This window comes from Paraclostridium sordellii (assembly GCF_000953675.1).
Taxonomy (GTDB): Bacteria; Bacillota; Clostridia; order Peptostreptococcales; family Peptostreptococcaceae; genus Paraclostridium; species Paraclostridium sordellii.
Genome location: NZ_LN679998.1, coordinates 3,190,224 through 3,247,894, shown reverse-complemented (window position 1 = coordinate 3,247,894; position 57,671 = coordinate 3,190,224). Strand labels below are relative to the sequence as shown.

The window sequence follows — 57,671 nt, the reverse complement described above, 5'->3', positions numbered from 1 at the left end:
GGATGCTGTAGGTATTAATAATAATAGTAATATACATAAATTGAATCAAAAAAATGCACATATTATAATATTTGATATTCATGATGAATACCAAAAGGCATTTAGGTTATATGATGACCAAGATTTTAATCTTAATGTACTTAGTGTAGATACATTAAAATTACCATACTGGTTAATGAATTCAGAAGAATTAGAGTCAATTTTTATAGAAAGTGGAGAAAATAATTCTCATAATCAAATATCTCAGTTTAAGAATGCGGTAATAATGAATAAGATAAAACATAATCCAGATTTAGATGAATCAAAGATAACATATGATACACCTATATTTTTTGATATTATTGAGGTATATAACTACATATATAACATAAATAATGAAGTAATAAATAAAAAAGCAGGAGAACAACAATTACCAAAATTAGATTGTGGATCTCTAATAATGGATAGAAATGAATATTTTAAGAATAAAAAGAATTTTTGTCCTACAAGTACAGCAAAAGACGCAAAAGCATCTAACGGACCATTTAATGGAGAATTTGAAAGATTTATATCTAGGTTAGATACTAAGTTGAATGATAAAAGATTAGAATTTTTACTTAAACCATATAAAAATAGAGAAGCAAAAGAACTATATAAGTCGAATGACTTTGAAGATATTCTAAAACAATTTTTAGGATATATTGATAAATCTAATGTTACTATAATAGATTTAAGTGGGATACCGTTTGAGGTATTAAGTATAACAATTAGTTTAATATCTAGATTGGTATTCGATTTTACATTTCATTATTCAAAACTAATGCATTCTATTGGAAAGAAGAATGATATTCCTTTTATGATTGTATATGAAGAAGCACATAACTATATACCTAAGCAGGGTGGAAGTGAATATAAAGCTTCTAAAAAGTCTATTGAACGTATTGCAAAAGAGGGTAGAAAATATGGTTTAAGCTTAATGGTCGTAAGTCAACGTCCATCTGAAGTATCAGATACAATATTTTCTCAATGTAATAACTTTGCAGTATTGAGATTAACTAATGTAAATGATCAAAGTTATATAAAACATTTACTTCCTAATAATACAAGTTCAATAGCTGACGTACTACCTACTTTATCTTGTGGAGAGTGTTTAATAGTAGGTGATTCTGTTCCATTACCTTCTATAGTTAAGCTAGAGAAGCCAAACCCAGAACCTGAGTCAGAAAGTATAGCATTTCACTGTGAATGGAAAAAAGAATGGAATAATATTGATTTTACAGACGTGATTAATAGATGGAGAAAAGAAGATTTAGAATAAAAGTAGATAAAAACACGCTCCGTAGGGTACGGTACGGAGAACCGTACCACAAGTAAATGATATTATTTATAAAAATTACAAAAAAGACATAATATTTAATTTAAATATTATGTCTTTTATTATATATGCAAATAGTTTTAATAAAAATCTAAAGTGTATTTAAAAATTATAGCTGTATAGAAATATGTTTAAACTTGACCATATAGAATCAAAATATACCTCTTTTTCATCTATCCTATTAAAATTTTGACTATCGTAAAATCCATAGTTACATCTAGTATCTGTAAATAAATATAAAGATTTTACATCCATACTTTTCATATAATCAAATAAATACTTAATCAAGTTTTTTCCAACCCCAAGACCTCTAGACTCTCCAGATACGACAAATAACTGTATACAACCTTGGAATGTATTTTCTTTTTTCTTGATGAGTTCTTTGTAAGTATCTGTAATTTTTGAGAACTCTTTAAATAAGTTTTTATTTTCTTCATTAGAAATAATTAAATCAACTTCGTTGTTGTTAAAATTTAAAGGATTGCCATAATTACTTATACGGTTTTTATCCTTTTTAGCATTTCCTAAAATAAAACCAATTACCTTATCATCCATTTGATCTACATTACTAAATGAACTATTTAAAATACAATCTTGAAGATAACCACTTAATACTATATCTAATAACTCCTTATCTTTAATAAATTCAGTAAAGCCGAATGCATCTCCAATCAATTGCTTAATTATTTCATAATCTGAATCAAGTATATTCCTATATATTACCCTCTTCATACTAAAACTTCCTTTCATATAACCAAAATTAAATTTATTGTATTTAAATAGAAATATCTACTCTAAAGGGAGAGTCAATAAAAATTTTATAGAGTATAAGTTTAATTTTTGTATTCAAAACAGCTACATGATTTAGAAAAAATTATAGAAGTTAAGAGAAATATTTATTTAGATGCAGAGTTCTTTATTGCAAAAATGAATACTATGATAGGGAGGAGTTGATAAAATGAATTCATATAAAGAAAACTATAATAAATATGAATGTAAAATTTATGATAAGTGTGAAAAATTAATGAATTACCATGCTATATTTAAAATGAAAGATGGACGTATGTTTGACGGGATTATTGAACATGTAGATGGAAGCTATGTGACTGTATTGGTTGGAGAGGATATGGTAGATAAAGAGTGTAAAAATCAAAACAATAAAAGACAGTCTGGATTTTCGAGAAGATATAGAAGATATAGAAGAAGAGCTATTCCTCTTTCTAGTTTGATTGCATTATCATTGTTGGCATATCCTTATACAACTCCACCATTTAGATATTAAAATATTAAAACAATATAATTTAAGAAAGCATCTTAATATTAAGATGCTTTTTTAGTTATATTAATATATAATTGGAATAAAATTTGAGAGTTTATATATCAAAGGAGGGTATTATGAAAAAGACATTATATGATTATCAAGATGCTATTATGAAACTGCCTATTAAGGATAAATATACAAAAGATGAGATATTAACCAAAAATTTTTTAATTGAAAAACAAGGTAATATGGAAATTTTTTATGCTCCGCATAATGAATATTTAAATTCTAAAGCAAAGATATTTATAATTGGAATAACACCGGGATTTCAACAAATGAGTACGGCTATATCTACAGCAAGAAAAGAATTTGAAAAGGGAACTAGTATTGAGGAAATACAATATAAATGTAAAGTAGCTGGAAGATTTAGTGGAAGCCTAAGAAAAAATATAATAGGTATGTTAGATGAAATAAAACTTAATGATGCTTTAAAAATAAATAGTTGTAAAGAATTATTTGAAGATAAGGATTATTTACTACATACTGTTTCTCTAATTCCATATCCTGTTTTTGTAAATAAACAAAACTATTCAGGACATACTCCAAAATTAATAAAAAGTGAGTTTTTGATGAAGTATGTTTATGAAAATTTTATAAATGAATTTAAAAGTTTAGATAAGCTGGAAGAAGTACTATTGATACCGCTTGGAAAAGCTGTTCAAGATGTATTATTAAAATTAAGTGAGGATAATCTAGTTTATAAAAATCAAATACTATTAGGGTTTCCACATCCATCAGGGGCTAATGTAAACAGAGTTAAACAATTAGAAGAAAATAAAGATTACCTAAAAGCCTTGATAAGTTCTAAATTTAAATCAATATAGGTATCTAAAATTTAGATGATATTTATTAAAAAGTATTATGATTATAAGCTATACAGTAGCGTTACCATATTTATATGGAGGGTATAAATCTTTAATAGGGTAAATATTTAAGAAAAATTATTAGAATAGGGGGTAAAGCCAAATGAAAATTATATTACATGTCAATCAACTAGATAGATGGAGTATGGCTTTAGGAAATATAGAAAATCTATTAAATTTAGACCCTAAAATAACATTAGAAATGCTAGTACATGGAGAAGCTATAATAAACTATACTAAGGAGAAAGCTATAGCTTTAAATATATATGATAAGTTGAAGTTATTTTCAAATAAAGGGGTTAGATTTACAGCCTGCAATAATACTTTAAAAAAATTAGATATAAGTTCTGATCAACTTTGTGAGTTTATAGAAGTTGTTCCAGCTGGAGTTATGGAACTTGCAAAAAAACAAAGTGAAGGATTTTATTACATAAAACCTTAAGGTATTACACTATGGAAATTTTATACTTTTTAATAGCGATTATTTCGACGATAATAGGTTCTGCAGCTGGAATAGGTGGAGGCGTTATAATAAAACCTGCATTAGATGCATTGAGTAAATATTCTTTACCTACAGTAAATCTATTATCATCTTCAACTATATTTATTATGTCTATAGTTACAGTATTTTACCAATTAAAGAAAAAGAATAAAATAAATTCTAAAAATACAATTATAGTAGCTATAGGATCTATTATTGGTGGAGTTATAGGTCAAAAAATAATGACTTTAATAACTTCTTCAAGAATTAATATTAATATTATAAATAATGTACAAAGTGTAATGTTAATAATATTGTTATTGATAGTATTTATTTATATGAAAAATAAAAGTAATATTAAAACTTATAATATAAACAATATAACTTTAATTGGATTGCTAGGATTATTTTTAGGAGCTATATCAGCTTTTCTAGGAATAGGTGGAGGTCCAATGAATGTAGCTGCATTTACAATACTCTTTTCAATGTCAGCAAACGAGGCAGCAAGGAATTCTATAATAGTGATATTTTTCTCACAAGGATCTAAGATATTATCTATAGCATTAACTACAGGATTTTCAAACTATAAGTTAGAAATGTTACCTATAATGCTTATAGGAGGGGTTTTAGGTGGAATTATTGGATATAGATTAAATAAATCTGTTTCAGAAAAAAATATAGTAAAAGTATTTAATACAGTTCTTATAGCTATAGTAATACTAAATGTTTATAATATTTTTAAATAAAGAGTAAAATGATGAATTTCAAAGAAAAATAATAAAAAATAATGAAATTTAAGTGTATATTGGATGGAAATTTGTCAATATGATAAGACTATGATATTATATATAACTATGAAGAGATAGAAATTTAAATATGAACGGAGGAATTTAAATTATGGAAAAATTACCAAATTGCCCAAAATGTAATTCAGAATATACTTATGAAGATGGAAGTCTTTTAGTTTGTCCTGAATGTGCTTATGAGTGGAGTCCAGAAGATTCTAAGGAAGAAGAAGTAGTTATAAAGGATGTAAACGGAAATGTTTTAAATGATGGAGATGCGGTTACAGTAGTAAAAGATCTTAAAGTAAAAGGAAGTTCATCATCTATAAAAATAGGAACAAAAGTAAAAAGTATCCGTTTAGTTCCAGATGCAGCAGATGGACATGATATAGAGTGTAAAATAGACGGATTCGGAGCTATGAAATTAAAATCTAGCGTAGTTAAAAAAGCATAATTTTTTATTAATTAAATAAAAAGCACTAATCTTTTGATTAGTGCTTTTTTTATACTTACGTATTTATATAAAGTATCACGCTAAGAATTAACTTATAACGCTACCTTATATCTAAAACATTATATTTTTAGTATAATATAGTAGTTAAAAAGAATCAATAAAAAATAATAATAAGTAATAATAAATAATAAATAAATAGATTTTAAATTTGAGGTGAATTAATTGTTTTTAGAAGAACGATATGAAAAGATTATAGAGATAATTGAAGAAAAAGGCAGAGTAAAAGTAAAGGATTTATCCAATCTATTTTCAGTAACTGAAGATTGTATAAGAAAAGATTTAAAGGAGTTGGAAAGTAGAGGTCACTTAAAAAGAGTCTATGGTGGTGCAATAGCTCAAAGAAATCATATTGAAATTAAAAAAGTAGAGGAAAGAAAGTATATAAATATAGAGGCAAAGAAATCAATAGCTTTAAATGCTATAACGCTTATAGAAGATAAAGATGTAATATTTCTAGATACATCAACCAACAACCTTGAACTTGCTAAAGAATTAAATAAAACAAATAAAGATATTACAGTAGTTACAAATATGATAGAAATTGTACTAGAATTAAAAAGGAATAAAAATATAAAAATTATTTTAATAGGTGGCGAATTTAACAAAGAAGTTGAAGCTATAGTAGGAGCTGCAGCTGATAGATATATTAGAAAATTTACTTATGATAAAGCTTTTATAGGTTTATGTGGAATAAATAAAGAAACTGGGTATATAAGTACAGTGAACTTAGAAGATGGTAATACTAAAAAAACGATAATTGAATGTTCAAATAGAAATTATTTAGTTATGGAAAATGAAAAGTTCAATTATGATGAATTTTATAAGTTTGCCACATTAGATGAAATAACAGGTATAATAACTGAAGGTGGTATAGTAAAATAAAGTTACATCAAATTTAATACATAAGGAGAGATGATTTATGAATATAGCTATTATGGCATGTAGAAAACTTTCGAACAAATGTAGTGGAACGGGGTGTTTTAATGCCTATAATAACTCCCAAGATGCATTTGAATGTTATAAAGATGAAAAACCAATACTTAAAAGTTTTTTCTATTGTAGTGGGTGTAAAAAAATGATATTTGAAGATGAAGATTGGGAAAATAAAATAAATCAACTTAAGAGAAATGATGTAGATGTAATACATATAGCGTTATGTGCTAAAGTTGAATGCAGAGATTATGATAAGCATGAAATACTTTTATCACAAGAAGGATTTAAAGTTATACATGGAACACATAAATAAAAGCTTATAATATAATATTACAAATAAATTAAAGTTAATATATTATAGCAAATTTTTTATAATTAAAAATAAACTTATATAAATTTGGGAAATATTAAGTTAGATATACTTTGTTATCGTAGTTCTTAGATGAAAATGTGCTTACGAGGTGATTATATGGAGATATTTACAATAGGACATTCGAATTATCCTTATGAAAAGTTTATAAGTATGATAAAAAAATATGATATAAATTGCGTAGTAGATATAAGAGAAACACCTTATTCTAAATATAATATTCAGTATAATAGAGAAGCTTTTAAAGAAAGTCTTAAAAAAGATAATATAGCTTATATATACATGGGAAATGAATTTGGAGCTAAAAGACAAACTAAAGAATCCTATAATGAAGAAGGATATGCAGACTTTACAAAAGTTATAAAAGAGGATATTTTTCTAAAAGGAGTAGAAAGACTTAAAAAAGGGATTGAAATGGGGTATAAAATTGTTTTATTAGCTGCTATGCAAGACCCAATAAGATGTCATCGAAGTATAATGTTAGGAAGATATTTAAATCAAAATGGATTTAATATTAAGTATATATTGCATGAAGGCAATCTAGGAAATCAAAATGATATAGAAGAATCTTTACTTAATAAGTACTTTATAGATAGAAATCAATTGAGTATAGATACCTTATTAGGAACTTCAAAAACTAGAGATGATATGATTGAAGAGGGATATATGTTAGCTAATAAAGAGATTGGTTATAGGACAGAAGATATAGGTAAATAGTAAATTTTATTAGGGGAGAATAGAACATGATAATTGATAGTATGGATTGGCATTATCGAGATAATTATCCAGATAATTTAGATAAATTACATGCAGCTACACATATAGGAATATTTTTAGGATGGATTATAGAAAATAATTTAGAAAGTGAATTTTTAAAAAATATTCTAAAAGAAGATATAGAAAATTTCAAGAAACGTAAAATAACAGGTAGACAAATTTTCTTAAATAAATGTAATAGAGTCTTAGATGATAAATTTATTGATAAAAAAGCTTTAGAATTTACTTTAGGATATTACTTAAGTAGTAGGGAAGATTACTGTCAATATATAGCTGATTATAATGAGGTATTTAAAGATTATAACTTAAATTCTTCATATGAAGTAGAAGATATATGGGAAAATTATTATAAAATGTTTTCTATGATAGATAAAAGATATAATTATTATAAAAATGAGATAAATAAAGATTAATTTAAATACTATATTGATGAAAGATTTAGAGATTTTTTCATCAATATAGTATTTTTACATTGTACATTTTAAGAACTTATTAATTAACTTTATTATACAAAGGATTTATTAAATTAAGCGTCTTGTAAACTACCTTTATTAACACCTTTTTCACATAATTTTTTTAGCATATCTTCAGTCATTTTACTTAAATCATATTCAAACTTAAATCCCCATTCGTTTATAGCACAACTTGGATCTATAGAATTCGGCCAAGACTCAGCTATAGATTGACGAACTGGATCTACATTATATCCAAAATCAAACTCTGGTATATGTTTTTTTATTTCAGATGCTATTTCCTCAGGAGAAAAATTCATAGCTGTTATATTAAATGCATTTCTATGTATAAGTTTAGAGCTATCAGCTTCAAGTAAATCAACAACAGCTTGTAGAGCATCAGGCATATACATCATGTCCATCTTAGTTCCTTCAGCAATGAAAGACTCATATTTTTTATTTTTAAGAGCTTCATAGTATATATCAACAGCATAGTCAGTAGTTCCACCACCTGGAGGTGTTACATAAGATATAAGTCCAGGGAACCTAACACTTCTTGTATCTACTCCAAATTTACTGAAATAATAGTCAGCTAATAATTCCCCAGCTACTTTTGTTACACCATACATGGTATTTGGTCTTTGAATTGTATCTTGTGGAGTTAAATCTTTTGGAGAATTAGGGCCAAAAGCTGCTATAGAACTAGGAGCAAATAAAGTTGCTTTAGTTTCCTTAGAAACTTCTAGAGCATTAACCAATCCTCCCATATTTAATTTCCAAGCAAACTGAGGTTTTTGTTCTCCGACGGCTGAAAGTAAAGATGCTAAGTGGATTATAGTATCTGCATTATGTTCCTTGGCCAATTTTCCCATAGCATCTATATCCATAACATCTAAAGTTTCAAATAAGCCATCAGATACAACTGAACTATTTTCCATAACTCTTATATCTGTAGCTAAAACATTGCTTTTTCCATATTCATTTCTAAGTTTTTCAGTTAATTCAGAACCTATTTGACCTAAAGCACCTGTAACAAGAATTTTTTTCATAAATTTACCCCCTACAAATTAAAAATAGTATGTTTTATATAACACCTAATTCTTTCCCTACTTTTTCATAGATAGAAAGTGCACTATCTAGCATTTCTTTAGTATGTGCGGCTGTTGGCATATTTCGAACTCTTCCAGTTCCTTTTGGAACGGTAGGAAATACTATAGATTTGGCGTAAACTCCTTCTTCAAATAATCTTTTACTAAAAAGTTGAGTTTTAGATTCATCACCTATAATACAAGGTGTTATCGGTGTTTCGCTATTTCCTATATCAAAACCTAATTTTTTTAATCCATCTTTAAGATAATTTCCATTTTCCCATACCTTGTTAACTAAAGATTCATCTTCCATAAGTAGGTTAATAGATTCAGCACAAGCAGCAGCAGCTCCTGGTGTTAAAGATGTTGAAAATAAGAAGGGTCTTCCTCTAACTTTTAGCCAATCAATTAAATCTTTAGAACCAGCCACATAACCTCCTACAACTCCTATAGCTTTAGATAGTGTACCTATTTGGAAATCTACTTTATCAGATAGACCGAAATGTTTACAAGTTCCAGCACCTTTACCTGTTACACCAGAACCGTGAGCATCGTCAACATAAGTTATCAAATCAAATTCTTCAGATATTTCAACTATCTCGGGAAGTTTTGCAATATCTCCATCCATAGAGAAAACACCATCAGTTATAACCATTATTTTTTTATATAAACCACTTTCTCTAGCTTCCTTAGCTTTATTTCTTAAATCATCCATATTAGAGTGTTTGAATCTTATTATCTTAGAACCAGATAATTTACATCCATCTATTATAGATGCATGGTTAAGCTCATCTGATAAAATTGCATCATTTTTATCCATAACTCCCTGTATAGCACCCATATTGCAATTAAATCCAGACTGAAATGCAATAGCAGCTTCTGTACCTTTAAACTTAGCGATAGTTTCTTCTAATTTATCGTGAATATCCAAGGTTCCATTTATAGTTCTTACAGCACCAGCACCAGCACCATACTTCTTTGTAGCAGATATAGTAGCATTTACTAACCTTTCATTTGTAGCTAGTCCAAGATAATTGTTTGAAGATAGATTTATAAGATTTTTCCCATCTATAGTTATTATAGGTCCGTTTGAACTTTGAAGAGAATCGATTTTATTGTATAATCCCTTAGATTTTAAATCATTTAAATTTTCATTTAAGAAATTAGATAAAGCTTTGTTTTTAGCAGTGGTATCAAAACTCATATATTATCCCCCTAAATTTAATTATTATACTAATATAATTTTAAGTTTCTAAATTAACAAATGTAAATAATAATCGAGAATCAAATAAATATAAAAAAAAACAAAAACAATCAGCAAATATCATAAATATAAAATAAAAGATATAATAGTAAAAAAATTATGTAGAATATTAATATTTTTACTATTAAATTTATATAAAGTTTGGTATTCTATTAATTGCTTTTTAAAATAAATATGACAACGAAAGAAGGAAATCGCATCATGACCAAATTTAATTTTTTGAAAGGTTTAAAAGAGTATGGGGTTGTAACTATAGGTGTAATTTTAGTTGCAGTTGGAATTCAATATTTTTTCGCTCCTAATAATATAGCTGGTGGAGGGTTAAGTGGATTAGCACTTATAATAAACCATTATTTTCCTAAGTTTTCTATGGGAACTATAATTTTTATAGGCAATTTAATATTATTTACAGTAGCTTTTATTTTGATAGGTGGAGATTTTGGATTAAAAACAATATATGCAAGTTTTATGTTATCAATAGTTATAGATTTCATGGATAAAATAATGCATTCAACAGCTTTAACTACAAATTTATTATTGGCTGTTGTATTGGGAACTATAGTAACGGCAATAGGTTTAGCTATGGTATTTGCAATAAATGCTTCTACAGGGGGAACAGATATACTAGCTAAAATTTTAAATAGATATTCAACACTTAATATAGGAGTATCCCTTCTTATAGTTGATCTTTTTGTAGCCATAGTAGGTGGATTTACATTTGGGTTAGAGAAAGGCTTTTATTCTATGTTAGTTATAGTTTTAAATGGATTATTAATTGATAGAGTTTTAGAGAAAATAGAAAAGAAAAGGTCAGAAAAAGAAGAAGAGAAAGAGTCAGAGTTAAAAGAAGTAGCATAAATATTTAAGCTACTTCTTTTTTATTTAAATTGATAACTTCTTAAAATATTTCAAATTAGTTATTTTTAGATAATTATATTGAACTAATTAAAATATAAAATTATTTAGGTTAATATTAAGGATAAAATTGATAAAGTAAATTAAAATTTTCCTGGGAAATATTATATACTCTAAATTCATTAAAATACAAAATTCTTAATAATGGTGGTACTTGGTATGAATTTTTAATAAAAAGACATTTTAGTTATAAACTTAATTATGTTAGAAATCATATTATAATCCTCCGATATAATGGAAATAATATCTAACTATAAGAGGAGGGAATATATATGAAAGATGTTATTATAGTTGGAGCAGGCATCGGAGGTATTAGTACTGGGATTAGACTATTAAAAAATGGATATAAAGTCACTATAATTGAAAAGGAAGATAAGATTGGAGGTAAATTAAATCAACTATATGACCAAGGTTATAAATTTGATTTAACTGCGTCAATACTTATGACTCCTCAAATATATATAGAACTATTTAATTACATAAATAAAGACTATACAAATTATATTGAGTTAATAAAATTAGATACCATGTATAGAGTATTTTATAATGATAAAAGCACATATGAATTTTATAGTGACATAGGTAAGACTATAAAATACTTAGAGAATATGGATACTGATTTATCAAGAGGGTATTTGAGTTTTATTTCAAACTCTTATAATAAGTATACAATTTCTAATGAAAATTTTTTGGAGAAACCAATGGAAGAATTTAATGATATGGTGAATTTTAATAGTATGAAAAAAATACTTAAAATTAATCCGGTATTAAATTCTGCTAAATATATAGCAAATTATATAAAAGATGAAAAATTAAAGAATTACTTAATTTTTCAAACTATGTATATAGGAATAGATCCATATAGGTCATCTAATTTATATACATTAATTCCTACTATTTCACAGGTATATGGACTTTGGTATATAAAAGGAGGGATGTATTCGTATATTAAAGCTTTAGAAAAAGTATTTTTAGAGATGGGTGGTAATTTATATAATAATACTAATGTTAAAGAGATTATAATAAGTGAAGGTCTTGCAAAAGGAGTAGTTACAGATAAGGGTATATTTAGGTCAAATATGGTGATTTGCAACTCAGATTTTCCGTATACTGTTAATAGTTTAATAAATAAGAAAGAAAATAAGGATGGATATACACATGAAAAAATTAAAAGTTTAAATTATTCATGTTCCACGTTTATCATATACCTAGTCCTTAGAAGAAAGTATAAAAATTTAAAAGTACATAATATTTATATAGGTAAAAACTTTAGAGAAAATATACAAGCACCTTTTATAGGTAATATACCAAAAGATCCATCTTTATATATTTACTGTCCAAGCAGAGTTGACAGTAGTATATGTAAAAATAATGAAGAGATTTTAAGTATAATCTTAAGAGTTCCTAATCTAAGCTATAAGGAATTTATATGGGATGATAAATTAGTTAAATTCACTAGAAATAAAGTTTTGAAAACATTAAAAAATATTAGAGGAATGGAAGATATTGAAGAAAATATTTTGTATGAAAGTTATTTAACTCCAAAAGATTTAAAAGACAAGTTTAATTCTTTTTATGGAACTGCTTTTGGAATAGGTCATAATTTAAATCAAATAGGTTACTTTAGACCTCATATGAAATCAAAAAGTGTAGAAAACTTATACTTTATAGGTTCATCAACTCATCCTGGTAACGGAGTATCTGTTGTTATAAATGGGAGTAAATTATTAGTAGATGAGATAATAAAAAACAGCTAACTATAATAGTTAGCTATTTTTTATTTAATAAGATTAGTAAAAACATCAAATAAAATTTAAATCTTAGGAAACGAACCTAAACAATTTTTACTTTTTAAGTTAACTTAATTGAAATTATTGCTGTCACACTATACAGACTTCAGATTAGATTCGAATAGTTTAGATTTAAAAGTTTGCTAAAACAAAAAATTAATTTAAAAAAGTAATTTTAATTTTAAGCATAAAATAAAGTGGGTTATTTTAAGTGGCTAGCTATAAAAGAACATTAGATACATAATATGCTTTTATTAAAATTAGAATTACTTTATAAGAATGCTAACATAAAAAAACAAAAAAAGGTAAAAAATGGACTCAAATAAGGTTTTTAAGGAGTAAAATGATGAAAAAGTAAATCTTACTCCTTAAAAAAGACATCTTAGTCCATTTTATTAGGAGTGGGCTTTTTTATATGTTAACATTGAGTTCAAATAACTTGATGGTAATCTAATTATATAAATAAGTAAAATCAATAAACGAGGAGGTAAAAATGAAGAAAAAAAGTATAGTAGTAGTTGTAGCAATAATTCTAGTATGGGTAGCAATAATTGGTTTTTTCGTGATAAAAAGTAAACAAAAAGAAAAATCAGAAGAACAAAATATAAAAAAATATACTATACCTGATGAAAAGAGAACTTTTTTAAATGGAGTTGTAGAACCTACTAAATCTAAAGTTTTTTATAAAGATGCAACAAAAGGTGAAAATTATACAATTAATAAGGAAAATGGAGAGTTTGTAAGTAAAGGAGCATTACTTATAACATACAAAAATGAAGAGACATCAAATCAAATTACAGTTCTAGAAGATCAAATTAAAGAGCTAGAAAAAGAAAAAAATAACTTAAATAAGGTATCAAATCAATCAATAGAAAGTCAATTAATAGAAAAAGAACCAATAGAAAATCAAATTAAAAATACTAAAAAGGAATTAAGTAAACTTAAGAAACAACAATATTCATATGAGTATGCACCTTTTGCAGGCATAGTATGTATATCAAATAAAGAACAAAGTGGAGAAAATCAATCTTTATTGAAACTTAGAAGCAAAGATTTATATGTAAAATCTCAAGTTTCTGAAAGAGAGTTAAAAAATATATCTAAAAATCAACCTGTAGAAGTTTTGATTTTAGCTAATGATAAAAAAATTAATGGAAAAATAGATCAAATAGTTACGGAACCAGAAGATCAAATTAGCTCAGTGGGAGAAAGTACAACTCCAATGATAGCAAACTATCCAGTTACAATAAAACTTGATTCACAAGATGATGTGGTTAATGGATATCATGTTCAAGCTAAGGTTAAATCAGATAAAAAAGAATTGGAAATACCTACAACTGCTATACAATCTGAAGGTGATAAAAAGTATGTGTATTTAGTAAAACATAATAAATTAGAAAAAAGATTTATACAAACAAAAGGTGATAAAGGTAAATTTACAATAGTATCATCAGGCTTAAAGGAAAAAGATGAGATAGTTGAAAATGCCAATAAAGATATGAAGGAAGGTCAAGAAGTTGAGTAAAATTATACAACTTAAAAACATTCAAAAATATTATAAAGTTGGTAAGTCTAAGCTACATGTTTTGAAATCATTAAGCCTGGATATAGAACATGGAGATTTTGTAATGATTATGGGTAAATCTGGAAGTGGAAAAACAACACTATTAAACATATTAGGATTCCTTGACAGTTTCGATGATGGAAATTACATATTTAATGGAGAGAACGTTACTAATTTGAGTGAAATTGAAAGATCTCATTTTAGAAATAAAAATATAGGATTTATATTTCAACAATTTCACCTTATAAATAATCTAAATATATATCAAAATATTGAATTACCACTTCTTTATGATAATAGATTTGGTAAAAAAGAAAGAATAAAAAAAGTTAAGGACAACCTGGATATGGTGGGATTATCAGATAAAATTAATCAATTTCCAAATGAATTATCTGGAGGACAACAACAACGTATCTCTATTGCAAGGGCATTGATTAACGACCCACAACTTATTTTCGCAGATGAACCTACAGGAGCGTTAGACACCAATACTAGTAATGAAATAATGAATATATTAGAAGGTCTAAATAAAGAAGGAAAAACTATAATAATGGTTACTCACGACCCAGATCTTGTAAAGTATGCAACAAAAGTTGTCTATTTAAAAGATGGTATATTTACTGAGGAGGTCTAGTAAATGAGTATAAAAAATTTAATAAAGAGTTCACTGTTGAGTTTAAGAGCAAATAAGCTGAGGGTTTTTTTGACTATGATAGGGATTATTATAGGGATTAGTTCAGTAGTAGTAGTTTTAGCGATGGGGGATGGACTTAAAGCTAAAGTATCAAAAGCAACAGGAAAGACAAATGCAAATAAAGTTAAAGTAGTTTTTAGACCTGAAAACTTTGAAGCAGATATATCATCAATGGAACCTTTTTTAGATTCAGATATATATGAAATAAAACAGATTGAAGGAATAGATAAAGTTGAAATATCAAAAGAAGAATCATCTGGGTTTGGAGATATAGTATACTCAGATACAAACTTCCTAGGAAAGAAAGCAACAATTTCAGCTACTGCTTATGATGATAAAAGTAGCAATCCTTTTTCTAGTGAAAAGCCTAAAAATGTTTTAGAAGGAAGATATTTTGAAAAAGGTGATGAAAAAAATGATGTTATAGTTATAAGTTATGAAAATGCAAAAACTTTATTTGAAGACCCAAAATTTGCAGTAGGAAAAGTAATTAGTTTAAATGGGACAGTTTTTGAAATTATAGGGGTATTAGAAAAGTCTGATAGTCTATTTTCATTTGGTGAGGATTTGATACAAAAATCTTCAATAGATAGGATTAAAAATTTAGAAAATAAAAGTAAGAAAAACCAAATATCATCATTAGATATTTTTATAGCTCCTGGATATGATTTTGATTCGGTATCTAAATCTGTGAAAGAGTCTCTTGATAAGAAACATTCTGATTTAGATGGAACTTATGAGGTAGTTAATCCAGGAAGTACAACTGAAGCATTTACCAAAATAATTTCTAGTATAACAATGTTTATTACTTTTATAACAGCTATATCTTTATTTGTGGGAGGTATAGGGGTTATGAATATTATGTATGTATCTGTTACAGAAAGAAAAAGAGAAATAGGAATAAGAAGGGCTATAGGAGCTACACCAAATTCGATAATGTTACAGTTTTTATTTGAAGCTATATTTGTAACATTATTGGGAGGATTATTGGGTATTTTAATTGGATTTTTACTATCACAACTAGCAGGAATGTTTATGCCTTTTAAACCTGTAGTTACAATAAAAACTTTTTTAGGTGCATCATCTACATCAATTATTGTAGGTATTATATTTGGTATTATACCTGCATATAAGGCATCTAGATTAGACCCAATAAAAGCTATTTACAATTAGGAGGGAAATTATGAATAATTTAAAAGTTTTAATAACACAACCTAAAGAATATTTTAAAGTAATGAATGGATATGGAGAAAAGAAAGAACCAATTAAACTAAGATATTTATTTGGATTACTTATTATTGTTTCATTAATCTATATTACTGTACAAAGTTCTATGGTTCCAGAAAGTTTATCTGTACTAAATGAGTTAGCTAGTGATTATAAAATTTTACTATATATGTTGATAGCAGCATCTTGCATATTTTTTACATTAGTAGGAGCTTGGGTATGTGTTAATGTACTATACTTATTTACTAAAATTTTATTAAATGCATTTGAAGGTAGATCAATAGAAGATAAAAAATATTTTAAAAATCTTTTATATGTTAGATATATAATTACATCAATAGTTACTATAGGTTTATCAATTATATTAGGCTTAATTATAAAGGATAAAACTTACTATAATATTATTTCAAGTATAAATGATTTATTTATAAAATTTTGGTCAGCATATATGTTGTATGGGATATTAAAATATTATTTAAATACTGTGAAGATACAAAAAATAGTTCCTACTGTATTATATATATTTACTATAATAGGATTTGTTTGTAATTTAATTTAAATAATAGGATAGATAATTGTATTTAAAATTTATATAAGGAATCTATAAAAAAAATTTAGGACTCTTAATTAAGAGTCCTAAATTTTTTTTATAGATTCCTTATCCCATATAAATAATTGCTCAGAGTTATTTAGAGATTTAAATAAATTTCTTTTAACATTAGGGATATCCACGTTAAGTTTTTGAATAAGTTCTTTTATATTTTGTCTATTTGTATGACCATCAGCAGGGCATGGATTTTTTATAACAGGATAATTAAAATCTTTAGTTGCCTTTTTTGTCATGTATTCATCTATATACACCATTGGTCTTATTACAGTAATACCTTGTCTATCAAGATAAGTTTTAGGTGAAAAACAACTAACCCTGCCTTCATAGAACATAGACATTAAAAATGTTTCAACTGCATCATCTTTATGATGACCAAGTGCAACTTTATTACAACCTAATTTTTTAGCATTATCATTTAAAGCTCCACGTCTTAAGTTTGCACATAAAGAACAAGGATTTTTTTCTTTTCTAATATCAAAAATTATTTCTTTAATATTAGTTTGTATTTCATGAAACTCAACCCCTAAATTTGAGCATAAATCGTATAACGGAGAGTTATCAACTCCTCCAGGATTTAGTGTAATAGCAATAATATCAAATTTTTGAGGTGAAAATTTTCTATAATTATTTAAAATATGAAGAAGTGTTAAACTATCTTTACCACCAGATAGGCCTATAGCAATTTTATCTCCATCTTGAATCATTTCAAAATCATTTATAGCTTGTCTCGCTTTGCTAAGTAATTTTTGCATTGTATATTCCTCCAAGAATATATAGTATTTACTAAAAAACTATTATATCAAACTAAAATTACTATAACAATTATTTAATATGTATATTTAAATTGAAGTATTTTTTTATGAAATTAAAAAGAATAATAATAAAAAGATTATAAACGTCAAAAAAAGTAAACGATATCATAAAATAAAAAAAATAAATGTATTTTAGAAAATATTGAAAAACCTCAAAATATGTACTTTTTTGTCTGGAAAAGGCATATATATTTATGTTAAAATATGAAGGTGATTCTTATGGGAGGTCGAAAACAAAAATGGTAAATAATAAACAACCGTATGCTTTAGTTTTTGGAGTATCAATATTTGATATAATCGGATTTACAAATAATAATTATAGATGTAATGACTCAAATCCAGGAAAAGTTAAAACTTCTTTTGGAGGAGTTTGCAGAAATATAGCAGAAAACATGGCAAGAGTAGGTGTTAATACTAAGTTCATATCTATATTAGGTGATGATGAAACAGGAAGAAGAATGATGGAACATTCTAAAGTTATGAACTATGATATGGGAGAATCTTTAGTAATTAAAGGAGAGAGCACTCCTACATATATGGCGGTATTAAATCATGAAGGTGAGTTAGAATCTGCAGTTGTTGATATGAAAATAACAGATATGTTCACAACTGAATTTATAGATTCTAAAGCTGATATGATAAGAAATTCAGAATATATGTTTTTAGATTCTGACAAACCAGATATAGTTGAATATATATTAAAGACATTTAAAGATGAGACTAAGTTTATATTAGACCCTGTATCTGCATGTAAAGCTAAAAATATAAAACATTTAATAAAATATTTTCATACTATAAAACCTAATAGATACGAAGCAGAAATAATGTGCGGTTTTGAAATAAAATCAGAAGAAGATTTAAGAAAAGCAGGAAAGTATTTTATTGATTTAGGTATAGAAAATGTATTTATAAGTTTAGATGAAGACGGAATTTATTATAATAATGGAAAAGAAGAAGGAACTATAAAAGCTAATAATGTTCCAGTTGTAAATGTTACAGGAGCTGGAGATTCATTTGTAGCTGGGCTAGGATATGGATATATGAAAAAAGCTTCTTTAAAAGATACTGTAAAATATGCAGTAGCAATGTCTGTATTAACTATAGCTCATGAAGATACAATACATCCAGATATGTGTAATGATATAGTTTTAAAACATATAGAAAAACTTGATTGGACGGAAAAAGATTATTAAAAATAATAAGTTTATATAAATTAAAAAGCTATGTATTAAATACATAGCTTTTTTTATATAAACTAGAATGCCCAGTTTCCATCTTTAAAAATTTGAACCTTTTCACCAGTAGCTTTTTCGCCAACTATATTCATATCAGGAGAACCAATCATAAAGTCAACATGAGTTATACTAAAGTTTATACCATGTTTATCTAAATCTTCTTTTGGTATATTTACCCCATTTTCTATACAGCTCTTATAAGCCGTACCTATAGCAAAGTGACAAGATGCATTTTCATCATATAAAGTATTATAAAATACTATATTTGTATCTGATATTGGAGATTTAAATGGAACTAATGCAACCTCTCCTAAATAATGGGAACCTTCATCTGTATCTATTAATTTAGATAAAGTTTCATAACCTTCTTCAGCAGTAAAGTCTACTATTTTACCATCTTTAAATGTTAGAGTAAAATTATTTATAACATTCCCACCATAAACAAGAGGTTTAGTACTTGCAACTACACCATTTACACCAAATTTATGAGGTAATGTAAATACTTCTTCTGTTGGTATATTAGGATTAAAGTTTATACCATTAGGATCTTTAGAAGCACCACTTGCCCATATATGACCTTCAGGTAAATTCATAGTTATATTTGTTTTGCCAGATTTAAAATATAATGTTTTAAATTTACTATCATTTAAGAAATTCATTTTAACTTTTAAGTTTTTATTGTGTTGATTCCAAGCTTCTATTGGGTCTTCTTGGTCAACTCTTGTGCAATGGAATATTGCTTCCCACATTTTATCTATAGCTTCTTCTTCAGAAACTCCAGGGAATACTTTTTTAGACCAGTTAGCCGTAGGAACAGAAACTATACTCCATTTTGATTTATCTGATAAAGTATAAGATCTCCATTCTTGTAAAGCTTCAGCAGAAGCTTTTTGGAAGTTTGCAACTCTTTGAGGATCAACGTCCTTTAATAAATCTGGATCTTGAGCATAAACTGTTAAGAAAGCTCCACCATTTTTAGCTATGTCAACATATTGATCAGATACCCAAGTTGGGAAATGATTAAATGTATCTTCTGGAGCATTTAGATATTTTATAAGAGTACACTCTTCATCAGACCACTCTACGAAAACTTCTTTGGCACCTAAGTCGTAAGCCTTTTTAACTACTTTTCTTACGAAAGGAGCACATTCAATAGGAGATCTAACTAATAACGTTTGTCCGGGTTGTATATTAACTCCTATTTTTACTGATAATTCTGCGTATTTTTCTAAGTTTCTTTCTAAATTCATAAAGGCCACATCCTCTCAAAAAATTTACATTTAAGTAAAATTATGCTTATTTAAGTTAAGTATAGCACCATTTTGTAGAATACTACAAAACACTTTTTCAAAAATTAAAAAGTTGAATTATTCTAAAATGAAAAACAATTCGAACACATTAGGCTATATTATTTAACAATATAACTTTAAAATACCCATAAATATAAATTTTAATAAAATAGAGTAAATAATGTAACTATTTTAAGGGTAATGAAAGATAGTATAAGACTATATATTTTGATATAATATTACTTATTATGTTGGTAGATAGGAGGAATTAGATTGCAGTTATATGACGCTATTTTTTATAGAAAATCTATTAAAAAATACTCTACGAAGAAGTTAAGCATAGACATGTTTGATGAAGTAAAAAGATTATGTAAAGATGTACCTAGTCTAAATGAATATATAAAAATAAGTGCACACCCTATTTTGAAAGGTGATAGCCTTAAATTTATAATAAAGAAAAGACACAGAATAGTAGCTCCACATTATATAGTTTTAACAGCTCAATTACCAGAAGAAGAGGATGAAGAAAATCCTATTAAGTATTTTGATAGTGTGGGATTTGCTGGCGAAGAGTTAGTTTTAAAATTAACAGAGATGGGGTTAGCAACAAGTTGGTTAGATAATAGCTTTAATAAAGAATCTGTTTCAGACTTTGTTCACTTAAAAGAAAATGAAATACCTGTAATGTTAATAGCAATTGGATTTCCAGAAGGAAAAGAAGAGTTATTTAGAAAACTAAGTGATGATGTAGATAGAAAAGCAATTAAAAATATAGCTAAAAATATAGATGATAAATGGACTAATGTTATAGAGTGTGTAAGATTATCGCCATCATATAAAAATTCACAACCTTGGAGATTTTATCAAAACAATAAATCTCTTGATATATATATGAAAAAAGATTCTAATGAAGATTTAAATTTAGTTAATATGGGAATAGCTTTAAAACATTTTGAGATAGCATGTAAACATTATAATATAGATTTTAAGTTTGTAAGAAAAGAAGAGAAGGATAAATTAAGAAAAGAATATTATATAAGTGTCGTATAATTAAAGAGTAACTCTATTGAAACAATAGGGTTACTCTTTAATTTTGATAAAAAATAACAGAAAATGTAAAAATTTAACAATATTATAATTTGTGTTATAATTAAGTTAAATTAACTAGAAAGGTATATGGATATATGATTCATTTATATACGCTTTTAATAAATATTGGAATTTGCTTAAGTTTTATAAATATATATGATTTTAAAAGGAATAAAATAAAATTAGCGACGTGTTTTATATGCTTATATATATTGCTAACTCTGATATCTGATTACCTTAGAATACCGCCTTTATATGGCGTAAATATCATAAATGCTATTTTAGTTTATAAATTTACAAAAAAAACTTTATTAACTATAACAATTCCGTTGATGTCGACAGTGTTATATATAACAGTTAATATTTTTTGCTATCATATAGTTTTATTTTTAACAAGCATAAATATATACAGAGTAGGGAATAGAATACATCTAATTGTTTATTACTTAATTACATATATAATTATCGTGGTAATTTCTAAATTTTTAAACTCTAAGCTTATGAAAAGTATAGATGAGTTTGATATGGTATATAAATTTAAAATACAATTATTAATCATATTGACCAGTATATTATCTATATGTATATATTTTGAAACTATTAGGCAAACAAAGCTAGCATTTATAGCAGGATTGGAAATAAACCGAAATATAATGTTATGTTTATTACATTTCTTTACGTTTTTGTCGGTGATATTTTTAATCATGTTAGTAAACAATCAAAGTAGGCTTAAAGAAATTAATGAATATAATAATAAATTAGAATCTGTAACAAATGAGATGCGAAAGTTTAGACATGACTATAAAAATATTATTTTATCTATGTGTGGATATATAGATGCAGATGATATGGAGGGTTTAAGGAAGTTTTTTTATTCTAATATAGAATGTTCAGCTAAAAATTTAGATATATACAACTTAAATCTTTCCTCAATTGGAAATATAAAGTGTATAGAAGCTAAAGGCATGATAGCATCAAAGTTAATCATGGCCCAGAGAGAAGGAATAGATACAAATGTATATATTCCTAATATAGTAAAAGATATAAACTTCAATTGTTTAGATTTATGCAGAATTTTAGGAATAATACTGGATAATTCTATAGAAGCTTCTTTAGAATGTGAAAATCCATCTATAACATTATCTATTATAGATAAAGAAAATTTAATATCAATAATAGTTTCAAATACATATAAAGAAAAAATAGAAGATATATCGAATTTATTTAAAGATGGATACTCCTCGAAGGGGGAAGGCCGAGGAATCGGACTTAGTAATTTAAAAGAAATTTTGAATAATTATGAAAATGCATATTTTACAATAAAAGCAGAAGGGGAATTTATTCAAAAGTTAGACATATATAAATAAGGAGGAGTTAGGGTGAAAATATTTATATGTGAGGATAATGAAGATCAAAGGTTTAGCCTAGAGCAAGTTATAGTATCTGTTTTAGAAAAAGAAGATATAAAAGGAAACATAGAACTATCTAGCGATTCATCAAAGCCTATAATAGATTATATATCTAATAATAGATGCAAAGGAGTATATTTTTTAGATATTCATATAGGTGAAGATATGAATGGTATTGAGTTAGCAGAACAAATAAATCAAATCGATAAAGATGCAATAATCATTATGATTACATCTAATAAAGATATGAGTCATTTAGTTTTTAAGTATCATATAGGAGCAATTGACTATATAGTTAAAGAAAACTTTGAAGAGGTAAAAAAAAGAGTAAAAGAGTGTATTATTTGCGCCAACAACAAACTTAAAGATAAATCTAAAGAAGAATATTTTTTCATTGAAAGGCTAGACAGTGTAGATAAGATAAAATATGAAGATATACTTTATTTTGAGACTTGTAAAAAAAGATTCATAGGTCTTAATACTGTTGATAGTTATATAGAATTTAATGGGACTTTAAAAGAACTAGAAAAAAAATTAGATGATAGATTTATAAGATGTCATAAATCTTATATAGTAAATAAAAATAAAATAAGTAATATCGATAAAAAACAAAGAATTATAACTATGGAAGGTGGAAGTAAATGTTATGTTTCTTTACTGCTTTTAAAAAAAACAGTAGAGAGTATTTTATCCTAGATTTCATAGAAGTTTATCCATATAAAAACAGTTGACACAATTATAAATAAATGTAATAATTATACACAAGAGAAAGCTTTAAATTATCCCGAGAGGATATTAAGTGTTCGAATTGTATATACATAAAAATAAAGGTTCCTTGAAAGTAGTCCAGAGAGGCTAGTAAGGTTATATAAATAGATTTAATTTGCATACATATAACCTCTAACTGGATTAGTTAGAGGTTTTTTTAATATATAAAAATAAAATAAAGTCTTTTAAACTAGTCCAGAGAGGCTGGGAAAGATATCGTCATAACAACAAGTTATGAAGTATTGAATCCTTATACCTCTAGGTATAAGGATTTTTCTGATATTAGGGGCTTTATATAAAAAGGAGAGAGTAAAATGATAAATGGAAGAGACAAACTAATTGTAGCAATTGATACTAACGACTTTGATAAAGCTAAGGAATTAATAGATAAGTTAGAAGATAGTGTAGATATATTTAAAGTGGGATTAGAACAGTATGTAGCAACAAGAGGGAAGACAGTTGACTACTTAAAAGAAAAGGGTAAAAAAATATTTTTAGATCTTAAGTTTCACGATATACCAAATACAATGCAAAGTGCAGTAAGAGCAGCAGTAAGAGATAAGGTATGGTTAATGACAATACATGTTTCAGATATGGAAGGAATGAGACAATGTGCGATGGCTGCAAAAGAAGAATCTGAAAAATTAGGAATAGAAAAACCAATAATAGTAGGAGTTACAGTATTAACTTCATTAAGTGATAAAGATTTACAAGATATAGGTTGCAATATGACAACTCAAGAATTAGCGATAAAAAGGGCTAAACTAGCTAAAGAATCAGGAATAGATGGTATAGTTTGTTCAGCACAAGAGGTTGATAAAATCGTAGAGGTTTGTGGAAGTGAATTTGTAACAGTTTGTCCAGGAATAAGACCTGAAAGTGCTGATAATGGAGATCAAAAAAGAGTTGTTACTCCAAAAGATGCAATAAATAAAGGAGCTCATTATTTAGTAGTTGGAAGACCGATAACTAAGGCTGAAAATCCAAGTCAAGCAGCAAAAAATATAGTAAAAGAAATTGAAAATGCTTAAGGGGGAAGTAAGTTATGAAAGCTAAATTAATATTAGAAGATGGAACGATATTTGAAGGTAAAGCTTTTGGTTATTTAAATGAAAGTGTAGGAGAAGTGGTTTTTAATACTTCTATGACAGGATATGGAGAAGTTTTAACAGATCCATCATACTATGGGCAAATAGTAACAATGACTTACCCGTTAATAGGGAACTATGGAATAAATTTAGAGGATGTTGAGTCAAGAGGGGTTCATGTAAAAGGATTTATAGTAAGAGAAAAGAGTGATAATCCAAATAATTTTAGATGTGAGATGGATATAGACACATATTTAAAGCAAAACAAAGTAATAGGTATTGAAGGAATAGATACTAGAGCATTAACTAAAATATTAAGAAATAATGGGACTATGAAAGGAATAATTACTTTAGAAAATAATGCAACTTTAGAAGATGTTGTTTCAAAAATAGGTAAATTTTCAAATACAGAAGCAGTAATGACAGTTACTAGAAAAGAAAAGGAATATATAAAAGGAAATGGTCCAAAGGTAGCAGTTATGGATTTTGGAGTAAAAGAAAATATATTAAGATCTTTTAAAGCAAGAGGATGTGACTTGGTAGTTTTACCAGCAACAACGACAGCTGAAGAAATACTAAATGAAAATCCAGATTTAATATTCTTATCAAATGGACCTGGAGATCCAGAAGATTTAGATGTTGTTATAGAAAATATAAAACAATTAATAGGTAAAAAACCTATAGCTGGTATATGTTTAGGACATCAACTTTTAGCTCTAACACTAGGTGGAAAAACAGCAAGACTTAAATTTGGGCATAGAGGTGGAAATCATCCAGTTAAAGATTTAGAAGATGGAAAAGTTTATATAACATCTCAAAATCACGGGTACTATGTTTCACAAATGCCAGAAAATATGAAAATAACACATATAAATTTAAATGATAACACAGTAGAAGGTATGAGACATAGTGAGTTACCTATATACAGTGTTCAGTATCATCCAGAGGCTTGTCCAGGGCCGAAAGACAATGATTATATATTTGATAAGTTCTTAGAATTAATATAAATAGATTGTTTAAATTAACTAGATAAGGAGATTAAGAGTATGCCTAAAATAGATATTATTAAAAAGACTTTAGTATTAGGGTCAGGACCTATAATAATAGGGCAAGCAGCAGAGTTTGATTACTCTGGAACACAAGCTTGCCAGGCTTTAAAAGAAGAGGGAATAGAGGTTGTTTTAATAAATAGTAATCCAGCTACTATAATGACGGACGAAGAAGTAGCAGATAAAATATATATAGAACCATTAACAATAGAATTTATAGAAAAAATAATAGAAAAAGAAAGACCAGATAGTATATTAGCAGGTATGGGAGGTCAAACAGGGCTTAACTTAGCAGTTGAACTTCATGATGCAGGTATACTTGATAAATATAATGTAAAGGTATTGGGAACTTCTATAGAGTCTATAAAAAAAGGTGAAGACAGAGATTTATTTAGAGAAGTTATGAGGGAAATAAACCAACCAGTAGTAGTAAGTGATATAGTAACTAACTTAGAAGATGGATTAGATTTTGCTAATAAAATAGGCTATCCAGTAGTAGTTAGACCTGCATATACACTTGGTGGAACTGGTGGAGGTATAGCTGAAACAAAAGAAGAATTAACAGAAATACTTTCACAAGGGATACAATTAAGTCCAGTTGGCCAAGTACTGCTTGAAAAAAGTATTAAGGGTTGGAAAGAAATAGAATATGAAGTAATGAGAGATGGAAATGGGAACTGTATAACAGTATGTAACATGGAAAATATAGATCCTGTTGGAGTTCATACTGGAGATAGTATTGTTGTTGCACCTAGTCAAACTTTAAGTGATAAAGAATACCAAATGTTAAGAAAAGCATCTATAGACATAATAAATGCTATAGAAGTTAAAGGTGGATGTAATGTTCAGATAGCATTAAATCCTCATAGCTTAGAGTATGCAATTATAGAAATAAATCCAAGGGTTAGTAGATCATCAGCTCTTGCATCAAAAGCTACAGGATACCCAATAGCAAAGGTTGCTGCAAAAATTGCACTAGGGTATACATTAGATGAAATACAAAATGCAGTTACAAAGAAGACTTACGCATGTTTTGAGCCAACTCTTGATTATGTGGTTGTAAAAATACCTAAATGGCCATTTGATAAATTTAAGCAAGCAAATAGAAAATTAGGAACAAAGATGATGGCTACAGGAGAAATAATGAGTATAGGAAGTAACTTTGAAGCAGCTATACTTAAAGGGATAAGATCGTTAGAAATAGGAAAATATTCATTAGTTCACAAGGCTTCTGAAGATAGAAGTATAGAACAATTAAAAGCTAGAGTAGTGGTTCCTGATGACGAAAGATTATTTGACTTAGCAGAAATGATAAGAAGAGGCTATAAAATAGAAATGATAGAACAAATCACTGGAGTTGATAAGTGGTTTATAAATAAATTTAAATGGATAGTAGAACAAGAAGAAAAATTAAGAGGAATGCATATAGAGGATTTAACTAAAGATTATTTATTAGAACTTAAGAAAAAAGGATTTTCAGATAAAGGTATAGCTGACCTAATGAAAATAAGTCCAGAAAAAGTTTATGAGTTAAGAACTTTATATAACATAACTCCATCATATAAAATGGTTGATACCTGTGGAGGAGAATTTGATGCACTATCTCCATATTATTACTCAACTTATGAAGAATATGATGAAGTAGTTGTAAGTGATAATAAAAAAGTTATAGTATTAGGGTCAGGCCCAATAAGAATAGGGCAAGGTATAGAGTTTGACTATTGTTCAGTTCACTGTGTTAAATCGTTAAGAGCACAAGGAATAGAAACTATAATAATAAACAACAATCCAGAAACAGTAAGTACGGATTTTGATACATCTGATAAATTATACTTTGAGCCATTAACTGAAGAGGAAGTATTAAATATAATAGAAAAAGAAAATCCAGATGGAGTTATACTTCAATTTGGAGGACAAACAGCTATAAAGCTAGCTAAGTTCTTAGATGAAAAGAAAATAAAAATATTAGGAACAAGTTGTAAAGATATAGATGAAGCAGAAGATAGAGAAAAGTTTGATGAGCTATTAGAGAAATTAGATATAAATAGACCTAAAGGAAAGGCTATATGGTCAGTAAATGAAGGTATTGAAGAAGCTAAAAAATTAGGGTATCCAGTACTTGTTAGACCTTCTTATGTACTTGGAGGTCAAGGTATGGAAATAACTTATGATGAAAATAAGTTAACTCAATATTTAACAGATGCTTTCTTAAGAGATAGTAAAAATCCAGTACTTATAGATAAGTACTTAACTGGTAGAGAAATAGAAGTAGATGCTATATGTGACGGAGAAGATATACTAATTCCAGGTATAATGGAACACTTAGAAAGAGCTGGAGTTCACTCTGGAGACAGTATAACAATGTACCCAAGTCAAAATATAAGTGATGAAATAAAAGCTAAAATATTAGACTATACTAAGAAGATTGCTTTAGAGCTAAATGTTTTGGGAATGGTAAATATACAATTTATAGAGTTTCATGGAGAACTATATATAATAGAGGTTAATCCAAGAGCAAGTAGAACAGTTCCATATATAAGTAAGGTAAGTAAGGTACCTATTATAGACTTAGCTACAAAATGTATGTTAGGATCTAAATTAAAAGATTTAGGATATGGAACAGGAGTTTATAAAGAACCTAAGTTAATATCTGTAAAAGTTCCAGTATTCTCAATGTCTAAGCTTGCTAGAGTTGATGTGAGTTTAGGGCCTGAAATGAAATCCACAGGAGAAGTTTTAGGAGTTGGAGAAACTTTAGAGGAAGCTTTATATAAAGGTTTCTTAGGTGCTGGTAAGAAGATGTCTAACAAAAGAGGTGTCGTTTTAGCTACTGTAAATAACTATGATAAAGATGAGTTTATGGAAATAGCTAAGGATATGAATGAATTAGGATATACTTTCGTAGCAACTGAAGGAACAGCTAAGGCTTTAAGAGAAAATGGAATAGAAGCAAAAGTTGTAAATAGAGTAGAAGAAGCTAGGCCAAATATACTAGATGTTATAAGAAATAAGCAAGTTGATATAGTAATAAACACTCCTACTAAAGGAAATGATTCAACTAGAGATGGATTTAAGATTAGAAGAACGGCAACAGAGTTTTCAACAGAAGTGATGACATCATTAGATACATTAAAAGCTTTAGTAGAAGTTAAAAAGAAAGAAATAAATAGAGATGGGTTATCTGTTTATAATATAGCTGAGTAATTTTTAAGGGGTTAGATTTATCTAACCTCTTATTTTTATGTAAAAACCAGATTTAAGATAAGGATAGTAAATTAATTAAGTAGAAAGTGTATTATACCAATTATACCTTTATATAAAAATGAAAATATATTTATATATATGGAAATTTAAATAAAATATATTTATATATGAAATTTTAAAAACATTTTTTCGAATATGTAAAAATTAAAAAATGTAGAAAAAAATAATAAATTGTCGTAAAATATAAAATTTTCCAATAAAATAGGGTACGAAAAAATTTAACCTATCATATAGTATATGATACTATATAACCTGAAGGTATAACAATATTACTATAATATGAAAGAAACGTAGAAGTATATTCTGTACATGGGCACTTGGGATATATAGAGTTAGTAGTGCAACCGGCTTCCAGTATTATATAAATTATATTTATATGGGGGTTTAAAATGGAAGTATTAGTAATATCAAAATCTTTTATAGTTAGAGAAGCAATAGGTTTATTTTTCAGTAACAGATTTGAGAATTATAAAGTAAAAAGCTTAAAAGATTTAAGTGAAGCTCAGAATATTAGTCTATCAAATATTGATTTTGTATTTATAGATATAGATCAAGGATCAATAGATTTAATAGGTTATATAAAAGAAATTTTCCAGGATATAAAAATTATGGTTTTTAATAAAGATAAAGATAGAGAAATTTTTATGGAATGTTTTAGGAATGGCATTAATGGTTATCTAATAGATATACCTGAAAAAGATGAATTAATGCACATAGTAAGTACAGTTATTAAAGGGAAGAAATATTATGATTTAGAACTATTAGAAGGCGTTTTAGATATAAAAAAAGAAAGTAGTTATGAAAGTGTTGATTTATTAACTGATAGGGAAAATGAAGTTTTAGATAAAGTATCTACTGGATTAACAAATAAAGAAATAGCTAATCAATTGTATGTAAGTGAACATACTATCAAAAAACATATAACTAATATACTTGCAAAGTTAGATATGCGTAATAGAAGAGATTTGATAATATATACAAAATGTAAGATAAAGGGGAAATCTCTGAGTATTACATAAATTTATATAAAAGATGTGATTTCTAATCACATCTTTTTCTATGGAATTAAATAATTAAGCTTTATTGGCCTATAAAAAATTATGACTTTTAAATACGGTATCTATATATACTAGTATCAGTATTATATTTTACATATGGATTAAAAATTCTATAGTAATAAGTCATTATAAATAGTATTTATACATTAATAAATATTTAAAGATAGTGCGTAAAAACTCAATGTTAGTCCAACTTTATTGTTTTTTTGATAAACCTTGATAATATTATAAAAAAAGCACAAAGGGCTTTTAAGGTATTTTATTAGGGAGGCAGATTAAATGAAACGTAAATTTACTAAAACGGTACTTAATGCAGTTTTTGTCTTAGGGTTATGCTCTATTATGGGGGGAACATCTTATGCTTGGGATGGAAAAAAAGACGGAACTGGAACACATGCACTTATTGCAGAACATGGATTAACTATGTTAAATAATGATTTAAATCAAAATGAACCAAAGCCAATAAAACAAAACATAGAAATATTAAACAAATATTTGAAAGACTTAAAATTAGGATCAACTTTCCCAGACTATGACCCTAATGCATATGATTTATTTCAAGACCATTTCTTTGACCCAGATACAGGTAACAACTTTACATTAGATAATAAATGGTATGTAGCATCTCCTATTTATGATACAGCTGAAACACAAGTAAGAAAATTTGCTACTTTAGCTGAAAATGAATGGAAAAAAGGAAATTATAAAGAAGCTACATTTTTATTAGGTCAAGGAATGCATTATTTAGGGGATTTAAATACACCATACCATGCAGCTAATGTAACTGCAGTAGATAGTCCAGGTCATGTAAAGTATGAAACATTTGTAGAAAACAGAAAAGAGAATTATGCTTTAAATACAGCTGGAAATGATACAACTCAAGGAATATATAAAGATGCAGTAGCTAATAAGGATTTTGATCAATGGATGACTCAAAACTCTGTAAAATATGCTAAAAAGGCAAAAGCTTTATATTACAGCCATTCAACTATGAAACATAATTGGGATGATTGGGATTATTCAGGAAGAGAAGCGATAAAAAATTCTCAAGTATGTACAGCAGGATTTTTATATAGATTTATAAATGAGGTTTCAGAAGATCAAATTTCAGGAAACAATTTAACAAATGAATTTAATGTAGTTTTAAAAACTGCAGACAATGAATATGCAGGAACTGACGATAATGTATATTTTGGATTTGAAACTAAAGATGGAAGTAAGTATGAATGGAATTTAGATAATGCAGGAAATGATTTTGAAAAAAATCAAACAGATAATTATATACTAAAAGTGAAGAATGATGTAAAAGTTAACACAAATGATATAACAAAATATTGGGTTAGAAAAGAAAATAGAACACCAATAAGTGACGATTGGGAATTAAGTAATATAAAATTAATATCAAATGGAAAAGTAATTCTTCAAAAAGATATTAATAAGGTATTTTCAGGTAATCAAGTTTATGATATAAACAAATAAAAATAAAAAAGTCATTTGCAATTTGCAAATGACTTTTTTATTTAGATAAATTATGCGTTTTGAACTGGTGGAACATAAGCTCTTTGAGCTAGTTCTTGATCAATTATTAAAAGACCAGCAGGATCATTTTTTAGTAATCTTAACTTTCTAACTACCTTCTCCATGTTTTCCTCTTCTTCTGATTGTTCATCGACAAACCATCTTAAGAAAGATGAAGTAGTATGATCTTTTTCAGAAATTGCTAAATCAACTAATTCGTGAATAGAATTACTTATAATTTTCTCATGTTCTAACGCAGCTTCAAATACATCTAAAGGACTTTCAAAATCAGATTTAGGTTTTTCTATAGCTTGTAGAACAATTTTACCCCCAGCTCTACTTATGTAATTGAAAAATTTGTAAGCGTGGTCTCTTTCTTCTTTAACTTGAACATTAAAGAAATTTGCAAAACCATCTAAATTGTTTTCAACAAAGTAAGCTTCCATTGACATATAGAAGTACTCAGAGAAAAACTCCATTTGAAGTTGATTATTTAATGCATCTATAACTTTTTGACTTGCCATAAAAACCCCTCCTAAAATTTATAGTAATTTTAATTACAATACTATTATACAATAGTATTGCCAAAATTTGATAATAAGTATATAAAGTATTTAAAATACTCAAAATATCAAGTAATAATATGGTATAATACATAAATTGAGATTAAATTTTAGGAGGAAACCAATGTTATTATTAGCTGATAAATGGAAAGATTATGAACTTATAGATATGGGTAACGGAGAAAAGTTAGAGCGTTGGGGAAATGTTGTTTTAAGAAGACCAGATCCACAAGTTATGTGGCCAATAGCTGAAGAAAAAGGGCTATGGAAAACACCTCATGGACATTACCATAGAAGTAGTAGAGGTGGTGGTCAATGGGAACATAAAAAGAAGTATCCTGAAAAATGGACAATAAGCTATAAAAATTTAAAGTTTAATATAAGTCCAACTGGATTTAAACATACAGGTTTATTCCCAGAACAAGCGGCAAACTGGGATTGGGCAATGGATAAGATACAAAATGCAGGGAGACCAATAAAGGTTTTAAATTTATTTGCATATACTGGAGGAGCTACTGTTGCGTGTGCGTATGCAGGAGCAGAAGTGTGTCATGTAGATGCATCTAAAGGAATGGTAACTTGGGCTAAAGAAAATTTACACACATCAGGACTTCAAGATAGAAAAGTAAGATTTATTGTAGATGATGTTGTAAAATTTGTTGAAAGAGAAATAAGAAGAGGAAATAAATATGATGCTATAATAATGGATCCTCCTTCTTATGGAAGAGGGCCAAAAGGAGAAGTTTGGCAAATAGAAGATAAGCTATACGGATTAGTAGAATTATGTACTAAGGTTTTATCTGATAAACCTTTATTTTTCTTAATAAACTCATATACAACTGGATTGTCTCCAATAATACTTGAGCATATATTAGATGCTACAGTTGCTAAAAAGGCTAAAGGTGGAAAAATATATGGAGGAGAAATAGGAATTCCTACGTCAAAAGATAAAAAAGTACTTCCTTGTGGTATATTTGGAAGATGGGAGTCTAAATAATGATAAATGTCATATATGAAGATAACCATTTACTAGTTGTAGAAAAGCCTGTTAATGTATTATCTCAAGGTGATGATACTAATGATAAGGATATGGTTAATTTATTAAAAAATTATCTAAAAGTAAAGTACAATAAGCCAGGGAATGTGTTTGTAGGTCTTGTTCATCGATTAGATAGACCAGTAGGTGGAATAATGGTTTTTGCAAAAACCTCCAAGGCTGCATCTAGATTATCAGAACAAGTTAGAAATAAAAGTTTTAAAAAGACATATAGAGCTGTTTTAAATGGAAATATGAAAAAAGATAAAGATACATTAAAAGACTATCTTTATAAGAATAAGAAAACTAATATGGTAAGCGTAGTTAATAAAAATCACAAAGATGCTAAAGATGCAGAGTTAAGTTATGAAACAATATCTAAAAATGAAAAATTTAGTATGGTTCAAGTTGATTTAAAAACTGGTAGACCACATCAAATAAGAGTTCAATTTTCAAGTAGAAATCATCCTTTATTTGGAGATCAAAGATATGGCCAGCATATAAATAAAAAGGGAGATCAGATAGCCCTTTGGTCGTATAAGATAGAAATAACTCATCCTACAACTAAAGAAAAGATGGAGTTTATATGCAATCCTCCAAATAATTATCCATGGAATTTATTTGAGGTGTAAAATGAATAGATATACTGGATTTTATATAGATAAACCATTAGGAAATAATGTGTTTTCATATGATGAGAGAGAGAATAAAAAAATATATGTTCCTAAGCTTATACAAGGCGATTTAAATGATGTAAAAATAGGACATGAAGTAGTATTTAGTGAAATGGAATTTGAAGAAGAAATAAACTCTATAGGATTAAAAAACATAGTAAAATTTAACTACAAAGGTAAGACTGTATATATATTTGATAACCACAATCATTCTTTCTATTTTTGGATAAAAAGTCTTAAGGAAGGGTTATTTAATAAAGGATGCAAGCTAGTTCATATAGATCAGCATAAAGATATGAGAGAACCAGAAAATTATGTTGTAGATATAGAAAATATAGATGATGTTTTTAGATATACAAATTATGTATTAAATGTAGGTAATTTTATAAAGCCTGCGCTTTATCATAATATTTTTTCAGATGCTATAATAATAGATAGTACTTATGGATTTGAAATGGATATAGATGGAGAAATAGTTTTAGATATAGACTTAGATATTTTTTCTAAAGATATGGAGTATATGTCTTACGATTTAAGAATTAATAAAATCAGAGAATATATAAATAGAGCTAATGTTATAACTATTGCAAGTAGCCCGTTCTTTATAGACCAAGGCGATGCTATAAAAGTATTAAAAGAATTATTCAATTGTGATATAATATAAGCGTTAATTATTTATAAATTAAATCATGGCTTAGTCATGAAATAGGAGGAAAATTAAAATGAGTTTATATAATACTTGGAGATCATTAAGTGAAAACCATAACAGTCAAGAAGAAGAAGTTAAATTCTGGGAAGAATACTTACAAAAAGAAACAGAAATATACAATGAAATATTAAATTCTAAAAAAGATGTTATAGAAGGTAAAGTTAGTGATTTAGCTCAAATTTTCAATACATCTGTAGAGTATATGATGGGATTCATAGATGGAATAAGCGAAAGTTTAAAAGAAGATTTAACTGAAGAAAAATTAGAAACTATAGAAGCTGATACTGACGTTAAATTAGAAATAGATTGGGAAAAATTATATTACAACATGGTATCTGTAGAAGCTCACTGGTTATATAATTTACAAGGATGGAATGATATATTATCAGAAGATAAGAGAAAAGAGCTACAAAAGGCTTTCAAAGCTACTAAAACAGTAGTTAAGGAAGATAAAATAGGTAGAAATGAACCATGTCCATGTGGAAGCGGAAAAAAATTCAAAAAATGTTGTGGAAAATAAGGAGATAAAATGTTTTTACTAAAATTCATTGATGAAGATGATAATCTATCTACAAAAGAATTTAGTTCGTTAAGTTCTTTGAAAGATTACGTTAAAAATAATGACATTGATAAGACGTGGCATCAAGTGGAAGAAGTAAAAAAAGTAATCCCTAATTTGAAAGAATAGTAAAAAGGAGCATATGCTCCTTTTTTTATTTTAAACTTGATAAGTCTTTAGCTATTTGAGCTGCTACTTTTGCATTGTTATAAACTAATTCTATATTAGCTTCTAAACTTTTTCCGGCAGTTATTGTTTTCACTTTATCTAATAAGAAAGGTGTAACTTTTTTACCAGTTATATTATTTTCATCAGCTTCTTTTAAAGCTGTTTCTATTGCGTTATTTATTGTATCATAGTCCATTTCAAAATTTTCTGGTATTGGGTTCCCTATAACCATACCACCCTTTAAATCTAAGTCCCATTTAGCTTTTAAAGCACTTGCAACTTCCATAGATGAGTCTACTTTATAGTCAACTCCAAACCCACTTTTTCTAGTATAAAATGCTGGGAAATCTTCTGTACCAAACCCTACAACTGGTACTCCGTTAGTTTCTAAATATTCTAAAGTAAGACCTATATCTAATATCGATTTAGCACCAGCACAAACTACAGCTACATTTGTATTTGCTAATTCTTGTAAATCAGCAGATATATCAAATGTTTCTTGTGCGCCCCTATGAACACCACCTATACCTCCAGTAGCAAAAACTTTAACTCCAGCTAAATTGGCTAAAATCATTGTAGTAGCAACTGTTGTGGCACCATTAAGTTTTTTTGATATAATGAAAGGTAAATCTCTTCTGCTAGCCTTTAAAACATTCTTACTAGTTCCTAAAAATTCTATTTCTTCAGATGTAAGACCGACTTTTAAAATACCATCTATTATTGCTATAGTAGCAGGTATAGCACCATTATCTCTTATTATTTTGCTAACATTTTTAGCCATTTCAACATTTTTAGGATAAGGCATACCATGAGATATTATAGTTGATTCTAAAGCAACTACTGGTTGTCCTTCCGATAAAGCTTTTTTAACCTCTGGGTGTATATGTAAGTATTTTTCTAACATATTAGATCATCTCCTTTAATATTTTTTCAACACTATCAACGGACATACTCGGATTAATAGTGTCTTTGTGTAATAATGTAAGTATTGAAGCAGCTGTTGAAAATTCAGCTGTATCTTTCAAATTAAAATGATTTAAATAGCTATAAACTAATGCTGATATAAATGCATCTCCAGCCCCTGTAGCATTTACTGCATTTACTTTTACACCAGGCAATAATAAAGATTCATTTTCATTAGCACAAAATACACCATCTTGACCTAATGTGATAAAAACATTTTTTACTCCCTTTTTTAGAAAATATTGAGCACATTGTTTTAAGTCATCTTGGGTATTTATTTTTATATCTGATAAAATTTCAGCCTCTAGCTTATTAGGCTTTATTGTATTGAATCTTCCTATTATATCTTTTATCTTAAGACTTTTTTGTGTAGAAACTGTATCTATGAAAATTGGGATATTAGTATAAGTTCTACTTATATAGTCTATAACCTCATAAGATAAATTTGTATCCAATACAATAGCTAAAGAATCTTTTATTGAGTTATGTTTAGAAACTATATAATCTATATCTATTTTTTCTATAATATCCATATGAGATATAGCCAATTGCATGTCGTAATCACTATTTAAAATAGATAAGTACATAGATGTTGGAAAAGCATCTGATACATAACAATCTGAAACATCTATATTTAACTGCTTACACTCTGATAAAATTTTATTTCCATAAATGTCATTTCCTACTGCTGATAAAAGTTTTGTACTTAAGCCAAGCTTAGCTATGTTTTCAGAGATATTTCTACCTACTCCTCCTAGTGAAATATCTACTTTCCCTGGGTTAGAATCAAACATAGTAAGCGTATTATTAGGAGAACCTTGAATATCTATATTAGATCCTCCAATAACTGTTACAAAATTTCCTTTGTTTATAATATAACCTTTTCCTTTAATGTGGCCTTTCTTCATTAAATTTGTTATATGAACAGCAACAGAAGAACGAGTTATATTAAGTTTATCTGCAAGTTCTTGTTGAGAGACCATAGGGTCTTCAATTAAAATATTTAAAATTTCTTTTTCTCTATCAGTCATTAAAACCACCTTAATAAATATTTGCTTATACAATAAGCATTTGTTTAAATAAATAATAACATTTATATATAATAATTTCAATAATAAATATCATATACTGTAATAAATTTAATTAAAAATTATTAACATAGAAGAATTTAAGGAAGTTAGTAACAATATTTGTCGACTATCATAGTATAAAATAGGTACATTAAATTTATTAGGAGGATATCTATATTATGAAAATAGGAGATACTGTAGCAAGAAAATCCTACGACAAAGATATCATTTTTAGAATAATAGGCTTTGAAATAGATGAGAATAATCAAAAAATAGCTATATTAAAAGGCGTTGCATATAGAATAATTGCAGATTCTGATATAGATGATTTAGAAAAAATAAACTTTTCAGATATAAAAAATGAACTTATAGATAGAAATGTTGAAAATATTTTATACAAGAGTATAAAAAAAACTAGAGAAAGAAATAAAAAACTAAGCAGAGCAACACAAAAAAATTCTAATTATCAAAAGCAAATTCAAGGTCAAGGACAGAGTCAACCTCAAAATTCATATGGAATGCCAGGGAAAGTTCTTCATATAGATGGAGATCCAGAATACTTAAAAATATGTTTAGATGTTTATACAAAACTTGGGATACCTGCCGTAGGAAAAGCAATACCAGAAAATTTACAATATAAAGAGGTAAGAAGTTTATTAGAACAACATAATCCGTCTATTCTAGTAATTACAGGACATGATGCCATAGTTAATAGTAAAGGTAACTTAAAAGATATTAAGAATTATAGAAATACAGCTAACTTTATAAAAACAGTTAAGGAAGCCAGAAGATATGACCCATCATTAGACAGTTTAGTTATATTTGCAGGAGCTTGTCAGTCAAATTATGAAGAGATAATAAAAGCAGGAGCAAATTTTGCAAGCTCTCCAAGTAGGGTTATGATTCATGCTCTAGATCCTTTGCTAGTTGTTGAGAAGATAGCATGTTCTAGAATTGATAGAGTAGTTCCATTAGAAGAAATATTAAGCCATACTGTAACAGGAATAAAAGGAGTAGGAGGAGTAGAAACTAGAGGTAAATTTAGATTAACTATGCCTTTATCTATTTACAACACTTATTAATTTAACACAAAAAAGAAAACCATTAATTATAAATTAAAAATTATAAAAAAAACAGTATTGACTTTTTACTCAAAAATATATAGAATATTTAGTTTAGGTTTGACAAATAAAGTTATTTGTGGTAACATTACAATGCGAGAACATATCATGTTAAAGAAGGTGATGTAATGGCCACTGTTCAAACTTTAAATAAAATAAGACAGACTTTAGAAAAGCACCTAGGAAGAAAGATAGTATTAAAAGCCAATAAAGGAAGAAAACAAATCGTTACTAAAAAGGGTGTTCTAGAAAAGGTATACCCAAGTATATTTGTTGTAAAGCTAGATGATGAGGATAATGGATATTCTAGAGTATCATATAGCTATTCAGATTTATTGACTGATAATGTGACATTGAAAGTAATAAAAGAAACAAATAAATTAAATGTAAGTTAAAAAATTATACCTATTAAAAATAGGTGTAATTTTTTTTTCCCTTTTTAAATATAAATATAGTGTGATATTTATATTTAATTTAGGAGGATAACATATGAATCTAATAAAAGATATTTTACAAGTTGATAACAGGATAGACTTTGGAAGATTTCAAACTTTTATAGAGACAGAAGCTGTTGTATCAGATAAGAAGGAAGATGTTTATGAAATAATTAAAACAGAAGGGTACATAGCTTTAAAGAAGCAAGAAGTTTTAGATGGAAAGATAATACTTAGAGGGAATTTTAATTATAATGTAATTTATTTAACAGAAGATAAAAATACTATATCTAACATGGAAGGTCGAATAGAAATAAATGAAGTTATTGAAAAAGATAATATAGTTGCAGATATGGAAAATATGCTTTTTTATGATGTAGAGCATATAGATTGTACAGTAGTAAATGAAAGAAAAATAAGAGTGGGGGCACTTTTAAATATAAGAGGTAGTTTATTTGAAAAAAATACTATAGATATAATAAAAGATATTTCACAAGTGGATAGTGTACAAAAGCATAGAAAAGAAGTTCAATTTGAAGATATAGTGGGAATAGAAAAATCTGAAAGTGTTATAAGAGATACTATAAATATAAGCACAGAAGATATAGCTAGCATAGTTTCTATAGGTCCTAGAATAAAACTAAAAGAAACTAGAGTGTCTGACAATAAAGTTATAGTTGGAGGAGTTCTAGATTTAAATCCTATAGCTTATACTTATGAAGGTGAACTGGTAGAGTTAGATAGGGTTGGGTTAGATTTTACCCAATTTATAGAGGTTCCAGGGGTATGTGAAGGAATGAAAGAAGAAGCAATGGTTGAGATAGTTGATTTAAACTATGTATTTAAGAAAAATGATGAAACAAATACAGGGTCATTAGAAGTTGATTGTACAGCTAGAGCTAAAGTTAAAGTATCAGAAGATGTTACTAGAGAAGTTCTTCAAGATGCATATTCTCCTGATAGAAATCTTAAATTTGAAAGCAGAAATGTTGAGTTAAATAAGGTAATTAATAGTGGAAGTGAATTTTTTAATATAAGAGACACTATAAAAAACAATAGTGATGATATACAAATAAAAGAGATAGTAAGCGTAGATTCAAATATAATAGTTGAAAACTCATTGCTTGAGGATAATAGAAATATAATAGAGGGTATAGTTTTAGTGGATATTTTATATACTCCAGTAGAAGGATTAAGACCTGTATATAGATTAACAGAAGAAATACCTTTTACTCATGATATTGAAGTAGAAAATATAAAAGATAGTACTAATGCATTTAATAATGTTAACATAGATAGAATAGAATTTGACTTAAACAGAGATCAAATAGACGTTACTGTTAAGGTTAGAAGATATTGTGAAGTATTAGATAAGAAGAAAGATAGCTTTATAATTAAAGGTGAAGATCAAGGACCAGTAGATTTATCTCAAAGACCTAGTATAACTTTGTATATAGCTAGAGAAGGAGATAAATTATGGAATATAGCTAAAAAGTACAATACTACAATAGATGATATTGCAGAAATAAATGAAATAAAAGCAGATGAACAGTTAACAGCAGGTCAATGCTTAATAATAGAGAAAAAAACGCTTATAGAAGCTTAATTTTACACAAAATAAGGTAATAGGGAATTATAATTCCCTATTACCTTATTTTTTGTAGTATAATGTATACTATAAATATTTATGATCGTTTAAGTACAATGAGGAGGTAAGCATGAACTCTATAGGTTTAAAAAGCAGAGCTAAGATAAACTTATCAATAGATGTACTTGGGAAAAGACAAGATGGGTATCATATTGTTGAAATGATAATGCAAACAATAGATTTATATGATAATTTAAAAATTACCCAAATAGAAGAAGACTCAATAAAAATAAAAAGTAATAGTCAAGACATACCTTTAAATCAAGACAATATTGTTTATAAAGCCGCTAATATTTTAAAAGAAAAATTTAATATAAAAAAGGGTATAGAAATTTCTATACAAAAAAATATACCTGTAGCAGCAGGAATGGCTGGAGGAAGCTCCAATGCAGCAGCAGTTTTAGTTGGTTTAAATAGAATTTGGGATCTAGGATTAAATCAATTAGAACTAAAGGATATAGCATTACAATTAGGTGCAGATGTACCTTTTTGTATAACAGGAGGAAGTGCATTAGCTCAAGGTATAGGGGAAGAATTAACAGATATACATGGTTTAAATGAAAATATACATATACTAATATGCAAACCTAATATATTTGTTTCAACTAAAGAAGTATATCAATCTTTAGATATGAATGAAATTAAAAAAAGACCAGATAATCAAAAACTTATAGACGCCTTACAGATAAATGATGTAAAGTATGTTTCAGAAAATATGGTTAATGTTTTAGAAGAAGTTACTTCTTCAAAATATAATGAAATCAATCAAATTGAAAGAATTATTATGGATAATAAAGCATTAGGATCTATGATGAGTGGGAGTGGACCTACAGTTTTTGGGTTATTTGATAATAAAGAATATGCAATAAGGGCTAAAGAAGAGCTACTACAAAACTATAATCAAGTTTACTTAGTAAAGAGTAGCGATAAAGGAGTTGAAATTAATGGATAGTTTAACAAAATTGAATTTAGATAACTATAAACCTTTAAGAGATGTAGTTTTCGAAAATTTAAGGGAAGCTATTTTAGAAGGAAATTTAAAACCTGGGCAAAGACTTATGGAAGTTCAATTGGCAGAGCAATTAGGCGTTAGTAGAACTCCAATAAGAGAGGCTATAAGAAAATTAGAACTAGAAGGTTTAGTAGTTATGTTACCGAGGAAAGGTGCATACGTAGCTAATATGTCTTTAAAAGATATAATTGATGTTTTAGAAATAAGATCTAGCTTAGAAGGATTAGCCGCATATTTGGCAGCTGAAAGAATTCATGAAGATGATGCTAGGAAATTACAAGAAATAGCAGAAGACTTCAAACAAAGTATAGAGAAAAAAGATGATATAGATGTATTACTTAAAAAAGATGTGGAGTTTCATGAATGTATATTCAATGCTACTAAGAATAAAAAATTAAGTCAAATTATAAATTCTCTTTGGGAACAAGTCCATAGATTTAGAGCAACATATATCTCTGACTTTGACACATCTTATAATTTAGTAGTAGAACATGACCATATATTAAAAGCCATAATATCTGGAAATAATGAAGATGCTAAAAAATATGCAATTGAACATATAGAAAAAGCAGAACAATTTATAATAGAAAGAGCAATTCACAATAAACATTTATAAATAAAAAAAGAGGTTGTTAAAAAATTTAACAACCTCTTTTTTTATTTATCTAACTTAGAATAAATTTATTTATTTTGGAAATAATCAAGATATTAAAATATATTTAGGGGGATATATATTATGAGAAAATTAAAAGTTAGGATATTAGCATTAAGTGTATTATTAATATCCATATTAACTATAAGTACATTACATATATATGGGGAAGTAACAAAGGTAGAAAAGATTTCAAGTAATTATAAAGATAAATTAATAAGATTTCATGTTTTAGCAAATAGTGATAGTGAGGAAGATCAAAATCTAAAACTTAAAGTAAGAGATGAAATTATTAAATATTTACAACCTTTATTAAAGGATTCTAAAAGTATAGAAGAAAGTGAAAAGATAATATTAAGAGAAAATGAAAATATAAAAAAATTATCTAAAAATATTATTAAAGAAAATGGGTATAATTATGATGTGAAAGTTAATCTTGAATACAGTAATTTTCCAGCTAAACAATATTCAAATATAGTATTGCCTGCGGGTGAATATAAATCTATAAGAGTAATTATTGGAAGTGGTGAAGGTAAAAATTGGTGGTGCGTAATGTTCCCTCCTCTTTGCTTTGTAGATGAAAATAATGGAGTAATAGATAAAAAAACAGATGAAAAATTAAAAGATATACTAACTGAAGAAGAATATAAATTAATATCAGGAGAAAATTCTAAAAAAGCTTCAAATAGAAAAATGAAGTTTAAAATACTAGAAATATTAGAAACTATAAAAAAAGACTTAAAGTAAATATATTCAAAGGAGTGAAAAACAACATATGAATTATCACACCAAACTTTTTTTATCAGCATTTATAACTATTTTATGTATAAGTTTTAACTTAGATATATCATTTGCTGAAAATGAAGAGCAAGTTAATGAAAGGAATAATATTGTAAATAATCAAGAAGAAAAAAATGAAAATAAGTCAAAAGAGGTAATAAGTATAACAAATGATGAGTTATACCTATTATCCAAGCTAGTATCTAGTGAAGCTAGAGGTGAAAGTTATGAAGGTCAAGTTGCTGTAGCAGCTGTAGTTATAAATAGAGTATTAGATCCAAGATTTCCAGATGATATAAAAGAGGTTATATATCAGAGGAATGCATTTTCGGTAGTTAATAATGGAGAAATTTACAAAGAACCAACAGACAGTGCATATAAAGCGGCTAGGGAGGCTTTATATGGGAGTGATCCAACTAGAGGAGCTATATATTTCTGGAATCCAGATATAGCAACTTGTAATTGGATAAAAACTTTAGATCCGTATAAGAGAATAGGAAATCATGTTTTTGCTAAATAAAAAATAAAGGAGTTATAACTCCTTTATTTTTTTTGTCAAATGAACTATAATAATCACTTAGATGATAAAAACGCATATAATTATAAAAAATACAATTGAAATAGAAGGGTGAACATTATGGAAAAATTAAGTATAGCATTAATTTTTGGTGGAAAATCTGGAGAACATGAAGTTTCTAGAGTTTCAGCTTCATCTATATTTAAGCATATAAATAAAGATAAATATGATATTCATACAATTGGAATAACTAAAGATGGAAATTGGCTTTATTATAAAGGTTCGGAAGAAAATATAGCTAATGGAAACTGGGAGAATCTAGCCCAAAGAGATGTTAAAATAAATTTAATACCTAATGGAAATAATAAGGTAGGTTTAGAATTTAAAGATGGAAGTTTTAAAGCCATAAATGTAATATTCCCTGTATTACATGGACCATATGGTGAGGATGGAAAGATTCAAGGCGTTTTTGAAATAAGTAATATACCTTATGTAGGATGTGGAGTTTTAGCTTCTAGTGTAGGGATGGATAAACTTATATGCAAAAAGGTTTTTTCACAAATTGGGTTGCCACAAGTTGATTATACTTATACGAATAAATGGAATTTTGAATTAAATCAAAATGAAGAACTTGATAAAATAGAAAAAGAATTAAATTATCCTATATTCGTAAAACCTGCAAATATGGGATCTAGTGTAGGTATAACTAAAGTAAGTAATAGGGAAGAATTAAGAGAAGGAATAAAAGAAGCCTTAAAATATGATAGAAGAATTGTTTTAGAACAAGGAATAAATGCTAGAGAAATTGAAGTTGCCGTTTTAGGAAATGATGATGTTAAATCATCTATAGCTGGAGAGATAATACCAGCTAAAGATTTTTATGATTATGAGGATAAATATGTAAATGGTGCTTCTAAATTGGAGATACCTGCTAAGTTAGATGAAGACACAATGCAAAAAGTAAGAAATATGGCAACTGAGGCTTTTAAAGGTATAGATGGAAGAGGTCTTTCAAGGGTAGATTTCTTTATAGAAAAAGAAACAAACAACATATATATAAATGAAATAAATACTCTTCCAGGGTTTACTAATATAAGTATGTATCCTAAGCTTTGGGATAATACAGGAATACAATATACTGACCTTATAGATAATTTAATACAATTAGCTCTTGAAGGTAGATAGTAAAGAAGGTGTATATTAAATGAATAATAATCCAATAGGAGTTTTTGATTCGGGTTTGGGAGGATTAACTGTTTTAAAAGAAATAACTAGTATATTACCAAATGAAAATATAGTTTATTTTGGAGATACAGCTAGGGTTCCTTATGGATCAAGATCTAAAGAAACAGTTATAAAATATACTTTTCAAGCTATAAATTTTTTAATATCTAAAAATGTTAAAGCAATAGTAATAGCTTGTAATACAGCAACTGCTAGAACTCTATCACTAGCTCAAGAAAAATACGATATTCCTATAATAGGTGTTATAGAAGCTGGAGCAAGAACGGCAGCATATACTACTAAAAATAAGTTAGTTGGAATTATAGGTACGGAAGGAACTATTAACTCTAAAGCTTATGAAAAAGAAATAAATAAATTAGATAGCGAAATAAAGGTAATTGGTAAGGCATGTCCGTTATTTGTACCTATTGTTGAAGAAGGATGGGCAAATACAGAAGTTGCTAGATTGACGGCACAAAGATATTTAGAGGAATTGAAATCTTTACAAATAGATTCTCTAGTTCTAGGTTGCACCCATTACCCTTTATTAAAAGATACAATTAATAATGTTGTAGAAGGCAAAATAAAACTTGTAAATCCGGCAAGAGAAACTGCTAGAGATTTAAAAGATTCATTGACGAAAAATAATTTATTAAATGATGGATCTTCAAATCAACCTTACTATAAATACTATGTATCTGATATACCAGAAAGATTTGCAACTATAGGAAAAGAATTCTTAAATAGAGAAATAGAAGATATAAATCAGATAGAAATACAAAAATATTAACAATTAATATAAACTTTAGGATTGAATCCTAAAGTTTATATTATTATGGAGGTTAAAGATGATAGATGTAAATATATCTATGATTACGAAACAATATGATAATTTAGGTAACGAAGATATTATAGAAGTTTTATCTAATGGAAAATTATATGAAAAAAATGATGGAATATATGTTATATATAAAGAAGAACTTGAAAAAAATTCGGCTCATGTAACTACTACTATAAAAATATCAGAAAAAGAGATTTTAATTAAGAGATTTGGCTTAGTAAATTCTAATATGAAATTCATATTAGGCAAGGAAACAACAACTCTTTACAAAACACCTCAGGGAATATTCAATATAAAAATAAATACTAATAAATTAGACATAAAAGAAACAGATAAAGATATAGAAATAGAAATTGATTACGATATGGAAATCTTAGGTTTATTTAAAGGTGTAAATATAATTAAAATAAAAATTGAAAAATAAAAATAAGCTGACTAATAGAAATTTAATATTAGTCAGCTATGTATTGGATAAAATTTTAAGTTTAATAAACAGCTTTATTCCACCAATTCATAGGAAGTTGGTCTTGATCAATAGGAATACAGCTAAAGTTATTTTCTTTTAGATTAGATAAAATATAAGGTAAAGATTCTACTGTAACCTGTTTATCGTGAAACAATATAATTGGAGTACTATAATTATTTAGATCTTTTAAAGTATTAGAAACTATAGAGGTTACATTAGCTCCTTTATGAGTATCGGTGCTATCTATATTCCAATCCCAAACTCTATAACCATTATTCACCAAACTATTATACTGAGCTTTTGTTAAATGGGGTTTACTTCCATATGGGACTCTAATTAATTTTATATTACATCCAAATAAATGTTTTAATGTATGCTTAGTATTATTCATTTCATTTAAAGCAGAATAATCATTAGCATAAAAAACAGTTTTTTCATGACTTTGCCCATGTAATCCAATAGAGTGTCCTTCTGAGAGCATTCTTTTTACTGTTTCAGGATAAGCATTTATTCTATCCTCTAATAAGAAAAAGGTTGCTTTCATATTATACTCTTTCAATATATCTAAAATTTTAGAGGTATTTTTATTAGGACCGTCATCGAAAGTAATATAAGCTATCTTATTATTAGCGTTAGAACATTCTAGACAAAAAACATTGATTGTGAGGATTGAAAAAAATATAGACAATAAAACCAAAGTTGATATAAATTTTTTCATATTATATGCTCCTTATTTATAAATTTTAAAAAATATATTTTATATTGTTATTGTATGATATTATTTTAAATATATTAGGGTCATAATAAATTTATATAAGGAAATTAAATGTATATAAAAAAACTACCCCTTAATTAATTTATTTGGTATTATATTACTTAACAAGGTTTTAAAATAAAATAATTTATACAAGGATTTGAGAAGTTTTTATAGAAAGTATACTTGAGTTAAAAAACTAAGTATAAGAGGTATAGTTTATGATAGTAGATAGAGTACGAAGTACTATAAATAAATATAACTTATTACAAAAAGGCGATAAAGTTGTTTTAGGTCTATCTGGAGGACCAGATTCAGTATGTTTATTACACATACTAAAACAGTTAGAGAGTGAGTATGATTTATCTATTTATGCAGCTCACTTAAATCATCAAATTAGAGGAATAGAAGCTCAAAAAGATGTAATGTACATATCTAGATTGTGTGATAGCTTAGGGATTAAGCTTTTCGTGAAATCGATTAATGTTCCAATTTATTGTAAGGAAAATGGTTTGTCAATTGAGGAAGGTGCAAGAAAATTAAGATATAAAATGTTTTATGAAATAAAAGAAAAAACTAAATCTAATAAAATTGCAATAGGCCATAACTTAAATGACCAAGCAGAAACTATTCTTATGAGAATGATGAGAGGAACAGGACTTCAAGGTTTAAAAGGTATAGAATATAAAAGAGACAATACTATAATAAGACCAATTCTTGATATAGAAAGAAGTAGTATCGAAAATTATTGTGAAGAATATAAACTAAATCCAAGAATAGACAGCACTAATTTAGAGAATATATATACTAGAAACAAAATAAGATTAGAGCTAATACCGTATATGCAAGAAAACTTTAATAGTAATGTAGTTGAATCTATATGTAGAATGGGTAATAATTTAAAATTAGATAGTGAATATCTTGAACAAGAGGGTATAAATAAATTTAGTGAGATTGCAAACCTAAAAGATAAAGAACAAGTAGAGATACCACTAGATAAATATATTAATTTTCATAAAGCAATAAAAACTAGAATAATTAGAAATTCTATTAAGTATATTTTAGGAGATACTAATTTTGTAGACCAAAAACACATCGAGGATGTTTTAGATTTAGAAGATGACAGTAAGGTTAATAAAAAATTAGTTTTACCTAGAGGATTATATGTTTATAGAAATAATGACCATATATTATTTACTAATAAGGAAATAACATATGAGGAAGTTGAGTTTTCTTATAAACTACCTAAGGAAGGTATTATAAAAATAAAGGAATTAGGGGTTTTTGTTGAGACTAAACTAATAAGTATAGAAAGATTTAAAAACATGAAAGTCGATAAATCCTCAAAAGGATTTGATGTAGATAAATTTAAAGGAGGGATATTTGTAAGAAATAAAAAGTCTGGGGATAAAATAAAGCTTGCAGGAGGAAGCAAGAAATTAAAGAATTTATTCATAGATTTAAAGATACCAAGGGAAGAAAGAAGTAAAATTCCTGTGGTAGTAGATGAAGAAGAAGTGGTTTGTGTTGGAGATTATAAAATTAGTGAAAATTATAAAATTGATGCAAATACAAAAGAAGTCTTAAAGATTACCTTTAAGAAACTATAAATTAAAACAACTTACGAAAGGAGGGCTTCTTTTGAATAAAATTTTAAAGGGAGCAGGTTTTTATCTACTTATATTTATAATTATAGTGGGTATAGTACAGTTCTCAGGTAGTCCTACAGAAAAAGTAGAAGAAATGAAGTTTTCAACTGTCTATAGAGAATTAATGAAAGAAAATATATCTAGTATAAAAATTGTAGAAGACACAGTTCTAGAAGGAACGATAAAGAGCAGCAACAAAAAATTTAAAACATATATACCAAAAGAAATACAATCACAAGAGCTTGCAAATCAATTATTAAAACAAGCTAATGAAGGTAAATTACAATTAACGGGAGCACCAAAACCAACAACACCTTGGTTCTTCGATATATTACCATCATTATTTATGTTATTCTTTGTGTTAATATTATGGTTTGTATTTATGAATCAGTCTCAAGGTGGAGGCGGAAAAGTTATGAATTTTGGAAAGTCAAAAGCCAAAGTTCATAAAGATGATGAAAAGACAAGAGTTACATTTAAAGATGTAGCAGGATTAAATGAAGAAAAAGAAGATTTACAAGAAGTTGTTGACTTCTTAAAAAATCCAAAGAAATATATAGATTTAGGGGCAAGAATACCTAAAGGTATATTAATGGTTGGACCTCCAGGAACAGGAAAAACTTATTTATCAAGAGCAGTTGCAGGAGAAGCAGGAGTACCATTCTTTAGTATAAGTGGTTCAGATTTCGTTGAAATGTTTGTTGGTGTAGGGGCTTCAAGGGTAAGATCTTTATTTGAAGATGCTAAGAAAAATGCACCAGCTATAATTTTTATAGATGAGATAGATGCTGTTGGTAGAAAAAGAGGAGCAGGTCTTGGTGGAGGCCATGATGAGAGAGAACAAACTCTTAACCAATTACTAGTTGAGATGGATGGTTTCGGGGTTAACCAAGGTATAATAATAATGGCAGCAACTAATAGACCTGACATATTAGACCCTGCACTTTTAAGACCAGGTAGATTTGATAGACAGGTAGTAGTAGGTGCGCCAGATGTTAAAGGTAGAGAAGCTATATTCAAAGTTCATTCTAAGAATAAGCCTTTAGCAGATGATGTTAAAGTTGATGTATTAGCAAGAAGAACACCTGGATTTACTCCAGCTGATATAGAAAACTTAATGAATGAAGCGGCTATACTTACGGCTAGAAAAAGAGAAAAGAAAATACAAATGGATACTATAGAAGAGGCTATAACTAAGGTAATAGCAGGTGTTGCTAAAAAATCTAGAGTTATAAGTGAACCTGAAAGAAAGCTTACGGCATATCATGAAGCTGGGCATGCTGTTTGTGCACATGTTCTTGAACATGTAAGCCCAGTTCATCAGGTAACAATAGTTCCAAGAGGTAGAGCTGGAGGATTTACAATGCAGCTTCCAGTAGAAGATAAATTCTACGCTACTAAGAATGAAATGAAAGAAAATATAGTTGTTTTACTTGGTGGTAGAGTTGCTGAAGAATTAACTTTAGATGATATATCTACAGGGGCTTCAAATGACCTAGAAAGAGTTTCAGCTACTGCTAGACAAATGGTTACTAAGTATGGAATGAGTACTAAGCTTGGTCCTATGACTTTCGGAGATGGTGAAGAAGAAGTATTCTTAGGAAATAGTATAGGAAGTAAGAGAAATTATTCTGAAGAAGTTGCATTTGAAATAGATAATGAAATAAAAGATATTGTAGATGCGGCATATAGAAGAACTAAGAAATTACTTCAAGATAATATGGATAGATTAGAGTATGTAGCTCAAGCTTTATTAGTTCATGAAACTTTAGATGCAGATCAATTTATAAAGGCATTTAATAAAGAATTAAGCTTAGAATCTGAAGTAGAAACAGCTACTACTCAAGAAGAAACTGAAAAAGACAATGATTTAAATTCTGAGGTTAAAGAAAATAAGCTAAACTTAACTAAAGAAATAACTGATGAAAAAGATCAAAATGATGATCAAATAAATGATTAAATAAAAATTAAAAGGCTAGGGTGATCCCTAGCCTTTACTTTAATTATTAATAGATAGAGGTGTTGTAGTTGAGAGAAAAAGTTATAAATATATTACTAGACGGTGAGTTAGAATTTATTTCTGGAGAAGAGATATCTAAAAGACTAGGAATATCTAGAACTGCTGTATGGAAACATATAAATGCTTTAAAAGAACAAGGTTATGAAATTGAATCTGTAAATAGAAAGGGATATAGGTTGAAGGAATCTCCTAATGATATCTTAAGTAAAGAAAATATAGTTCATGAGTTAAATACTGATTTTATAGGTAGAGAAATAGTTCATTTTGAAAGTATAGACTCTACAAATAATTATGCCAAAAATGTAGCCAATGGAAAAGTAGATGGAACTGTTATTATAAGTGAAGAACAAATAGGAGGAAGAGGAAGGTTAGGGAAGAAATGGCACTCTAGAAAATATGATGGAATATGGATGAGTATAATATTAAAACCAGATATATCTCCTATGGATGCGCCTTTTATAACTCTTATCGCTGGAGCTTCTATAGTTAAAGCTTTAGATAACTTAGGTATTAAATCAACTATAAAATGGCCAAATGATATTATTTTAAACAATAAAAAAGTTTGTGGAATATTAACTGAGTTATCTGCTGAGATTGAAAGAGTAAACTATATTGTACTGGGAATAGGAATAAATGTTAAGACATTAGATTTTCCTGAGGATATAAAAAACATAGCAACATCTATTAAGAAAGAAAGCTATGAGGCATCAAGAGTAGATATTATAAGGAATATATTAGAAGAGTTCGAGAAAAACTATATAGATTACACTGTAAATGGAGATAAATCTAAAACTTTAGACATTTGTAGAAAATTTTCTGCAATTATAAATAAAGAAATATATATAATAAAAAACAATGAAAAGGAAATTGTAAAATGTATAGATATAAATTCAGATGGAAATTTAATTATTCAAGATAAAGAGGGTAATAAAAAAGAGATAGTATCAGGGGAAGTTTCAATACGAGGTGAACATGGATATGTATAATAATATTTTGGATATAAAGGGAATAAAAGTGGGACAAGTAGAAGATAAAAAAGGGTTAACAGGATGTACCGTTGTTTTATGTGAAAAAGGAGCTGTATGTGGTGTTGATGTAAGAGGGGCGGCTCCGGGCACAAGAGAAACTGACTTGCTTGATCCTATAAATATGATCCAAAAAGTACATGCAGTAGTTTTGGCAGGGGGATCAGCATTTGGATTAGAAGCTACGTGTGGAGTAAGTAAATTTTTAGAAGAAAGAGGCATAGGTTTTGATGTGGGAGTTGCTAAAGTACCTATAGTAACTGGAGCCGTACTTTTTGATTTGGCAGTTGGAGATTCTAAATCTAGACCAAATCTTCAAATGGGATATACAGCTTGCGAGAAAGCGAGTGACAAGTATCTTGATCAAGGAAATTTTGGAGCAGGATGCGGAGCTACAGTTGGAAAGATAAAAGGTAGTGATTATTGCACAAAAGGAGGGATTGGTAGTTACTCTATAAAATTGGATAACGGATTAATAGTATCGGCCTTAATAGCGGTGAATGCATTTGGAGATGTTTATGAAAACGGAGAGGTAATAGCTGGAGTTTTAAATGATAAGAAGAATGATTTTTTAAATACATATGAGCTTATGAAACAAGGTGTAAATAAAGGGGGATTTAATATAGATAATACTACTATTGGAGTAGTAGCCACAAATGCAAAATTAGATAAAGCTAATTGTAAAAAAATTTCTCAAATGGCCCATAATGGATATGCAAAAACAATTTTTCCTATACATACTCCTCATGATGGAGATACTATATTTACACTTTCAACAGGAGAAATAGAAGCTGACATAACATTATTAGGTTCATTAGCCACAGAAGTTGTTGAAAAGAGTGTAATAAATGCGGTTAAAAATGCTAAGGCGATTAAGAATATACCTTCATACAATGAAATTAAATTGAAATAAGAATTATTGACAATGTTATTTCCTATTGATAAAATTGTTTTTGTCGCAGCTGGCATCCTTATAATTAAGGAGCCTGACTGATTATTATATAGATTAATAACAACTAAGAATTTAATGAAAAGTCCGGCATCTTTTAAGAGCTGGAACGGAGGTGTATTTTTATAATGAAAACACAAGTAGGAGTATCGAAAAAAATTAATGTTAGACAAATGGCTGTAATAGGGATGCTATCAGCTATATCTATAATGTTATCTATGACACCGTTAGGATTTATACCTATTGGACCTGTTAATGCTACTATAATGCATATTCCAGTTATAATAGGTGCTATAATAGAAGGACCTATTGTGGGCGGTATAATAGGTTTAATATTTGGACTAACTAGTTTCATGAGAGCTATAACTATGCCAAGTCCTACTAACTTTATGTTTATGAATCCTATAGTATCAATATTACCTAGAGTATTAATGGGTGTTTCTACGTATTATATTTACAAAATAGTATTTAAAACAACTAAAAATATTTCTATATCAGGAATGTGTTCAGGGTTTTTAGGATCTATTATAAATACCTTTGGGGTATTAGGTATGGTATATTTACTTTATGCTCAAAGATATGTAGAGGCTATAGGTGGAGATACATCTACAGCAGGAGCTGTAATATTAGGAATTGCTGCTACTAATGGTATACCTGAAGCTATTGTTGGAGCTTTGGTTGTATCTGGAGTTGTAATTATACTGAAAAAAAGCAAAAAATAGAAAGAAGGTTAGAATAGATGCTTTTAGTATTTGACGTTGGAAATACCAACATGGTATTAGGTATATATGAGGGAAAAGAACTAAAAAAGTATTGGAGAATAAGTACTGATAAAGCAAAGACATCAGATGAATATGGGATGCTGATAAATAATTTATTTCAATATGATAATGTAGACATAAAATCAATAAAAGATGTGATAATATCATCAGTTGTACCTAATGTTATGCATTCTCTTGAGAATTTTTGTATAAAATATTTCAACAAACAACCATTAGTAGTTGGGCCTGGAATAAAAACAGGATTAAATATTAAATATGATAATCCTAAACAAGTTGGAGCAGATAGAATAGTAAATGCTGTAGCTGCAATAGAAAAATATAAAGCTCCTATGATAATAATCGATTTTGGAACGGCAACAACTTTTTGCGCTATATCAGCAAAGGGAGATTATTTAGGAGGAACTATAGCTCCTGGTATAAAAATATCAAGTGAAGCTTTATTCCAAAGGGCATCAAAACTTCCTAGAGTAGAACTTACAAAACCTGGAATGACTATTTGTAAAAGTACAGTTTCAGCAATGCAATCAGGGATAATATATGGATATGTAGGATTAGTAGATAAGATTGTTAAAATGATGAAAGAAGAACTTGACAATGAAGAAATAAAGGTAATTGCCACAGGAGGACTATCATCGTTAATAGCATCTGAAACTAATAGTATAGATTGTGTAGATAAATTCTTGACACTAGAAGGTTTAAGAATTATCTATGATAAAAATAAAGAATAGTACCAAGGAATTGGATATTAAATCCAGTTCCTTTTTTATGATAAGATATTATAGAAAAATGGGTATAGATATAATTAAAACTTTGAAAGAGGAGACTATGTATGAAGATAGGAAATGTTACGTTAGACAATAAGGTATTTTTATCTCCTATGGCAGGAGTAACAGACTTACCATTTAGATTAATATGCAAAGAACAAGATTGTGGAATGTTATATACAGAAATGATTAATGCAAAAGCTCTTTGCTATGATGATAAAAATACTAAGAAAATGTTGAAGATAGAGGAAGAGGAACATCCTGTGGCTGTTCAAATTTTTGGATCAGATCCTGAGTTTATGGGAGGAGCTGCAGAAATCTTAAATGAATATCCAAATGAAATATTGGATATAAATATGGGGTGCCCAGCTCCTAAGGTTATAAAAAATGGAGATGGATCAGCTCTTATGAAAAATCCTAAACTTGCAGAAGAAGTATTGAAATCTGTTGTTAAAAAATCTAAAAAGCCTGTTACATTAAAAATAAGAAAAGGTTGGGATGATAATAGTGTGAATGCTGTTGAAATTGCAAAAATTGCAGAAGCCTCAGGGATAAGTGCATTAGCTATACATGGAAGAACAAGAGAACAATATTATTCAGGAACAGCTGATTGGGATATAATAGCTGAAATTAAGAAGAACATAGAAATACCTGTAATTGGTAATGGTGATGTGTTTGAAGTAGAAGATGCTATAAATATGATAAACAAGACTAACTGTGATGCTATAATGATAGGTAGAGGGGCACAAGGTAATCCGTGGATATTTAAAAGGATAAATCATTATATGAAAACAGGAGAAATACTACCTGGACCTACTTGTGAAGAAAAAATAAATACAGCTTTAAAACATTTAAAATTAGCAGTAGAAGAACATGGTGAATATGTAGCAGTTAGAGAAATGAGAAAACATATTGCGTGGTACTTAAAAGGACTTAGAGGATCAGCTAGATTAAGAGATGAAATAAACAAAATAGAAAGCTATGAAGAAGTAGTAAACAAGCTATCTTACTACCTGGACCACTCCTTGACATAAGGGAGATAGTAATTTATAATATAGCGCATAAATGATTAAGATATAAAATAAATTTTATTTAATGTTAAATAAAAAACAAAGAGAAGGAGTTGTAGGGGTTATGGAAGAAAACAAGGAAATATTATTAACTCAAGAAGGATACCAGAAGTTAGAAGACGAGGTAGAACATTTAAAATCAGTTAGAAGAAGAGAAGTTGCTGAGAGAATAAAGGTAGCTATATCTTTTGGAGATATATCAGAAAACGCTGAATATGATGAAGCTAAAAATGAGCAAGCTCAAGTAGAAGAGAGAATAATAAAGCTTGAAAACATGCTAAGAAAAGCAGTTATAATAGATGAGTCTAAGATAGATTCAAATATAGTTACTATAGGATCTATAGTTAAAGTTAATGATATGGAATTTGAAGAAGAAGTAGAATATACTATAGTAGGTTCTGCTGAAGCTGATCCATATGAAGGAAAAATATCAAACGAATCACCTGTAGGAAAGGCTCTTTTAGGAAGAGCTAAAGGAGAAGTAGTAGATGTTCAAGTTCCTGATGGGGTTGCTAAATTCGAGATATTAGAAATAAGAAGATAATCTGGAGGTAAACAAATGAATAATGATCAACAAAATGCTAATGATCAAGCTAAAGAGGAACTTACTGAAGTACTTAAAGTAAGAAGAGAAAAATTAGCTAAGTTACAAGAAATGGGTAGAAATCCATTCCACGTAAGTAGATATGATAGAACTAATTACTCTACAGATATAAAAAATAACTTTGAAGCTTTTGAAGGGAAAGTTGTTAAATTAGCTGGACGTATAATGAGCAAAAGAATTCAAGGTAAAGCTGGATTTATAGATATACAAGATCAAGAAGGTAGAATTCAATGTTATGTAAGATTGGATAGAATAGGTGAAGAAGAATACTCTGTTTTCTCTACATATGATATAGGTGACATAATAGGTATTGAAGGTGAAGTATTTAAAACTAAGAAAGAAGAGATATCTATAAAAGCTAATGATGTAAAATTATTAACAAAATCTCTTCAAGTTCTTCCTGAAAAATACCATGGATTAAAAGATCAAGATTTAAGATATAGACAAAGATATGTGGATTTAATAGTTAATCCAGAAGTTAAAGATGCTTTCGTAACAAGAACTAAAGCTATGAAGGCTTTAAGATCTTATTTAGATGAAAGAGGATTCTTAGAGGTTGAAACTCCTATACTAAATACTATAGCTGGTGGAGCTAATGCTAGACCATTTATAACTCACCATAATACTTTAGATATACCTATGTATTTAAGAATAGCTAATGAGTTATACTTAAAGAGACTTATAGTAGGTGGATTTGATAAAGTTTATGAAATGGGTAGAATGTTCAGAAATGAAGGTATGTCTATAAAGCATAACCCAGAGTATACAGCTGTAGAATTATACCAAGCATATGCAGATTATACAGATATGATGGAAATAGCGGAAAACATGATAGCTTATATGGCAGAAGCTGCTACTGGAAGTATGAAAATAAACTATCAAGGAACTGAAATAGATTTTACTCCTCCATGGAGAAGAATGACTATGGAAGAGTGTGTTAAAGAACATGCTGGAGTAGATTTCTCTACTATAAATACAGATGAAGAAGCTTTAGCTGTAGCTAAGGAAAAAGGAATAGAAATAACTCCTGGGATGAGAAGAGGAGAAGTTATAAATGCTTTATTTGAAGAGTTTGGTGAAGATAAGTTAATCCAACCTACATTTATAACTCATCATCCAGTTGAAGTATCTCCATTAGCTAAGAGAAATGTTGAGGATCCAAGAAGAACGGATAGATTTGAAGCTTTCGCAAATAAATGGGAATTAGCTAATGCATTCTCAGAACTTAATGACCCAATAGATCAAAAAGAAAGATTTATGGATCAATTAAGAAAGAAAGAATTAGGAGATGACGAAGCTTGTGATATGGATGAGGACTTCGTAAATGCTCTAGAAGTGGGTCTACCTCCAACAGGTGGCTTAGGAATAGGTGTAGATAGAGTTATGATGTTATTAACTAACTCACCATCTATAAGGGATGTTATATTATTCCCTACTATGAAACCTATAAAAGAAACTTCTAATGATGAAATAGAAGAATAATTATAGATTAAAAACCTTTCTAACTTAAATTAGAAAGGTTTTTTTATTTTTTAATTCAACACTAAAGTTATTATAATGATATTAAAAAATGTAAGTTATAAATAAATATTGATATAAGTTGATAGAAAAAAATAAAAAAAGAACTTGTATGGTGAAAAAAGAACAAAGGAAGTTTGTATATAAAATAGAAATCATTAATAAATAAATATATTGGAGGAATTTAAATGAAAAACTTAATAAATTGGATGTGTTTGATTTCTATAATGGTTTTAATTTTACAGGTTATGATACATATAAATTTAGATGTTTTTAAGTATACTATTAAGAAAAATAGAAAAAGAAAAGTTGTCAAAAGTAGAAGTGTAACCGTTGGAAAAACTGGATTTGACGCATATGGATATTGTTATGAAGAAAAAATTGCAAAATAAAATAAAAAAATTTTTAAAAAAGTGTTGACGTTATTAAATTGAGATGGTATAGTATTACTTGTCCTTAAGAAAAGGGCAAACACAAATGATTAAAAGTAACGCCAACACAGTTACTTAAAATGAACT

General features: G+C 27.7%; 59 protein-coding genes and 1 riboswitch (1 of these 60 only partly in view). Of the genes, 50 read left to right on the top strand and 9 right to left on the bottom strand.

The window, feature by feature from the left end:
* Positions 1-1,297, top strand: partial view of an ATP-binding protein gene (locus ATCC9714_RS15715; protein ID WP_057545819.1) — the 3' portion only. 491 nt of this gene lie to the left of the window's left edge; only the last 1,297 of its 1,788 coding nucleotides appear in the window; the start codon falls outside the window, past its left edge; the stop codon is at positions 1,295-1,297.
* A 159-nt stretch (positions 1,298-1,456) separates the two neighbouring features.
* Here ATCC9714_RS15715 and ATCC9714_RS15710 read toward each other — a convergent pair whose 3' ends face one another.
* The gene (locus tag ATCC9714_RS15710; RefSeq protein ID WP_021127004.1) at positions 1,457-2,086 is read right to left on the bottom strand and encodes a GNAT family N-acetyltransferase; all 630 of its coding nucleotides are present in this window, start codon (positions 2,084-2,086) and stop codon (positions 1,457-1,459) included.
* 226 nt (positions 2,087-2,312) lie between these two features.
* On the opposite strand from ATCC9714_RS15710, the gene ATCC9714_RS15705 reads away from it, so the two are divergent.
* From ATCC9714_RS15705 to ATCC9714_RS15665, 9 genes are all read left to right on the top strand, one after another.
* On the top strand, positions 2,313-2,636 hold the full coding sequence (locus ATCC9714_RS15705) for a hypothetical protein (RefSeq protein WP_057545820.1): 324 nt from the start codon (positions 2,313-2,315) through the stop codon (positions 2,634-2,636).
* A gap of 113 nt (positions 2,637-2,749) precedes the next feature.
* A complete protein-coding gene (locus ATCC9714_RS15700; protein ID WP_057545821.1) occupies positions 2,750-3,499 on the top strand; it encodes a hypothetical protein in 750 nt (249 codons plus the stop codon).
* Between the two features lie 142 nt (positions 3,500-3,641).
* Positions 3,642-3,980, top strand: a complete 339-nt coding sequence (locus ATCC9714_RS15695) for a DsrE family protein (protein WP_021126999.1) — start codon at positions 3,642-3,644, stop codon at positions 3,978-3,980.
* 11 nt (positions 3,981-3,991) lie between these two features.
* Positions 3,992-4,765, top strand: coding sequence for a TSUP family transporter (locus tag ATCC9714_RS15690; protein ID WP_057545822.1), 774 nt, complete (start codon positions 3,992-3,994; stop codon positions 4,763-4,765).
* Positions 4,766-4,916: 151 nt separating this feature from the next.
* Positions 4,917-5,258 carry a zinc ribbon domain-containing protein YjdM gene (locus ATCC9714_RS15685; RefSeq protein WP_021126996.1) on the top strand — a complete coding sequence of 114 codons (342 nt, stop codon included), beginning with the start codon at positions 4,917-4,919 and terminating at the stop codon, positions 5,256-5,258.
* Between the two features lie 222 nt (positions 5,259-5,480).
* Positions 5,481-6,200 (top strand): DeoR/GlpR family DNA-binding transcription regulator, encoded by a 720-nt coding sequence (locus ATCC9714_RS15680; protein WP_021126995.1) that lies wholly within the window; start codon positions 5,481-5,483, stop codon positions 6,198-6,200.
* Between the two features lie 37 nt (positions 6,201-6,237).
* Entirely contained in the window at positions 6,238-6,564 is a 327-nt protein-coding gene (locus ATCC9714_RS15675) for a CGGC domain-containing protein (protein WP_057545823.1), read from the top strand.
* Between the two features lie 156 nt (positions 6,565-6,720).
* A complete protein-coding gene (locus tag ATCC9714_RS15670) occupies positions 6,721-7,338 on the top strand; it encodes a DUF488 domain-containing protein (RefSeq protein ID WP_021126993.1) in 618 nt (205 codons plus the stop codon).
* 26 nt (positions 7,339-7,364) lie between these two features.
* On the top strand, positions 7,365-7,811 hold the full coding sequence (locus ATCC9714_RS15665; RefSeq protein ID WP_057545824.1) for a DUF7832 domain-containing protein: 447 nt from the start codon (positions 7,365-7,367) through the stop codon (positions 7,809-7,811).
* 113 nt (positions 7,812-7,924) lie between these two features.
* Here ATCC9714_RS15665 and ATCC9714_RS15660 read toward each other — a convergent pair whose 3' ends face one another.
* Complete coding sequence (locus tag ATCC9714_RS15660; RefSeq protein WP_057544087.1) at positions 7,925-8,899, bottom strand: L-threonine 3-dehydrogenase; 975 nt, start codon at positions 8,897-8,899, stop codon at positions 7,925-7,927.
* 34 nt (positions 8,900-8,933) lie between these two features.
* Complete coding sequence (locus tag ATCC9714_RS15655) at positions 8,934-10,142, bottom strand: glycine C-acetyltransferase (RefSeq protein WP_057545826.1); 1,209 nt, start codon at positions 10,140-10,142, stop codon at positions 8,934-8,936.
* 261 nt (positions 10,143-10,403) lie between these two features.
* Between ATCC9714_RS15655 and ATCC9714_RS15650 the strand changes: the two genes are divergently transcribed.
* From ATCC9714_RS15650 to ATCC9714_RS15625, 6 genes are all read left to right on the top strand, one after another.
* Positions 10,404-11,060: a YitT family protein gene (locus tag ATCC9714_RS15650; RefSeq protein WP_057545827.1), complete on the top strand. Its 657-nt coding sequence runs from the start codon at positions 10,404-10,406 to the stop codon at positions 11,058-11,060.
* A gap of 329 nt (positions 11,061-11,389) precedes the next feature.
* Positions 11,390-12,874, top strand: coding sequence for a phytoene desaturase family protein (locus ATCC9714_RS15645; RefSeq protein ID WP_057545828.1), 1,485 nt, complete (start codon positions 11,390-11,392; stop codon positions 12,872-12,874).
* A gap of 526 nt (positions 12,875-13,400) precedes the next feature.
* Positions 13,401-14,432: an efflux RND transporter periplasmic adaptor subunit gene (locus ATCC9714_RS15640; RefSeq protein WP_057545829.1), complete on the top strand. Its 1,032-nt coding sequence runs from the start codon at positions 13,401-13,403 to the stop codon at positions 14,430-14,432.
* Entirely contained in the window at positions 14,425-15,105 is a 681-nt protein-coding gene (locus ATCC9714_RS15635; protein WP_057545830.1) for an ABC transporter ATP-binding protein, read from the top strand. The genes ATCC9714_RS15640 and ATCC9714_RS15635 overlap by 8 nt, the downstream gene beginning before the upstream one ends.
* A gap of 3 nt (positions 15,106-15,108) precedes the next feature.
* Positions 15,109-16,338, top strand: coding sequence for an ABC transporter permease (locus ATCC9714_RS15630; RefSeq protein ID WP_057545831.1), 1,230 nt, complete (start codon positions 15,109-15,111; stop codon positions 16,336-16,338).
* A gap of 10 nt (positions 16,339-16,348) precedes the next feature.
* Entirely contained in the window at positions 16,349-16,951 is a 603-nt protein-coding gene (locus tag ATCC9714_RS15625; RefSeq protein ID WP_057545832.1) for a hypothetical protein, read from the top strand.
* Between the two features lie 77 nt (positions 16,952-17,028).
* Here ATCC9714_RS15625 and ATCC9714_RS15620 read toward each other — a convergent pair whose 3' ends face one another.
* A complete protein-coding gene (locus ATCC9714_RS15620; protein ID WP_057545833.1) occupies positions 17,029-17,754 on the bottom strand; it encodes a tRNA 2-thiocytidine biosynthesis TtcA family protein in 726 nt (241 codons plus the stop codon).
* A 299-nt stretch (positions 17,755-18,053) separates the two neighbouring features.
* Here ATCC9714_RS15620 and ATCC9714_RS15615 point away from each other — a divergent pair, with 299 nt between their 5' ends.
* A complete protein-coding gene (locus ATCC9714_RS15615) occupies positions 18,054-19,007 on the top strand; it encodes a carbohydrate kinase family protein (RefSeq protein ID WP_038294278.1) in 954 nt (317 codons plus the stop codon).
* 62 nt (positions 19,008-19,069) lie between these two features.
* Here ATCC9714_RS15615 and ATCC9714_RS15610 read toward each other — a convergent pair whose 3' ends face one another.
* Positions 19,070-20,299 (bottom strand): aminopeptidase, encoded by a 1,230-nt coding sequence (locus ATCC9714_RS15610; protein WP_057545834.1) that lies wholly within the window; start codon positions 20,297-20,299, stop codon positions 19,070-19,072.
* Positions 20,300-20,611: 312 nt separating this feature from the next.
* Here ATCC9714_RS15610 and ATCC9714_RS15605 point away from each other — a divergent pair, with 312 nt between their 5' ends.
* The 8 genes from ATCC9714_RS15605 (at position 20,612) to ATCC9714_RS15570 (ending at position 31,542) form a co-directional block, all read left to right on the top strand.
* Positions 20,612-21,388: a nitroreductase family protein gene (locus ATCC9714_RS15605; protein ID WP_057545835.1), complete on the top strand. Its 777-nt coding sequence runs from the start codon at positions 20,612-20,614 to the stop codon at positions 21,386-21,388.
* A 743-nt stretch (positions 21,389-22,131) separates the two neighbouring features.
* Positions 22,132-22,794, top strand: coding sequence for a sensor histidine kinase (locus tag ATCC9714_RS15600; protein WP_021130362.1), 663 nt, complete (start codon positions 22,132-22,134; stop codon positions 22,792-22,794).
* A 12-nt stretch (positions 22,795-22,806) separates the two neighbouring features.
* A complete protein-coding gene (locus tag ATCC9714_RS15595) occupies positions 22,807-23,532 on the top strand; it encodes a LytR/AlgR family response regulator transcription factor (protein ID WP_021130361.1) in 726 nt (241 codons plus the stop codon).
* Positions 23,533-23,918: 386 nt separating this feature from the next.
* Positions 23,919-24,635 (top strand): orotidine-5'-phosphate decarboxylase, encoded by a 717-nt coding sequence (pyrF, locus tag ATCC9714_RS15590; protein ID WP_054631750.1) that lies wholly within the window; start codon positions 23,919-23,921, stop codon positions 24,633-24,635.
* A 14-nt stretch (positions 24,636-24,649) separates the two neighbouring features.
* Positions 24,650-25,699 (top strand): carbamoyl phosphate synthase small subunit, encoded by a 1,050-nt coding sequence (locus ATCC9714_RS15585; protein WP_057545836.1) that lies wholly within the window; start codon positions 24,650-24,652, stop codon positions 25,697-25,699.
* A 39-nt stretch (positions 25,700-25,738) separates the two neighbouring features.
* Positions 25,739-28,945: a carbamoyl-phosphate synthase large subunit gene (carB, locus tag ATCC9714_RS15580; RefSeq protein ID WP_057545837.1), complete on the top strand. Its 3,207-nt coding sequence runs from the start codon at positions 25,739-25,741 to the stop codon at positions 28,943-28,945.
* A 335-nt stretch (positions 28,946-29,280) separates the two neighbouring features.
* Positions 29,281-29,364, top strand: a riboswitch (cyclic di-GMP riboswitch).
* 30 nt (positions 29,365-29,394) lie between these two features.
* Positions 29,395-30,024, top strand: coding sequence for a response regulator transcription factor (locus ATCC9714_RS15575; RefSeq protein WP_057545838.1), 630 nt, complete (start codon positions 29,395-29,397; stop codon positions 30,022-30,024).
* Positions 30,025-30,342: 318 nt separating this feature from the next.
* Positions 30,343-31,542, top strand: a complete 1,200-nt coding sequence (locus tag ATCC9714_RS15570) for a phospholipase C (RefSeq protein WP_055330891.1) — start codon at positions 30,343-30,345, stop codon at positions 31,540-31,542.
* 50 nt (positions 31,543-31,592) lie between these two features.
* On the opposite strand, the gene ATCC9714_RS15565 is transcribed toward ATCC9714_RS15570, so the two are convergent.
* Entirely contained in the window at positions 31,593-32,105 is a 513-nt protein-coding gene (locus ATCC9714_RS15565) for a ferritin (RefSeq protein ID WP_054631876.1), read from the bottom strand.
* Between the two features lie 163 nt (positions 32,106-32,268).
* On the opposite strand from ATCC9714_RS15565, the gene ATCC9714_RS15560 reads away from it, so the two are divergent.
* The 5 genes from ATCC9714_RS15560 to ATCC9714_RS15540 are packed head-to-tail and all read left to right on the top strand — an operon-like array spanning position 32,269 to position 35,251.
* Positions 32,269-33,141: a class I SAM-dependent methyltransferase gene (locus ATCC9714_RS15560; protein ID WP_021130354.1), complete on the top strand. Its 873-nt coding sequence runs from the start codon at positions 32,269-32,271 to the stop codon at positions 33,139-33,141.
* The gene (locus ATCC9714_RS15555; protein WP_021126948.1) at positions 33,141-33,812 is read left to right on the top strand and encodes an RluA family pseudouridine synthase; all 672 of its coding nucleotides are present in this window, start codon (positions 33,141-33,143) and stop codon (positions 33,810-33,812) included. Before ATCC9714_RS15560 ends, ATCC9714_RS15555 begins: the two co-directional genes overlap by 1 nt.
* 1 nt (position 33,813) lies before the next feature.
* Positions 33,814-34,518 (top strand): peptide arginase family protein, encoded by a 705-nt coding sequence (locus ATCC9714_RS15550; protein WP_057544071.1) that lies wholly within the window; start codon positions 33,814-33,816, stop codon positions 34,516-34,518.
* Between the two features lie 58 nt (positions 34,519-34,576).
* A complete protein-coding gene (locus ATCC9714_RS15545; protein WP_057545840.1) occupies positions 34,577-35,083 on the top strand; it encodes an SEC-C metal-binding domain-containing protein in 507 nt (168 codons plus the stop codon).
* Between the two features lie 9 nt (positions 35,084-35,092).
* Positions 35,093-35,251: a hypothetical protein gene (locus tag ATCC9714_RS15540; protein WP_021126944.1), complete on the top strand. Its 159-nt coding sequence runs from the start codon at positions 35,093-35,095 to the stop codon at positions 35,249-35,251.
* A gap of 25 nt (positions 35,252-35,276) precedes the next feature.
* Here ATCC9714_RS15540 and ATCC9714_RS15535 read toward each other — a convergent pair whose 3' ends face one another.
* A complete protein-coding gene (locus tag ATCC9714_RS15535; protein ID WP_054631878.1) occupies positions 35,277-36,194 on the bottom strand; it encodes a pseudouridine-5'-phosphate glycosidase in 918 nt (305 codons plus the stop codon).
* A 1-nt stretch (position 36,195) separates the two neighbouring features.
* Positions 36,196-37,284, bottom strand: coding sequence for a PfkB family carbohydrate kinase (locus ATCC9714_RS15530; protein WP_021130349.1), 1,089 nt, complete (start codon positions 37,282-37,284; stop codon positions 36,196-36,198).
* A 218-nt stretch (positions 37,285-37,502) separates the two neighbouring features.
* Here ATCC9714_RS15530 and yabG point away from each other — a divergent pair, with 218 nt between their 5' ends.
* From yabG to ATCC9714_RS15480, 10 genes are all read left to right on the top strand, one after another.
* Positions 37,503-38,405, top strand: coding sequence for a sporulation peptidase YabG (gene yabG / locus ATCC9714_RS15525; protein WP_021130348.1), 903 nt, complete (start codon positions 37,503-37,505; stop codon positions 38,403-38,405).
* 167 nt (positions 38,406-38,572) lie between these two features.
* Positions 38,573-38,839 carry a Veg family protein gene (locus ATCC9714_RS15520; RefSeq protein ID WP_021126936.1) on the top strand — a complete coding sequence of 89 codons (267 nt, stop codon included), beginning with the start codon at positions 38,573-38,575 and terminating at the stop codon, positions 38,837-38,839.
* Between the two features lie 94 nt (positions 38,840-38,933).
* Positions 38,934-40,484 (top strand): DUF3794 and LysM peptidoglycan-binding domain-containing protein, encoded by a 1,551-nt coding sequence (locus ATCC9714_RS15515; protein ID WP_021130347.1) that lies wholly within the window; start codon positions 38,934-38,936, stop codon positions 40,482-40,484.
* A 112-nt stretch (positions 40,485-40,596) separates the two neighbouring features.
* Complete coding sequence (gene ispE / locus ATCC9714_RS15510) at positions 40,597-41,478, top strand: 4-(cytidine 5'-diphospho)-2-C-methyl-D-erythritol kinase (RefSeq protein WP_057545841.1); 882 nt, start codon at positions 40,597-40,599, stop codon at positions 41,476-41,478.
* Complete coding sequence (locus tag ATCC9714_RS15505) at positions 41,471-42,154, top strand: GntR family transcriptional regulator (protein ID WP_021126930.1); 684 nt, start codon at positions 41,471-41,473, stop codon at positions 42,152-42,154. Before ispE ends, ATCC9714_RS15505 begins: the two co-directional genes overlap by 8 nt.
* 120 nt (positions 42,155-42,274) lie before the next feature.
* Positions 42,275-42,937 carry a stage II sporulation protein R gene (gene spoIIR, locus ATCC9714_RS15500; protein WP_057545842.1) on the top strand — a complete coding sequence of 221 codons (663 nt, stop codon included), beginning with the start codon at positions 42,275-42,277 and terminating at the stop codon, positions 42,935-42,937.
* A 28-nt stretch (positions 42,938-42,965) separates the two neighbouring features.
* Positions 42,966-43,490 carry a cell wall hydrolase gene (locus ATCC9714_RS15495; RefSeq protein WP_081013675.1) on the top strand — a complete coding sequence of 175 codons (525 nt, stop codon included), beginning with the start codon at positions 42,966-42,968 and terminating at the stop codon, positions 43,488-43,490.
* Positions 43,491-43,607: 117 nt separating this feature from the next.
* Positions 43,608-44,672, top strand: coding sequence for a D-alanine--D-alanine ligase (locus ATCC9714_RS15490; protein WP_057545843.1), 1,065 nt, complete (start codon positions 43,608-43,610; stop codon positions 44,670-44,672).
* Between the two features lie 19 nt (positions 44,673-44,691).
* Positions 44,692-45,501 (top strand): glutamate racemase, encoded by an 810-nt coding sequence (gene murI, locus ATCC9714_RS15485; protein WP_054631717.1) that lies wholly within the window; start codon positions 44,692-44,694, stop codon positions 45,499-45,501.
* A 58-nt stretch (positions 45,502-45,559) separates the two neighbouring features.
* Positions 45,560-45,976, top strand: a complete 417-nt coding sequence (locus ATCC9714_RS15480) for a YwiB family protein (protein WP_021126922.1) — start codon at positions 45,560-45,562, stop codon at positions 45,974-45,976.
* Between the two features lie 61 nt (positions 45,977-46,037).
* On the opposite strand, the gene ATCC9714_RS15475 is transcribed toward ATCC9714_RS15480, so the two are convergent.
* Positions 46,038-46,736 carry a polysaccharide deacetylase family protein gene (locus tag ATCC9714_RS15475; RefSeq protein ID WP_057545844.1) on the bottom strand — a complete coding sequence of 233 codons (699 nt, stop codon included), beginning with the start codon at positions 46,734-46,736 and terminating at the stop codon, positions 46,038-46,040.
* A 257-nt stretch (positions 46,737-46,993) separates the two neighbouring features.
* Between ATCC9714_RS15475 and tilS the strand changes: the two genes are divergently transcribed.
* From tilS to ATCC9714_RS15425, 10 genes are all read left to right on the top strand, one after another.
* Positions 46,994-48,382, top strand: coding sequence for a tRNA lysidine(34) synthetase TilS (gene tilS / locus ATCC9714_RS15470; RefSeq protein ID WP_057545845.1), 1,389 nt, complete (start codon positions 46,994-46,996; stop codon positions 48,380-48,382).
* Positions 48,383-48,413: 31 nt separating this feature from the next.
* Positions 48,414-50,381 (top strand): ATP-dependent zinc metalloprotease FtsH, encoded by a 1,968-nt coding sequence (gene ftsH, locus ATCC9714_RS15465; protein ID WP_054631721.1) that lies wholly within the window; start codon positions 48,414-48,416, stop codon positions 50,379-50,381.
* Positions 50,382-50,449: 68 nt separating this feature from the next.
* Positions 50,450-51,427 carry a biotin--[acetyl-CoA-carboxylase] ligase gene (locus tag ATCC9714_RS15460; RefSeq protein ID WP_057545846.1) on the top strand — a complete coding sequence of 326 codons (978 nt, stop codon included), beginning with the start codon at positions 50,450-50,452 and terminating at the stop codon, positions 51,425-51,427.
* Positions 51,420-52,379 carry a P1 family peptidase gene (locus tag ATCC9714_RS15455; protein ID WP_021126916.1) on the top strand — a complete coding sequence of 320 codons (960 nt, stop codon included), beginning with the start codon at positions 51,420-51,422 and terminating at the stop codon, positions 52,377-52,379. Before ATCC9714_RS15460 ends, ATCC9714_RS15455 begins: the two co-directional genes overlap by 8 nt.
* 164 nt (positions 52,380-52,543) lie before the next feature.
* The gene (locus tag ATCC9714_RS15450) at positions 52,544-53,137 is read left to right on the top strand and encodes an ECF transporter S component (RefSeq protein ID WP_021126915.1); all 594 of its coding nucleotides are present in this window, start codon (positions 52,544-52,546) and stop codon (positions 53,135-53,137) included.
* Positions 53,138-53,154: 17 nt separating this feature from the next.
* Positions 53,155-53,925, top strand: a complete 771-nt coding sequence (locus tag ATCC9714_RS15445) for a type III pantothenate kinase (protein ID WP_021130335.1) — start codon at positions 53,155-53,157, stop codon at positions 53,923-53,925.
* A gap of 101 nt (positions 53,926-54,026) precedes the next feature.
* A complete protein-coding gene (dusB, locus tag ATCC9714_RS15440) occupies positions 54,027-54,995 on the top strand; it encodes a tRNA dihydrouridine synthase DusB (protein ID WP_054631723.1) in 969 nt (322 codons plus the stop codon).
* A 100-nt stretch (positions 54,996-55,095) separates the two neighbouring features.
* Complete coding sequence (greA, locus tag ATCC9714_RS15435) at positions 55,096-55,575, top strand: transcription elongation factor GreA (protein ID WP_021130333.1); 480 nt, start codon at positions 55,096-55,098, stop codon at positions 55,573-55,575.
* Between the two features lie 15 nt (positions 55,576-55,590).
* Positions 55,591-57,117 carry a lysine--tRNA ligase gene (lysS, locus tag ATCC9714_RS15430; protein ID WP_021130332.1) on the top strand — a complete coding sequence of 509 codons (1,527 nt, stop codon included), beginning with the start codon at positions 55,591-55,593 and terminating at the stop codon, positions 57,115-57,117.
* A 224-nt stretch (positions 57,118-57,341) separates the two neighbouring features.
* Complete coding sequence (locus ATCC9714_RS15425) at positions 57,342-57,545, top strand: hypothetical protein (protein WP_021126906.1); 204 nt, start codon at positions 57,342-57,344, stop codon at positions 57,543-57,545.
* Positions 57,546-57,671: the final 126 nt, after the last annotated feature.

What these genes read in the sequence shown, in the direction of transcription:
- ATCC9714_RS15575 (WP_057545838.1), top strand. Translation starts at nt 29,395, where the DNA reads ATGGAAGTATTAGTAATATCAAAATCTTTTATAGTTAGAGAAGCAATA.
- lysS (WP_021130332.1), top strand. Translation starts at nt 55,591, where the DNA reads ATGAATAATGATCAACAAAATGCTAATGATCAAGCTAAAGAGGAACTT.
- spoIIR (WP_057545842.1), top strand. Translation starts at nt 42,275, where the DNA reads ATGAGAAAATTAAAAGTTAGGATATTAGCATTAAGTGTATTATTAATA.
- dusB (WP_054631723.1), top strand. Translation starts at nt 54,027, where the DNA reads ATGAAGATAGGAAATGTTACGTTAGACAATAAGGTATTTTTATCTCCT.
- ATCC9714_RS15645 (WP_057545828.1), top strand. Translation starts at nt 11,390, where the DNA reads ATGAAAGATGTTATTATAGTTGGAGCAGGCATCGGAGGTATTAGTACT.
- ispE (WP_057545841.1), top strand. Translation starts at nt 40,597, where the DNA reads ATGAACTCTATAGGTTTAAAAAGCAGAGCTAAGATAAACTTATCAATA.
- greA (WP_021130333.1), top strand. Translation starts at nt 55,096, where the DNA reads ATGGAAGAAAACAAGGAAATATTATTAACTCAAGAAGGATACCAGAAG.
- ATCC9714_RS15450 (WP_021126915.1), top strand. Translation starts at nt 52,544, where the DNA reads ATGAAAACACAAGTAGGAGTATCGAAAAAAATTAATGTTAGACAAATG.
- ATCC9714_RS15505 (WP_021126930.1), top strand. Translation starts at nt 41,471, where the DNA reads ATGGATAGTTTAACAAAATTGAATTTAGATAACTATAAACCTTTAAGA.
- ATCC9714_RS15515 (WP_021130347.1), top strand. Translation starts at nt 38,934, where the DNA reads ATGAATCTAATAAAAGATATTTTACAAGTTGATAACAGGATAGACTTT.
- ATCC9714_RS15610 (WP_057545834.1), bottom strand. Translation starts at nt 20,299, where the DNA reads ATGAATTTAGAAAGAAACTTAGAAAAATACGCAGAATTATCAGTAAAA.
- ATCC9714_RS15650 (WP_057545827.1), top strand. Translation starts at nt 10,404, where the DNA reads ATGACCAAATTTAATTTTTTGAAAGGTTTAAAAGAGTATGGGGTTGTA.
- ATCC9714_RS15710 (WP_021127004.1), bottom strand. Translation starts at nt 2,086, where the DNA reads ATGAAGAGGGTAATATATAGGAATATACTTGATTCAGATTATGAAATA.
- tilS (WP_057545845.1), top strand. Translation starts at nt 46,994, where the DNA reads ATGATAGTAGATAGAGTACGAAGTACTATAAATAAATATAACTTATTA.
- ATCC9714_RS15530 (WP_021130349.1), bottom strand. Translation starts at nt 37,284, where the DNA reads ATGACTGATAGAGAAAAAGAAATTTTAAATATTTTAATTGAAGACCCT.
- ATCC9714_RS15455 (WP_021126916.1), top strand. Translation starts at nt 51,420, where the DNA reads ATGTATAATAATATTTTGGATATAAAGGGAATAAAAGTGGGACAAGTA.
- ATCC9714_RS15705 (WP_057545820.1), top strand. Translation starts at nt 2,313, where the DNA reads ATGAATTCATATAAAGAAAACTATAATAAATATGAATGTAAAATTTAT.
- ATCC9714_RS15615 (WP_038294278.1), top strand. Translation starts at nt 18,054, where the DNA reads ATGGTAAATAATAAACAACCGTATGCTTTAGTTTTTGGAGTATCAATA.
- ATCC9714_RS15555 (WP_021126948.1), top strand. Translation starts at nt 33,141, where the DNA reads ATGATAAATGTCATATATGAAGATAACCATTTACTAGTTGTAGAAAAG.
- ATCC9714_RS15675 (WP_057545823.1), top strand. Translation starts at nt 6,238, where the DNA reads ATGAATATAGCTATTATGGCATGTAGAAAACTTTCGAACAAATGTAGT.
- ATCC9714_RS15535 (WP_054631878.1), bottom strand. Translation starts at nt 36,194, where the DNA reads ATGTTAGAAAAATACTTACATATACACCCAGAGGTTAAAAAAGCTTTA.
- murI (WP_054631717.1), top strand. Translation starts at nt 44,692, where the DNA reads ATGAATAATAATCCAATAGGAGTTTTTGATTCGGGTTTGGGAGGATTA.
- ATCC9714_RS15695 (WP_021126999.1), top strand. Translation starts at nt 3,642, where the DNA reads ATGAAAATTATATTACATGTCAATCAACTAGATAGATGGAGTATGGCT.
- ATCC9714_RS15620 (WP_057545833.1), bottom strand. Translation starts at nt 17,754, where the DNA reads ATGCAAAAATTACTTAGCAAAGCGAGACAAGCTATAAATGATTTTGAA.
- ATCC9714_RS15685 (WP_021126996.1), top strand. Translation starts at nt 4,917, where the DNA reads ATGGAAAAATTACCAAATTGCCCAAAATGTAATTCAGAATATACTTAT.
- ATCC9714_RS15690 (WP_057545822.1), top strand. Translation starts at nt 3,992, where the DNA reads ATGGAAATTTTATACTTTTTAATAGCGATTATTTCGACGATAATAGGT.
- ATCC9714_RS15630 (WP_057545831.1), top strand. Translation starts at nt 15,109, where the DNA reads ATGAGTATAAAAAATTTAATAAAGAGTTCACTGTTGAGTTTAAGAGCA.
- ATCC9714_RS15445 (WP_021130335.1), top strand. Translation starts at nt 53,155, where the DNA reads ATGCTTTTAGTATTTGACGTTGGAAATACCAACATGGTATTAGGTATA.
- ATCC9714_RS15495 (WP_081013675.1), top strand. Translation starts at nt 42,966, where the DNA reads ATGAATTATCACACCAAACTTTTTTTATCAGCATTTATAACTATTTTA.
- ATCC9714_RS15550 (WP_057544071.1), top strand. Translation starts at nt 33,814, where the DNA reads ATGAATAGATATACTGGATTTTATATAGATAAACCATTAGGAAATAAT.
- ATCC9714_RS15560 (WP_021130354.1), top strand. Translation starts at nt 32,269, where the DNA reads ATGTTATTATTAGCTGATAAATGGAAAGATTATGAACTTATAGATATG.
- pyrF (WP_054631750.1), top strand. Translation starts at nt 23,919, where the DNA reads ATGATAAATGGAAGAGACAAACTAATTGTAGCAATTGATACTAACGAC.
- ATCC9714_RS15570 (WP_055330891.1), top strand. Translation starts at nt 30,343, where the DNA reads ATGAAACGTAAATTTACTAAAACGGTACTTAATGCAGTTTTTGTCTTA.
- ATCC9714_RS15660 (WP_057544087.1), bottom strand. Translation starts at nt 8,899, where the DNA reads ATGAAAAAAATTCTTGTTACAGGTGCTTTAGGTCAAATAGGTTCTGAA.
- ATCC9714_RS15585 (WP_057545836.1), top strand. Translation starts at nt 24,650, where the DNA reads ATGAAAGCTAAATTAATATTAGAAGATGGAACGATATTTGAAGGTAAA.
- ATCC9714_RS15655 (WP_057545826.1), bottom strand. Translation starts at nt 10,142, where the DNA reads ATGAGTTTTGATACCACTGCTAAAAACAAAGCTTTATCTAATTTCTTA.
- ATCC9714_RS15640 (WP_057545829.1), top strand. Translation starts at nt 13,401, where the DNA reads ATGAAGAAAAAAAGTATAGTAGTAGTTGTAGCAATAATTCTAGTATGG.
- yabG (WP_021130348.1), top strand. Translation starts at nt 37,503, where the DNA reads ATGAAAATAGGAGATACTGTAGCAAGAAAATCCTACGACAAAGATATC.
- ATCC9714_RS15545 (WP_057545840.1), top strand. Translation starts at nt 34,577, where the DNA reads ATGAGTTTATATAATACTTGGAGATCATTAAGTGAAAACCATAACAGT.
- ATCC9714_RS15565 (WP_054631876.1), bottom strand. Translation starts at nt 32,105, where the DNA reads ATGGCAAGTCAAAAAGTTATAGATGCATTAAATAATCAACTTCAAATG.
- ATCC9714_RS15475 (WP_057545844.1), bottom strand. Translation starts at nt 46,736, where the DNA reads ATGAAAAAATTTATATCAACTTTGGTTTTATTGTCTATATTTTTTTCA.
- ATCC9714_RS15480 (WP_021126922.1), top strand. Translation starts at nt 45,560, where the DNA reads ATGATAGATGTAAATATATCTATGATTACGAAACAATATGATAATTTA.
- carB (WP_057545837.1), top strand. Translation starts at nt 25,739, where the DNA reads ATGCCTAAAATAGATATTATTAAAAAGACTTTAGTATTAGGGTCAGGA.
- ATCC9714_RS15425 (WP_021126906.1), top strand. Translation starts at nt 57,342, where the DNA reads ATGAAAAACTTAATAAATTGGATGTGTTTGATTTCTATAATGGTTTTA.
- ATCC9714_RS15540 (WP_021126944.1), top strand. Translation starts at nt 35,093, where the DNA reads ATGTTTTTACTAAAATTCATTGATGAAGATGATAATCTATCTACAAAA.
- ATCC9714_RS15665 (WP_057545824.1), top strand. Translation starts at nt 7,365, where the DNA reads ATGATAATTGATAGTATGGATTGGCATTATCGAGATAATTATCCAGAT.
- ATCC9714_RS15490 (WP_057545843.1), top strand. Translation starts at nt 43,608, where the DNA reads ATGGAAAAATTAAGTATAGCATTAATTTTTGGTGGAAAATCTGGAGAA.
- ATCC9714_RS15600 (WP_021130362.1), top strand. Translation starts at nt 22,132, where the DNA reads ATGTTAGTAAACAATCAAAGTAGGCTTAAAGAAATTAATGAATATAAT.
- ATCC9714_RS15700 (WP_057545821.1), top strand. Translation starts at nt 2,750, where the DNA reads ATGAAAAAGACATTATATGATTATCAAGATGCTATTATGAAACTGCCT.
- ATCC9714_RS15670 (WP_021126993.1), top strand. Translation starts at nt 6,721, where the DNA reads ATGGAGATATTTACAATAGGACATTCGAATTATCCTTATGAAAAGTTT.
- ATCC9714_RS15520 (WP_021126936.1), top strand. Translation starts at nt 38,573, where the DNA reads ATGGCCACTGTTCAAACTTTAAATAAAATAAGACAGACTTTAGAAAAG.
- ATCC9714_RS15625 (WP_057545832.1), top strand. Translation starts at nt 16,349, where the DNA reads ATGAATAATTTAAAAGTTTTAATAACACAACCTAAAGAATATTTTAAA.